This window comes from Amphritea atlantica, assembly GCF_900111095.1.
Lineage (GTDB): Bacteria > Pseudomonadota > Gammaproteobacteria > Pseudomonadales > Balneatricaceae > Amphritea > Amphritea atlantica.
The window spans coordinates 1-56,546 of the sequence record NZ_FOGB01000009.1 but is presented as its reverse complement, the minus strand read 5'-3'; the positions used below and the strand labels follow the sequence as shown (position 1 = coordinate 56,546).

Below are 56,546 nucleotides of genomic sequence, written 5' to 3'. Positions count from 1 at the left end.
GTGAGCTGGCTAATAACCTGATGCACCCCTCTGCAAATATTGATCGTGAGTATGCGGTACGCATTCTGGGTGATGTCGATGAGGCGATGATTGCACGGCTGAAAAAGGGGGTGCTGCTGGACGATGGCATGGCCCGTTTTACCGATGTGCAGTTTTTTAATGGTGAAGGCGCTAATAAGTGGTATCACGTCTGTATTATGGAGGGACGTAATCGCGAAGTACGGCGTTTGTGGGAGTCTCAGGAAGTTCAGGTGAGTCGCCTCAAACGTGTGCGTTACGGACCCTTCTTCCTGCCCAGTGAGGTTAAGGCGGGGCACTGGAAGGAGTTGTCACAGAAAGAGATCAATATGCTGTCCAGTATGATGGACATGAAACAGAAGCATAATAAGCCGCTATCGGTGAAAGAGAAAGACGCCGCTGAGCGGCGGGCAAAACGACAGAAGACACGCCGTTCCGTCGGCCCGAAGCGCTCTGAAAGGTAAAACAAAAACGCAGCTTTTGAAATGAAAGCTGCGTTTTTTATCTATGAAAGGCCTGAACGTTATTGGGCGTTGAGTGACTGGCCGTTGACCGAGCGGCTGTCGCGACCCATCAGGTAGAGATAGAGGGGCATGATCTCTTGTGGGGTTGGATTGCCTTCTGGGTTTTCAGCCGGATAAGCATTGGCTCTCATATCGGTTCGGGTCGCGCCAGGGTTGATGGCGTTGACGCGGATATTGGTGTTGTGCTCCAGTTCATCCGCGAGCACCTGCATCAGGCCTTCGGTGGCGAATTTAGACACAGCATAAGCGCCCCAGAATGCTTTGCCTTTGCGGCCTACCCCGGAAGAGGTGAAGATAATAGAGGCGTCTTCTGAAGTGTTTGTCAGCGACAGCAGTGCCTGAGTCAGCATAAAGGTGCTGTTGACATTAACCTGCATCACCTGTTGCCAGACAACCGGGTCGTAGCTTTCAATCGGCGTGCGGATGCCGAGGGTTCCGGCGTTGTGTAAGATCCCGTCAATTCTGCCAAACTCCTGTTCCAGTGTGGCTGCGAGATTATCAAAGTCAGTTTCGCCGGCGGTTTCCAGGTTGAGCGTAATAATAGCTGCCTGAGGGTAGCCAGCGTCTTCAATCTCATCGTATACGGCATTCAGTTTTTCTTCGGTCCGCCCCAGCAGAATAACGGTGGCGCCGTGAGCGGCGTAGCTAAGGGCCGCTGCCCGCCCGATACCGCTACCGGCTCCGGTAACCAGAATGATTTTGTCCTGCAGTAAGTTTTCCGGTGCCTGATAATCGTACATGACAGCTCCTGTGTCTGAAGGCTAAGGTTGAGTGGCTGGCCGGTGTGCTCTGTCGTTTGTTGTGCACTGATGGTTCGGTCTGGCCTTATATTTTACTTAGCGGTTGTAATAAAGGGTTTCTAAAATCGGGCGGATCTCGTCAGCGTGATCTACCCGGTAATGGCTGTTCCAACTGGCGATATTTTCGCCGCTATCAATATAGCCGTAACTGACCGCAATCGTCTGCATGCCGGCATTGAGTCCTGCTTCAATATCCCTGCGGTGGTCGCCGATATAAACACTGCGCTCCGGTGTTGTTCCCAGCTCATCACAGGCCAGGAACAGGGCTTCCGGGTGGGGTTTTTTCTCACGCACATGATCCGGACAGATCACGGTGCCCGCAGCCGGTTGCAGGTTCAGTCCCTGCATCAGCGGCGTGGTATAGCATTCGGGTTTGTTGGTGACGATCCCCCAGGGGATGCTGTTTTCCCCCAGCCAGTTCAGCAGGTTCTGTATGCCGGGAAACGGTTTGGTGTCTACGTCCAGGTGTTGCAGGTAGAGCTCCAGCATCCGTTGATGCAGTGCGTCAAAGTCGGTTGTGTGTTCGTCGGTCTGGAATGCTGCGCAGACCATCGCCCGGGCGCCATTGGAAACGTAACCTCTGAGGAAATCATAGCTGACCGGCGGTTGCTGCTGCTCGGCCAGAAGCTGATTGATCACGTGGTGAAAATCCGGTGCGGTATCAAGCAGTGTGCCGTCAAGATCGAACAGTACGGCTTCTGGCAGGGCTTTGTTCATGGTTCAGTCCGGCTTGCGGGTAGCGACCATATAATTGACATCCACATCCCGGTCGTTAAGTTTGTAAACTTTGCTCAGTGGGTTGTATGTCAGGCCGGTTATTTTTTCGCTCTGCAGGCCGCTTTGGCGTATCCAGCTTGCCAGCTCGGAAGGGCGGATAAATTTCTTGAAATCGTGGGTGCCTTTGGGCACAAGCTTAAGCAGGTGTTCCGCCCCGACAATCGCCATCATATAGCTTTTAGGGTTGCGGTTGAGGGTGGAGAAAAACACGTAACCGCCAGGCTTTACCAGTTGGCTGCAGGCATCAACAATGGATGATGGGTCAGGCACATGCTCCATCATCTCCATGCAGGTGACGATATCAAAACTCTGTGGCTGCTCGGTGGCCAGCTGTTCTACCGTGACCTGACGGTAGGAGACGTTGACGCCGCTTTCAAGACCGTGCAGTTTGGCAACTTTGAGGGGCGCTTCTCCCATATCGATGCCGGTCACTGCGGCGCCCCGGTGAGCCATCGCTTCGGAGAGGATGCCGCCACCACAGCCGACATCCAGTACGGTTTTGCCATTCAGCGAGGCGATACGGTCGATAAAGTCCACCCGCAGTGGGTTGATGTCATGCAGGGGTTTGAACTCGCTTTCACGGTCCCACCAGCGGCTGGCCAGTTCTTCAAATTTCGCTATCTCCTGAGGATCGATATTTGCGCCGTTGTTGCTTTGTGTATCAGTCATAATGTGCCGCCAAAGGCTAGTGTCTGGAGAAAATTCTGCGCCATTCTAGCACCGCTGGATGGTCGAATACAGATTGTCTGGCGGGTTCCTGCTGATAACCCTGATTCAGGTGTCCAAGACCTTAATTTTGCGAGAATATTGCCATTTCTTTATGGTATACTCGCGGGCTTATGGTTTACCGCTTTCAGGGTGGGATTAACCACTTAATTCTCAGCAGTCAGATTCAAGGATAGCCAGAGCTATTATGGGTGATTTAGCCAGAGAGATTCTGCCAGTAAACATCGAAGATGAACTGAAGCAGTCATATCTGGATTACGCCATGAGCGTAATCGTGGGGCGTGCGTTACCAGACGTACGGGATGGACTTAAGCCAGTACACCGTCGGGTGCTGTTCGCTATGAGCGAACTGGGCAACGACTGGAATAAGGCGTACAAGAAATCTGCCCGTGTGGTGGGTGACGTAATCGGTAAATATCACCCTCATGGTGATAGTGCAGTGTATGACACCATCGTGCGGATGGCTCAGCCGTTTTCGATGCGCTATATGCTGGTCGACGGTCAGGGTAACTTCGGTTCAGTGGATGGTGATTCCGCTGCTGCGATGCGTTATACCGAGATCCGTATGGCCAAGATCTCGCACGAGTTGCTGGCGGATCTCGATAAAGAAACCGTTGATTTTGTACCCAACTATGATGGCACGGAACAGATTCCGGAAGTGTTGCCTACCAAGGTGCCAACACTGCTGGTCAATGGTTCTGCAGGTATCGCCGTGGGTATGGCAACCAATATTCCGCCCCATAATCTGGGCGAAATCGTACGTGGTTGTATTGCACTGATCGATAATCCGGATCTCGGTATCGATGGCCTTATGGAATATATCCCGGCACCGGACTTTCCGACCGGCGCCATTATCAATGGCCGCGCGGGTATCCTGCAGGCCTATCAGACCGGTCGTGGACGGATCTATCTGCGGGCTAAGCACCATATCGAGACCAATGATAAAAACGGTAAAGAGTCGATTATCTTTACTGAGATCCCCTATCAGGTTAACAAGGCGCGGCTGATCGAGAAGATCGCTGAGCTGGTTAAAGAGAAGAAGCTCGAAGGGATTACCGAACTGCGTGATGAGTCCGATAAGGATGGCATGCGCATCGTTGTTGAGCTGCGCAAAGGTGAAGTGTCTGAAGTTGTGGTGAACAACCTCTTTATTCAGACTCAGCTGCAGAACGTTTTCGGTATCAACATGGTGGCGCTGGTCGATGGACAGCCGCGCACGCTGGACCTGAAGTCAATTCTGGAATGCTTTATTCGTCACCGCCGCGAAGTGGTGACCCGTCGTACCGTTTACCTGCTGCGCAAAGCGCGTGAGCGGGGGCATATCCTGGAAGGTCTGGCGATTGCGCTGGCCAATATCGATGCCGTTATCGAGATGATCAAGAGCTCACCTACTCCGGCGGAAGCCAAAGAGCGTCTGATCGAAACCTCGTGGCAGCCAGGTGAGGTGACGGTGATGCTGGAACGGGCGGGAGAGAATGCCTGTCGTCCGGAAGATCTGGAAGCTCAGTATGGTATGCATGATGGGGTTTATCATCTGTCTCCGGCGCAGGCTCAGGCCATCCTTGAGTTGCGTCTGCACCGTCTGACCGGTCTGGAGCATGACAAGCTGATTGCGGAGTATCGTGAACTGCTGGATCGCATCGCAGAGCTGCTGGCCATTCTCAACAGCCCCGAACGGTTGATGGAAGTGATTCGTGAAGAGCTGGAGCTGATTGTTGAAGAGTATGGCGATGAGCGTCGCACCGATGTGATCGCTTCGCAGCAGGACTTTACGGTTGCCGATCTGATCGCTGAAGAGGATATGGTGGTTACCATCTCGCACGGTGGTTATGCCAAGACCCAGCCGCTGACAATGTATCAGGCCCAGCGCCGTGGTGGTAAGGGGCGCTCAGCGACGGCCGTTAAAGATGAAGATTTCATCGAGAAACTGCTGATCGCCAGCACCCATGACACGATTCTCTGCTTTACCAATCTGGGTAAAGTGTACTGGCTGAAAGTGTATGAGATTCCTCAGGCGAGCCGGGCGGCCAGAGGCCGGCCTATCGTAAATATTCTGCCGTTGCAGGAGGGTGAGCGTATTACCACCATTCTGCCGGTGAATGAGTATGCGGATGAGCACTATGTGTTTATGGCAACCGCTGACGGAACGGTGAAGAAGACGCCACTGGTTAACTTCTCCCGACCCCGTTCGACCGGTCTGATTGCGCTGGCGCTGGATGAGGGCGATACCCTGATCGGTGCCGCTATCACCGATGGCACCGCTGAGGTGATGCTGGTCTCCAGCGAGGGTAAATCGATCCGTTTCCCTGAAGATGATGTGCGCCCAATGGGTCGTACCGCACGGGGTGTTCGCGGTATCAAGCTGAAGAATGATGCCCGGGTTATCTCGCTGATTATTCCGCAGGAGAACGGCCGCATTCTGACTACCAGTATCAATGGTTTCGGTAAGCAGACTGCCGTTGAGGATTTCCCCACCTACGGTCGTGGCGGCCAGGGCGTGATTGCGATGCAGTGTACTGATCGTAATGGCGCGCTGATCGGCGCGGTGCAGATGTTTGAAGGCGATGATGTGATGCTGATCAGTGATCAGGGTACGCTGGTGCGCACCCGTAGTGATGAGATCTCTGTATTGGGTCGTAATACTCAGGGGGTGCGTGTTATCCGGGTGGCCGAGGATGAAAATCTGGTAGGTGTGGCGCGGATTGAGGAGCCTGAGGTGTCGGAGGAAGAGCTGATAGAGGCAGGCATCATCGAAGGAGAGGCGGGGCCGGTTGTTGACGGTGAAGATAACCCAGCCGACTCACCTGAAACGCCCGCCAGCGATACCGAAGAGTAACCCGGGTGGTTAAACTAATGTGCGGCTCAGGCCGCACATTTTTGTATCGGACCTGTGTTGCTGATTTTTAATAGAATCTGTTTCATCTCTCTGAGTGAAACTTTTTCTGATCGTTAATACGAACTTTGTAGCAGATCTATCATAATGACACGTAATTATAATTTCAGTGCGGGTCCCTCTGCACTGCCTGAAGATGTCCTCAAGCAGGCTCAACAAGAACTTTTAGACTGGCATGGCCTGGGCCTTTCCATCATGGAGATGAGTCACCGCAGCAATGAGTTTGTCGGTGTCGCAGCGGAGGCAGAACAGGATCTGCGGGATCTGATGCAGATTCCGGATAATTATAAGGTGCTGTTTATGCAGGGTGGCGCCAGCAGTCAGTTCAGTATGATCCCGATGAACCTGCTGCGGGGAAAAAACAGCGCCGACTATATCAATACAGGTGACTGGTCGAAGAAAGCGATACAGGAAGCGTCTCGCTATTGCGAGGTCAATGTTGCCGCAACCACTGCGGACAATAATTTTACCAGCGCACCGGCACAGCATGAGTTGAAGCTTAATCCTGATGCTGCTTATGTGCATTACACGCCAAATGAAACCATCCGTGGCGTTGAATTTGATTACATCCCGGACACCGGAGATGTTCCGCTGGTGGCCGATATGTCATCCAATATATTGTCCCGCCCTGTCGATGTCAGTCGCTTTGGTATGATCTACGCGGGTGCACAGAAAAATATCGGTCCGGCAGGGCTGACAGTGGTTATTGTGCGTGAAGATCTGTTGGGCAATGTTTTGCCAGCAACGCCTGCGCTCTATGATTATAAAGTGAATGCCGATGCTGACTCCATGCTCAATACCCCGCCAACCTTTGGCTGGTATCTGGCTGGCCTGGTCTTTAAATGGCTGAAAGCGCAGGGTGGCGTTGAAGGGATCGCTGAGATTAACCGACGTAAGGCGGAAAAGCTCTATACTGCTATTGATAGTAATCCTTTCTACTCAAACCCGGTGGCGACACCTGTGCGCTCATGGATGAATGTTCCCTTTATTCTGGCCAATGCTGACCTGGATAAGCGTTTTCTGCAAGAAGCTCAGGAGCAGGGCTTGCTGAACCTTCCGGGGCATCGTTCAGTAGGGGGGATGCGGGCAAGTATCTATAACGCGGTCCCCGAAGAGGCGGTAGATGCGCTGATCGCCTTTATGCAGGACTTTTCGCAGCGTCACGGCTAAGCCCGATAGCAGAGGACGGTAGGATGAGTGATCAGGAAACTGAACTGAAGCTTCTGCGGGATCAGATCGATTCGATCGACCAGCAGATCCATGCGCTGCTGAATGACCGTGCGCGATGCGCGCAGAGCGTTGCTGAGGTGAAAGAGCGATATCAGGGTGACCGGGAGGCGGTTTTTTATCGCCCGGAACGGGAGGCTCAGGTGTTGCGCCGGGTTATGCAGCGCAATGACGGACCGCTGGCCGATCATGAAGTAGCCCGGCTGTTTCGTGAAATTATGTCGGTGTGTCTGGCGCTGGAAAAACCGATGCATGTGGCGTTTCTGGGGCCAGAGGGAACTTTTACCCAACAGGCGGCCAGTAAGCACTTCGGGCATTCAGCCCACTGCATCCCTTTCAGCACTAATGATGAAGTTTTTCGTGAAGTTGAGTCTGGTGGAGCCCACTACGGTGTTGTGCCAATTGAGAGCTCTTCTGAAGGAGTGGTCACTCATACGCTGGACCTGTTTAAGCGGTTTAATCTTAAAATTTGTGGCGAAGTTGAGCTGCGCATTCACCATCATGTGCTGCGTGCGGCAGAAGAGGGACTGGATAATATTACCCGGATCTATCTGCCACAACAGACGTTGTCGCAGTGTCGTAGCTGGCTGGATACCCATTTTCTGTCCGCTGAGCGGATTCTTGTCAGCAGTAATGCAGAAGCGGCGCGTATGGCCATTCAGCATGGGGCTGAAGCGGTAGCGATTGCCAGCGATCTGGTGGCTGATCTGTATCAGTTGAATATCGTTGCCAGGAATATTGATGATCAGTCGGATAACAGCACCCGTTATCTGATTATTGGCGATCAGGAGGTTGGTGAAAGTGGCCATGATAAGACCTCAATACTGGTAACGGTGCCCGATAAAGCGGGTGCGCTCTATGAGTTATTGCAGCATTTTCATCAACATAAGATCAGTCTGACGGGTATTGAGACCCGGCCTGCCAGTCCCGAAAGTCCACATTCAGTGTTTTATATCGATTTTGAAGGGCATGCAGCCAATCAGCATATACAGAACGTACTGCAAGAGCTGCAGTCTGATACTGTAGAACTTAAATTGCTGGGGTCATACCCGGTTGCTGTACTCTGATCCGGAGCTAAATAAATGGCATGTGATTTCTATCAATTGGCAACCCCGGGCGTTCAGGGGCTTCATCCATATCAACCCGGTAAACCGGTTGAGGAGCTGGAGCGCGAGCTGGGTATCAGCAACAGTATTAAACTGGCCAGCAATGAAAACCCTATGGGGCCAAGCCCGGTTGCAATGGCCGCAGTGCAGGCGGCTCTGGGTGAAAGCTGTCGTTACCCCGATGCCAGTGGTTATAAACTGAAACAGGCCCTGTCAGAGCGCTATGGTATCAGTCCGGACACCATCACCCTGGGCAATGGTTCGAATGATGTTCTGGAGCTTATCGGGCGGGCGTTTATTGTTCCCGGTGATGAAGTTATCTACTCCCAGCACGCTTTTGTTGTGTATATGCTGGTGGCTCAGTCAACCGGCGCTACCTCTGTCGTTGTGCCTGCACGGGAATGGGGCCACGATCTTGATGCCATGGCGGCTGCAATCACGGATAAAACCCGCATCATCTTCCTGGCAAATCCCAATAATCCCACCGGCACCTGGTTTAGTGGTCAGGCACTGCAGGCGTTTATGGCGAAAGTGCCCGATGATGTTGTGGTTGTTCTGGACGAGGCTTATCTGGAGTATGTGACCGAGGCCGATTATCTTTCGGGCGTTCAGTTGCAGGCAGGATTTCCCAATCTGGTGGTGACCCGGACTTTCTCGAAAGCTTTCGGACTGGCAGCCCTGCGAATAGGTTATGCCGTGGCGAATCCGGCGATTACCGATCTGCTGAACCGGGTGCGTCAGCCCTTTAATGTCAATATTCCCGCACTGGAAGCAGCGACCGCAGTACTTGGCGATACAAACTATCTTCAGCGTAGTGTTGAACTGAATCGCACCGGTATGGTGCAGCTGGAGCAGGGGCTGACTCAGTTGGGTGTTAACTGGATTCCCTCGGTGGGCAATTTTATCAGTGTCGATTGTGGCCGTGATGCCGCGCCCGTCTATGCCGAATTGTTGCAGGAGGGCGTAATTGTCAGGCCTGTCGCTAATTATCAGATGCCTCAGCATTTACGGGTGACGATCGGTCTGCCTGAAGAGAATAGTCGCTTTTTAACGGCATTTGCCAGCGTATTGCAGCGCTTATGAAGGACAAACACAACGTGAGATGTTTGACTGAAAGGGTTCTGGTTATCGGTTTAGGTCTGATTGGCGGCTCCCTGGCGAGTGCTCTGCGGACACGCGGTATCTGCCGTACAGTGATTGGATATGACCGGGACAAAGATGAACTGGAGACCGGGCTTCGTCTGGGTATTGTTGACGAGGCTGCCGCAGACCTGCTGGCTGCAGCAGCCCAGGCTGACGTGATAGTTCTGGCGGTACCGGTGAAAGCGATAGAAACGGTGCTTGCTGAAATATTGCCAGTTTTGCGGACGGACACTATTCTCACAGATGTCGGCAGTGTTAAAGGCAACGTGGTGCGCTCAGCGACAAGACTGTTTGGTTGTGTACCAAACCGGTTTATTCCCGGACACCCCATTGCGGGGTCTGAGAAAAGTGGTGTGGCTGCAGCCGATGCAACACTATTTGAACATCATAAGGTGATTATTACACCGCTGCCGCAGAGCGATTCAGACGCTGTGACACTGATTGCCCGGATGTGGCAGGCTGTCGGAGCGCAGGTGTTGCAGATGGATGTTGAACGGCATGATGAAGTACTGGCAGCCACCAGTCATCTGCCACACCTGCTGGCGTTTTCCCTGGTGGATACGCTGGCGCAGGAGCAGGATTGTAATGACATCTTTCGCTATGCAGCGGGAGGCTTCAGGGATTTTACCCGTGTTGCTGCCAGCGATCCTACCATGTGGCACGATATTGGCTTGGCGAATAAGCAGGCAATCCTGCAAAAGATTGATGAATTTACAGCGGGTGTTGGTCGGCTGCGCAAGGCGATCGAGACTGAAGACAGTGTGGCGATGCTGGGGATCTTTACCCGGGCTAAAGCCGCACGCGAACACTTTTCAAAAATTTTATCGGGCTCAGCGTACACGCAAAATAATATGATGACTAAAGATACTACATTCTATGCACAACCGGGTGGTCAGGTGCAGGGTACTATTCGGGCTCCGGGTGACAAATCGATCTCTCACCGTTCCATTATGCTGGGATCGCTGGCCGACGGAGTGACAGAGATTACCGGCTTCCTGGAAGGGGAGGATAGCCTGGCGACGTTGCAGGCGTTTCGTGATATGGGAGTTGTGATTGAAGGCCCGCATCAGGGCGCAGTAAAAATTTATGGTGTCGGTATTAACGGCTTACGTCAGCCACCGGGGCCTATCTATGTTGGTAACTCCGGCACCACTATTCGACTGATGTCAGGTCTGCTGGCCGGTCAGTCCTTTGATTCCGAACTCAGTGGCGATGCGTCGCTGAGTAAGCGTCCGATGGAACGCGTGGCTAAGCCGCTGCGTCTGATGGGGGCGCAGGTAGAAACGGGAGAAAACGGCTGCCCGCCAGTAAAAATTAAGGGCGGTCAGGCGCTGAAAGCGATCAGTTATGAGATGCCGATGGCCAGTGCTCAGGTTAAATCCTGTGTAATGCTGGCGGGTCTTTATGCCGAAGGTGAGACCACTGTTATCGAGCCTGCGCCCACCCGGGACCACACAGAGCGTATGCTGCGAGGCTTCGGTTACCCGGTGGATGTGGACGGTAATAAGGTTTCTCTGGCCGGTGGCGGCAGTCTGAAAGCAACGAAAATTGATGTGCCGGCAGATATCTCCTCTTCAACGTTCTTTATGGTGGCTGCGGCCATCTGCCCCGGCTCGGATATTACTCTGGAGCATGTCGGCATCAATCCCACCCGGATCGGTGTGATCAATATTTTGCGGGCGATGGGGAGTAATCTTGAACTTCTCAACGAGCGGGAGGTAGGTGGTGAGCCGGTCGCCGACATTCGCATCCGCTATGCGCCGCTTAAAGGGATTAAAATACCCGAAGATCAGGTGCCACTGGCGATCGATGAATTTCCTGCGCTGTTTATCGCAGCGGTGTGTGCGGAAGGCGAAACAGTGCTTACCGGTGCCGAAGAGTTGCGGGTCAAAGAGAGTGACCGTATTCAGGCGATGGTGGATGGATTGAAAACACTGGGAGCTGATATCGAAGGCACGCCGGATGGCGCGATTATTCGTGGCAGCAAAATGGGCGGCGGTGTGATAGAGAGTCATGACGATCACCGCATTGCGATGTCATTTACCATAGCGTCTCTGCGTGCTACAGGAAACATTGAGATTCGCGAATGTGCAAACGTGGCGACATCATTCCCTAATTTCATTGAGCTGGCTCAGCACGTGGGTATCCGGGTACGCAAGGAGGAGAAGTAATATGGGCGATTTCCCGGTTATAGCAGTCGATGGTCCCAGTGGGTCAGGTAAGGGAACAATCTGTAGTTTACTGGCCCGTGAGCTGGGCTGGAATCTGCTTGATAGCGGCGCGTTGTACCGGCTGGTAGGTCTGGCTGCCCGTCATCATGGGGTTGCGCTGGACGATGAGGATGCGCTGGTGGTACTGGCTGCGCATCTGGACGTGCAGTTCGGCACCTCGGCGAATCAACAGGAAGTTTCCATTATATTGGAAGGGGAAGAGGTAACTAACGCGATCCGTACCGAAGAGTGCGGTGCGGATGCCTCGATTATCGCTGCCATTGGTTCGGTAAGGGCCGCCCTGCTTGAGCGGCAGCGGGCTTTTGTGTCAGAACCGGGGCTGATTGCCGACGGCCGGGATATGGGCACCGTCGTTTTTCCTGATGCTCCACTGAAAGTTTATTTGACGGCCAGCGCAGAAGAGCGTGCAAACCGCCGTTATAACCAGTTGATAAATAAGGGTCTGGGTGCTAGTCTTCAGGCAATATTGGAGGATATTCAGGCAAGAGACGCGCGTGATATGAACCGTGCTGTAGCGCCTCTTAAGCCTGCAGAAGATGCTATCTGCCTTGATACGACTGACCAGAGTATCGAAGAGGTATTGGCTTCTGTGCTGGATCAGGCGAGACATAAGGGTCTGCGTTAACGGCAAAAAATGAGGTTTAGCCGGTATGAATGAGAGTTTTGCTGAGCTGTTTGAAGAGAGTCTGAAAGAGCTGGATATGCAACCGGGCTCTATTGTGACTGGTACCGTTGTCGCGGTTGATGGCGATTTTGTCGTCGTTAATGCGGGACTGAAGTCGGAAGGGATCATCCCCCGGGGGCAGTTTCTGGATGATGAGGGTAAGCTGAACATCGAAGTCGGTGATCAGGTTAAAGTTGCGCTGGTCGCTCTTGAAGACGGTTCGGGTGAAACTCAGCTCTCTCGTGAAAAAGCCAAACGGGCAGAAGCCTGGGAAGTGCTGGAAAAAGCGATTGAGAATGACGAGATTATTACCGGGCGCATCACCGGCAAAGTGCGTGGCGGCTTCACGGTTGACGTGAACTCTATCAGCGCCTTTCTGCCGGGGTCTCTGGTCGATATTCGCCCGCTGCGGGACACCTCTCATATAGAAAACAAAGAGCTTGAGTTTAAGCTGGTTAAGCTGGATGCCAAGCGTAATAATATTGTTGTATCCCGGCGCGCAGTGCTTGAAACCGCCTACAATGAGGAGCGGGAGAAACTGCTGGCAACCCTCAATGAGGGGATGACGGTAAAAGGTGTGGTGAAAAACCTTACCGATTATGGTGCCTTTATCGATCTGGGAGGGGTGGATGGTTTACTGCATATAACCGATATCGCCTGGAAACGTGTTAAGCATCCCAGTGAACTGCTTAGCATCGGTGATGAGATCGATGTGAAAGTACTGCGCTATGATCGTGATAAGAGCCGCGTATCCCTGGGCATGAAGCAGCTGACTCCTGATCCCTGGGATGAGTTCAAGGCGGCCCACCCGGTTGGTACTAAAGTGACAGCCAAAGTGACCAATATTGCTGACTATGGCTGTTTTGCTGAAATTCAGGAAGGGATTGAAGGTTTGGTCCATGTGTCTGAGATGGACTGGACCAATAAGAATGTTCATCCCTCCAAAGTGGTTCAGCTAGGCGATCAGATCGAGGTGATGATTCTCGATATTGATGAACAGCGCCGTCGTATCTCTCTGGGGATGAAGCAGTGTCAGGCTAACCCCTGGGATGCCTTCGCAGAGCGATATACAAAAGGTACTGAGATCACTGGTGTGATCAAGTCGATCACCGATTTTGGCGTCTTTATCGGGCTTGATGGCGGTATCGATGGCCTGGTCCACCTGTCCGACCTTTCCTGGGATCAGGACGGTAATGAAGCGGTAAAAGCCTACAAGAAGGGGGATACTGTGAGTGCGGTGGTGCTGGCGGTTGATTCTGAGCGAGAGCGTATCTCACTGGGGATTAAGCAGTTAGGTAGTGATCCTTTTTCTGAATATACCGCCAGCAATGCAAAAGGTGCGGTGGTTCAGGGTAAAATTGCTCAGGTTGAGCCGAAGCAACTGGTGGTAACACTGGCTGAAGGGGTCGAGGGTACCGTTAAGGTACAGGAAGCCTCGTTTGAACGGGTCGATGATCTGACGCATATGTTCAGCGTTGGAGCGGATATCGAGGTGATGCTGGTGAATATTGACCGGCGCACCCGATCAATCGCTCTGTCGGTGAAACAGGTTGAAAAACGGCAGGAAAAACAGGCTCTGGATGCCATTAAGCACCAGCAGGTTGAATCTGAAGGCCCGACGACTATCGGTGATCTCATCAGAGCTCAGCTGGAAAAGAAATAGTAACGGATACACATAATTTCTGATGAGAGGTCTGGTCGTTACCAGGCCAACCACTGTCAGGGGGTGAGCATGACTAAGTCTGAACTGATCGAGCGTTTGATTGACCAGAATGAACAGCTTTCAATAAAAGATGTAGAGCTGGCAGTTAAAACTATGCTGGACCATATGACTGAGTCTCTTGCTCAGGGGGATCGTATTGAGATCCGGGGGTTTGGTAGTTTCAGCCTTCATTTTCGGGCGCCTCGTGTTGGTCGCAACCCAAAAACCGGTGATTCAGTGTCGCTGGACGCCAAATATGTACCGCATTTTAAACCAGGTAAGGAACTGCGTGAGCAGGTCAATGACAGTCTGAAAAACGGGCGGTCTTAAGGGATTAAATAACTTTAGGGGTAGATAAATGCGTTGGTTAAAAACGCTGCTGGTGCTGGCTCTCTGTATCGTATTTCTGTTCTGTGGCTGGACCTTCGCCACGCTCAATACCGAGCTGGTGAGTATTAATATGTTCTTCTTTACGCTGCCTGAAGCCAGTCTGTCGATCTGGTTGATGGCAAGCTTTGTCGTTGGCGGAATCGCCGGAGTGCTGGTGAGTAGTCTGTTTGTCATGGTACTGAAACTAAAACTGAAAGCGGCAAAACGTAAGATCAGTTCTAGTGACAAGGAGCTAGATCAGTTGCGCACGGCGTCACTGAAACGCTCTTCATGAAATGAATGATTATCTGTTTATTATCCCGCTGTTTATTGCGGTGGCGCTCGGCTGGCTGTTGGGGCGTCGCCAACGGGATAATAGCTTGCCAGCGCAAAATACCCTGCAACAGGAGTATTTTCGTGGGCTCGATTTTCTTCTCAGTGAAAAAACTGACGAAGCGATTGAGAGCTTTATCCGTGCACTGGAAGTTAACTCAGACACCATACCTGCCCACCTGGCCCTGGCTAAGCTGTTTCGAAAGAAAGGGGATGTCGAACGTGCCATTCAGATCCATCAGAATCTGTTAGCCCGGTCAGACCTGAGTCGCGAGGATTTTCTGCGTATTCAGATGGCGCTGGCCCGGGATTACTTCGCTGTGGGGCTTTTTGATCGTGCCGAGAACCTGCTATTGGAGATTCAGTCCCAGCGACCCGGCCCGCAGACTCAACAGAAAGCGATATCCCTGCTGATTAAGCTCTATGAAAAAGAGAAAGAGTGGCAGCGTGCGATCGAGGTTGCCCGGCAACTCAGTGCTGATGAGCTCGAAGGACTTGAGGTGGAGCTGAGTCACTACTGTTGTGAGCTGGCAGAGGGCTACATTGGGCAGCAGCGCTATCGTCATGCGGTGGGTAAATTAAATACGGCGTTGAGCTTCGATAAGGGGTGTGTCCGCGCCAGCTTGTTATCTGCTGATATGGCCATCAGGCAGGAAGACTGGAAAGGCGCTATTCGCGAGTTGAAGCGGATAGCGGTGCAGGACCCGCTGTTTCTCTCCGAAACGGTAAAGCGACTGAAGCAGTGTTATTCTGAGCTGAATCAGATGGCCGATTATGAAAAGCTGATGAAGCAGTGGTTAAGCAAATATCCATCTACCAGTATTATGCTGGCGCAGGCTGATATGATACTTGAGCGGCAGGGGGCGTACCCAGCCGGAGCCTTTATTACCGATCAACTGAAGCACAGGCCCTCTGTGAAAGGTTTTAATCAGCTGATAGATCTGTATATTGCCCACGCCTCAAAAGGGACCAATGAAAGCCTGATGGTGTTGCGGGGGCTGACGGGGCAGCTCGAACTGAGCAAGCCTGTGTATAATTGCCAGCGATGTGGTTTTTCAGGTAAATCCCTGCACTGGCAATGCCCCTCCTGTCAGAGTTGGGGAACGACTAAACCGATCCAGGGTCTTGAGGGTGAGTAGACCGGATCAGAATCTGTATGAGAAGTAGCCGAATGAATGATTTAAAGCGGGTTATTGTTGCGCTGGATTACCCGGACCAGATTTCAGCCCTGAAGATGGCGGATCAACTGGACCCTGAAAGATGTCGTGTTAAAGTCGGCAAAGAGTTATTTACCCGGGCGGGGCCCGCAGTGGTTGAAGCGTTGCACAACAAAGGGTTTGAGGTTTTTCTGGATCTCAAATTTCATGACATTCCTAACACCACGGCCAAAGCGGTGAGAGCTGCTGCTGAGATGGGGGTATGGATGGTTAATGTGCATGCCTCCGGCGGCCGACGGATGATGGAAGCAGCGCGCAACGAGTTAGATCAGGTTAATGGGGCGCAAACACTGCTGATCGCAGTGACCGTCCTGACCAGTATGGAACAGCAGGATCTGGCAGATATCGGTCTGGATATTAATCCTCTCGAACAGGTTAAACGTCTTGCACTACTGACGCAGAACAGCGGGCTGGATGGTGTGGTCTGTTCAGCGCAGGAGGTCCGGCCTCTTCGACAGCTCGTTTCTGCGGACTTCCAACTGGTGACGCCGGGTATTCGTCCTGCGGATGCCGAAGTGGGGGATCAGAAGCGTATTATGACTCCGGGTGAGGCCATTGTTGCCGGCAGTACACATTTGGTTATCGGGCGACCGATTACCCAGGCTCAGGTGCCGGTTGACGCGTTGGGACGGATCGAACAGGAGATTCTTGCGGCACGTTAGTTGTCACATTTTTGTCATATGCTATTAATAGTAAAGCCGGTGTTTACCGGCTTTTTTATTAACCAGAAGGAAATAGCTATGAAATGGAATTCGTGTCTTAAATCGATAGTACTGTGTCTGTGCCTGAGTCTGCCTCTGGGAGTCTCTGCCGAGCCAATGCTGAACATCAACACCGCCACTGCCGATCAGCTTGCTGAAGTGCTGCAGGGGGTGGGGCCAGCAAAGGCGAAAGCGATCATTGATTACCGTGAAGCAAATGGCCCGTTCAAAACGGTTGACGAGCTGGCGAACGTGAAGGGCATAGGCAGTTCGACTGTGGCTAAAAACCTGCAAAGCATTATGGTGGATGAGCCGCAGTAAGGTTTAAGCACTTATTGTTGTGAAAAATGTTGTAGAGGCTGCCTTATGGCAGCCTTTTTTATAGCACAAACACCAGTGTGAGGGGGATGAAGATCAGTGCGCCCATATTACCGAGTAAAACAATCGATGCGACCTGTTTCGGTTCCTGGTTATATTGCTCGGCAACAATGTAGTTAAGCACTGCGGGAGGCAGCGCGCCAAAGATAATCAGATAGGCAAACTGTTGCGCTTCAAGATGTAACAGTTGCTGGATTAAAAAAGCGATGACAACGCCGATAGCCGGACTGATGATGGCACCTGTGATACCGATTCTCCAGGCGCTGAAGTCGACCGTGATCAGTCTAACCCCAAGGGTGAACAGTAACAGAGGGATCGAGATCTGTCCCAGCATATCCAATGCGGTGGCGATGGAGGCGGGTACTGTGAGATTGAGGCTGCTCCAGCCTAGCCCGGCGATGGTGGCGATAATGATGGGCATGCGCAACAGTCGCCAGGGGTGGGTGCGATGATCCATCATATAGATACCGACGGTAAAATGCAGGGTCATCTCAACAATAAACAGCATGATCGCCGCGGGCAGAGCCTGTTCGCCAAAGGCCAGGATAATCAGGGGCAGCCCCAGATTACCACTGTTGCTGAACATCATTGGTGGGAGAAAGGTTTTTGGTTGTACTTTCAGCAGCTTGCACAACGGCCAGATCAGCAGGCCAGAGCCCAGTATGACGATCGCGGCAGCTAATGCCAGTGCCTGGTATTTGACCAGATCAAAGGATTTGTCTGACAGCACAAAGAAGATCAGTGCTGGCACGAAGATATCCATATTTAACTGGTTGGCCAGAGCCATATCGGGTTTTTTATAGCGGCCATACAGATAACCACAGAGAACAATAGCAAAGAGGGGGAAAACGGTCAGGAATATCCGTTCAGCAAGTGCCAGGGTGGTCGTTTCCATCGGGGTCAGACTTCCAGTAAAAAGGTCACAGGACCATCGTTGATAAGACTGACCTGCATATCTGCGCCGAAACGGCCGGTTGCTACGTCAGGGTGCTGCGCGCGGGCCTGATCAACAAAGTATTGATACAGGGCTTCACCCTGTTGCGGTGTTGCGCCTTTGGAAAAACCCGGGCGCAGGCCTTTGGCGGTATCGGCTACCAGGGTAAACTGAGATACGATCAGTAACCCGCCTTGCCGTTGTTGCAGATTGAGGTTCATTCTGCCCTCTGCATCCGCAAAAATCCGGTAATTAAGAATCTTCTGTAACAGTTTATCTGCGCTGCTCTGGGTATCGGTTTTTTCAACCCCCAGCAGCAGGAGTATGCCCGCACCAATCTCACCATGGCGCTCTCCGGCGATATCAACAGAGGCGGATTGTACCCGCTGAATAAGTGCTTTCAACTTGACTCCTGGATGACTTAATCAGGCTTTAGATTGTGCGAACTGATTGGTGGCTTTTATCAGGTTGTCCGTGATACCCGCTTCCAGCGCACTGTGGCCCGCATCTCTGACAATGTGTAGTTCAGCCTGGGGTAGTGCGTCATAGAGAGCAAACGCCTGCTCAATTGGGCAGACCATATCATAGCGGCCATGTACAATCACCGTGGGTATCTGCTGAATTCTGTGGGCATCACGAATAATCTGGTCTGGCTCGATAAAGGCTTCGTTAATAAAGTAGTGTGCTTCTATCCGCGCCATGGCCAGAGCGATATGGGGATCGCCAAAGTGATCAACGATGTCGCCGTTAGGGTCCAGGGTCGAGCAACGTCCCTCCCAGACAGACCATGCCTTGGCGGCGGACATCCGGGCGATTTCATTATCGGATATCAGGCGCTGATAATATGCCTGCAGCATATCTGTGCGTTCTCCTTCCGGGATCACTTTTCGGTACTCTTTCCAATAGTCCGGGAAGATAGCGCTGGCACCCTCCTGATAGAACCAGTGGATATCCCGTTTCCGACAGAGGAATATACCGCGCAGGATCATACCTGAAACCCGTTCAGGAAAGCTTTCGGCGTACAGCAGGCTGAGGGTAGACCCCCATGAGCCACCAAATAGTAGCCACTCATCTACATTGAGGTGCAGGCGGATCTTTTCGATATCACTGATCAGGTGCGCAGTGGTGTTATCCTGCAGCTCTGCATGGGGCGTAGACTGGCCACAGCCGCGTTGGTCGAACAGAATAATGCGGTATTTTTCCGGGTCAAAGAAACTGCGGTGGTAGCTGCTGGTGCCGCCACCGGGGCCGCCGTGAATAAACAGAACCGGGATTCCCTGGGCGTTGCCGCTCTCTTCTATATAGAGGGTATGCAGATCATCAACAGCAAGATAGTGCTGTTTATACGGGTGAATATCGGGAAAGAGGGTGTTCATATGAGTGTCCTTGTCAGTCTGGCAGACACCGGGAGTATAGCCCGGAACAGCGGTCGCTGTCCGGGCTATTTACGTGCAGATATAAACGCTTTTTGAAAAAGTTAAAGCATTTACTTGCCTGAGCGGGAGTGACGCTTACGCTCGTTCTCAGTGAGCATCTTTTTACGGATGCGGATGTTCAGCGGTGTGACTTCCACCAGTTCATCATCTTCGATGAAGTCCAGAGCCTGTTCCAGGGTAAAGCGCACCGGCGGTGTCAACTGAATGTTTTCGTCGGTACCGGAGGCACGAACGTTAGTCAGCTGCTTGCCTTTGATCGGATTGACCGCAAGGTCATTACTGCGGCTGTGAATACCCAGAATCATCCCTTCATAGACTTCGATGTTGGGTTCAATGCACAGACGGCCACGTTCCTGCAGGTTCCACAGGGAGTAACCCAGTGCTTTACCGGTCACCATTGAAACCAGTACCCCGTTATTACGGCTCAGCACTTCACCCTCTTTGACTTCACCGTAGTGGTCAAACACTGAGGTCATGATGCCGGTACCGGAAGTCATGGTCAGGAACTGTGAACGGAAGCCGATCAGACCGCGGGAAGGGATCAGGAAAGTCAGACGTATACGCCCCTTGCCATCCACTTCCATATTGGTCATATCCGCTCTGCGTTTACCCAGCTCTTCAATGATGCTGCCCTGATGCTGTTCTTCAACATCGATCATGACGATCTCAAAAGGCTCGTGAGTTTTACCGTCAACCTCTTTCTGAATAACCTCAGGACGGGAAACCCCCAGCTCAAAGCCTTCGCGGCGCATGGACTCAATCAGCACCGACAGGTGCAGTTCACCACGACCGGACACTTTAAACTTCTCTGGAGAGTCACCCTGCTCAACGCGTAAAGCAACGTTGTGAATCAGTTCGCGATCCAGGCGGTCTTTGATGTTGCGGCTGGTAACAAATTTACCATCCTGACCGGCAAAAGGAGAGTCGTTAACCTGGAAGGTCATCGATACTGTCGGCTCATCCACAGACAGCGGTGGTAGCGCTTCGACGGCTGCCGGGTCACACAGAGTATCGGAGATATTCAGGGCATCGATACCGGTAACGCAGATAATATCGCCAGCCTGTGCAGACTCGACGTCGATACGATCCAGGCCCAGATATCCCATGATCTTCTGAACTTTACCGTTTCGAACCTTGCCATCACGATCAATGACTTTGACGACGTGGTTCAGTTTCACGGTACCGCGGGATACCCGTCCCACACCAATAACGCCGACATAGCTGTTATAGTCCAGTGCAGAGATCTGCATCTGGAACGGTCCAACAGTATCGACCTGGGGTGGGTTTACATGTTTAACAATCGCTTCAAACAGCGGTGTCATGTCATCGGCCAGTTGATCTGGCTCGTTACCGGCTACACCGTTCAGTGCAGATGCGTAGATGATTGGAAAGTCCAGTTGCTCATCGGTTGCGCCGAGGCTGTCAAACAGATCGAAAACCTGATCGATAACATAATCCGGACGTGATCCTGGGCGGTCTACTTTATTGACCACGACGATAGGACGCAGCCCCTGTTCAAAGGCTTTCTGTGTCACAAAGCGGGTTTGCGGCATCGGGCCATCAACCGCATCTACCAGCAGGCAAACGCAGTCGACCATTGACAGTACCCGTTCAACTTCACCACCAAAGTCGGCGTGTCCCGGAGTATCAACAATGTTGATATGGTAGTCGTTCCATTCGATGGCGGTATTTTTTGCCAGAATGGTGATACCCCGTTCTTTTTCCTGGTCGTTCGAATCCATGATCCGTTCGGTGCCTTCGTCCCGACGGCCCAGTGTACCGGACTGTGAGAGAAGTTTATCAACCAGGGTGGTTTTACCATGGTCAACGTGGGCAATGATGGCGATGTTTCTTAAGTTTTCGATCACGTCTGGGGACCTGTGCAGACAAATTTTAGAAGCGCACATTATACATGAGATATTCCGCAGCTGCGTCTTTCTTATGTACTCAATGGCAAAAATAGTTTTTTTTCCGGTTTGTTGATCTGTTTTAGAGGATAAGTACTATATGTTGGAGTAATATGATGGCACCTTTTTGAGGCAGCGAGGGAGCAGGTAAACCGGGAAAACGGGATATGCACTATTTTGGTTCAATATTTGTCTCTTTGCTCTATTTTGGTTCATTTTGCAGAGTTTAAATTGTTTCAAATCTGATCAGAACCGCTCTATGTCGCGTGTTTTCGGTGCTGGCGCAAACTGGCATACCACTTGCTGCTTAAAGGCGAAACAAACCTGACTGGTTAGGCTGCTATGCAGTTGTGTCTAATCGGTTGGGGGTCTGACAATATAATCTAGTGGAGAAAGTCAAATGTCAGAGACTCTGAATCTGATCAAAGAGCATGATGTTAAGTGGGTTGATATGCGTTTCACCGATACCCACGGTAAAGAGCAGCACGTTACTATCCCAGTAACCGAAATTAGCGAAGACTTCTTTGAAGAAGGCAAGATGTTTGATGGGTCTTCCATCGCTGGCTGGAAGGGAATTAATGAGTCTGACATGATCCTGCAGCCAGACGATTCTGCGTCTGTTATGGACCCATTTGCAGAAGATTCAACCATCATCGTTCGTTGTAATATCGTTGAGCCTTCTACCGGTCAGGGTTATGAGCGTGATCCTCGTTCGGTTGCCCGTCGCGCTGAAGCTTACCTGAAATCTACCGGTATTGCTGACACCGCTATCTTTGGTCCTGAGCCAGAGTTTTTCGTGTTTGATGAAGTTAAATGGCACGCGGATATCAGTGGTTGTGGCTACACTATCGGTTCTGAAGAGGCTTCATGGTCTACTAACAGCACCTTTGAAGGTGGTAATACCGGTCACCGTCCACGGGTTAAAGGGGGTTACTTCCCGGTTCCTCCGGTTGATTCCCTGCATGACCTGCGTGCGGCGATGTGCGATGCAATGTCTGCGATGGGTCTGACCATTGAAGTACATCACCACGAAGTGGCGACTGCGGGTCAGTGTGAGATCGGTGTGGGTCCAAACACCCTGACGGCTAAGGCTGACGAAGTTCAGGTCCTGAAGTACTGTGTACACAACGTTGCTCACGCATATGGTAAGACTGCGACCTTCATGCCTAAGCCACTGGTCGGTGATAACGGTTCTGGTATGCATGTTCACCAGTCTCTGTCTAAAGATGGCGTGAATATCTTCCACGGCGATGCCTATGCGGGTCTGAGTGAAACTGCTCTGTTCTACATCGGTGGTATTATCAAGCACGCGAAAGCGCTGAACGCACTGACTAACGCCTCTACCAACGCATACAAGCGTCTGGTACCTGGCTTTGAAGCGCCTGTTATGCTGGCATACTCTGCCCGTAACCGTTCTGCTTCTATCCGTATTCCATACGTGACTAATCCTAAAGCTTACCGTATCGAAACCCGTTTCCCGGATCCATCTGCTAACCCATACCTGTGCTTTGCTGCACTGATGATGGCGGGTCTGGACGGTATTCAGAACAAGATTCACCCTGGTGATCCAGCTGATAAGGATCTCTATGATCTGCCTGCAGAAGAAGCGCTGGCGATTCCAACCGTTGCTGCTTCTCTGGAAGAGGCACTGGATGCGCTGGATAACGATCGTGCCTTCCTGACTGCCGGTGGTGTATTCACCGACGACATGATCGATGCTTATATCGGTCTGAAGAAGGAAGAGTGTCTGAAAGTGAGCCAGACTACTCACCCGGTTGAGTTCGATCTGTACTACTCTGTTTAATCCACAGGATTAACCGGAAAAGCCTCCTTTATGGAGGCTTTTTTTTTGCGATGATTTAGTCTTCAAATTATGTTGCACTAAAATAGTGCAATGGGTGCTATTCTATAATTGTCGCTGGTAGGTAAAAACGGGTTGCAGAGCCTGTAGATCCTTGATTTGGTGCTCATTTTTAACTGTGCACTGAGTTGGTTTGCTTTTTGCTACCATCTTTATAACAACCGCCTGTGTTGAGTCGAACGCAGTCATGGTCAGTTTCTGAGGCAGAACATCAAAGATGAAAACACCGGATCTGCATAAACACATATTAGATAACCTGTCGACGGCGGCACTGCTGGTCGATGGGCAATTACAGCTGGTGTATATGAACCCATCGGCTGAAATGTTACTGGAAGCGAGTGCCCGGCGTCTGCGTCAACTGCCTTTTCACAGCTGGTTTCTGGTGGACGATGAGAGTGAGGCTCTGAAAGGTGCTCTGGATAGTGGCCATCCATTTACCAAACGGGAAGCTAAACTGACAACCCTGACCGGCCGGGAGATCACGATTGATTACAGTGTTAATCCAATGCCTGAGAGATATGGTCGTCTGGTGTTGATTGAGTTGACCCCGCGGGACCGGTTGATCCGGATCTCCCGTGAAGAGGAGTTGCTGAGCAATCATGAAACCGTGATCTCTCTGGTCAGGGGGTTAGCCCATGAGATCAAAAATCCGCTGGGCGGATTGCGGGGGGCGGCGCAGTTGCTTGAGCGTGAGCTTCCTGATGAGGCACTGCATGATTATACCCGGGTGATTATTGAAGAGGCGGACCGACTGCGAAATCTGGTTGACCGGATGCTGGGGCCGCATAAGATGCCGCGCATGGAGGAGGTTAATATTCACTCCATCCTCGAACATGTCAGCAGTCTGGTGATTGCAGAGGTCGGCGGTCAGATCCATATTCAGCGCGACTATGACCCCAGTCTGCCCGAATTTATGGGGGATCGGGAGCAGTTGATCCAGGCGGTGCTGAATATTGTGCGTAACAGTATGCAGGCGCTACAGGAGTCAGACGTTGAAGAGCCGCGTATTCTGTTGCGTACCCGGGTAGTGCGTAACCTGACCCTGGGTGCTGAGATGCACCGGCTGGTGTGCTGTGTCGAGATCACCGATAACGGTCCGGGAATTCCGGAAGAGCTGTTACAGAAAATTTTCTATCCGATGGTGAGTGGCAGAGCTATCGGAACGGGCCTGGGATTGTCAATTGCTCAATCTGTACTGGCGCAACACCGGGGGCTGATCGAATGCCGTAGTGTTCCTGGTGAGACCTGTTTTCAACTATTAATACCTCTGGAGCAACAATGATGACTAAGGCTGCATCTGTATGGATTGTAGATGATGACCGTTCGATTCGCTGGGTGATGGATAAAGCCCTCTCCAGCGAAGGGGTCAGAGTCACGCTGTTTGAAAGTGGCGAGACGATGTTAACGCAACTTCAGCGGGAGACTCCGGATGTTGTTGTCAGTGATATCCGGATGCCGGGTATCAACGGGCTCGATCTGCTTGAGCGAGTGAATGCCGAGCATCCGGAACTGCCGATTATTATCATGACAGCGCATTCAGATCTGGATAGTGCGGTTGCCTCATACAAGGGCGGTGCATTTGAATATCTGCCTAAGCCTTTTGATATAGATGAGGCAGCGGCGCTGGTGATGCGGGCAGTGGAACATGCCCGGGAGCAGCAACAGCAGCGGGGTGAAGAGCCCGAGGCTCAGACCGAGATTATCGGTGAAGCCCCGGCAATGCAGGAGGTATTTCGCGCGATCGGTCGCCTGTCTCAGTCCAATATTACGGTGTTGATCAACGGTGAATCCGGCACCGGTAAAGAGCTGGTAGCCAATGCGTTGCATCAGCACAGTCCCCGTTCATCAAAGCCATTTATCCCACTCAATATGGCGGCTATTCCCAAGGATCTGATCGAGTCGGAGCTGTTTGGCCATGAGAAAGGTGCTTTTACCGGTGCGGCCTCAGCCCGCCCAGGGCGTTTTGAGCAGGCGGATGGCGGCACGCTGTTTCTTGACGAGATCGGCGATATGCCGGCCGATACCCAGACCCGTTTGCTGCGGGTACTGGCTGAAGGAGAGTTTTACCGGGTAGGGGGACACACCTCAGTGAAGGTGGATGTGCGGATTATCGCGGCAACCCATCAGGATCTTGAAAAACTGGTTCAGGAGGGGCGTTTCCGGGAGGATCTGTTCCACCGTCTGAATGTTATCCGCATCCACATTCCGAAACTGGCAGAACGGCGGGAAGATATTCCCCGCCTGACACGCCACTTCCTGCAAAGCTCGGCGGAAGAACTGAATGTTGAATCGAAGCTGCTGCACCCGGATACCGAGACGTTTCTCAGTACACTGCCCTGGCCGGGTAATGTGCGTCAGTTGGAAAACACCTGTCGCTGGCTGACGGTTATGGCGTCCGGGCGTGAGGTGCTGGTGAGTGATCTGCCGCCGGAGTTGCTGGATCAGACCAGCGATGAGCAGGTAGTGACCTCCAACTGGGAGAAGGCGCTGCGTAACTGGGCCGAGAAGCAGTTGCAGCAGGGGGCGACCGCTATTCTGGATTCTGCCGTACCGGCGTTTGAAAAGATTATGATTGAGGCGGCGCTGAAACAGACGGCGGGGCGACGCCGGGATGCTTCGCTGTTACTCGGTTGGGGGCGAAACACTCTCACCCGCAAGATAAAAGAGCTGGGAATGGATGATGTGCCCGAATCCGTAGAGGATTAATCCTTCCGGAGATTCAGCTATAATCCCTGCCTTGTAGTGAGTCAGGGATTTTTTATGCTTCATGTTGTGCTTTATCAGCCCGAAATACCGCCGAATACCGGAAATATCATTCGTCTGTGCGCCAATACCGGGTTTCATCTGCATCTGATTGAGCCGTTGGGCTTTGACTTCGACGATAAAAAATTGCGTCGTGCCGGTCTCGATTACCATGAGTTTACCCGGGTGAAACGGTATACCGATCTGGAGAGTTGTCTGTTGGAACTGGAACCGGGTAAGGTCTGGGCCCTGACGACAAAGGGTAGTCAGAACTATGCGAAGGTGAGTTTTTCTGCCGGGGATGTGTTGCTGTTCGGGCCGGAAACCCGCGGATTGCCAGCGGAGGTGCTTGAGAGCCTGCCCGCTGAACAGCGTCTCAGGTTGCCGATGAACGCTGATAGCCGCAGTCTGAATCTGTCGAATACCGTAGCAGTCATGGTCTATGAAGCCTGGCGCCAGCTGGACTTTGGCGGCAATAGCTAAAGGGGGGGCTCAGCTTTTCCAGACGCTGTGTCTGGTTGATCGAATGCGATCCTGCTGCGTTAAAACGAAAAAATCCGATTGCATCGCTGCAATCGGATTATTGGCTGTGCATTGATTTATCAGTGCTGTGGCGCTTCTTCAGTTTCAGCCTGAGCTTTCTGTTGCATCTGCTGTGCGTACAGAGCATCAAAGTTAACTGGCGATAGCATAAGTGCAGGGAAGCTGCCTTTGTTGACCATATTATCAATCGCTTCCCGAGCGTATGGGAACAGAATGCTCGGGCAGAATGCACCCAGTGTGTGATGCAGTTCCGCTTCACCCAGCCCGGTCACGGTAAAGATTCCCGCTTGCTGAACCTCAACCAGAAAAGCGGTATCGCTGTCATTCTTAGCGGTAACCGTCAGGGTCAGAACTACTTCAAAAACACCGTTATCCAGCGTGGTTGTGGCTGTATTCATATCCAGATTGATCTCTGGCTGCCACTGCTTGGTGAACACCTTGGGGGAATTCGGCGCTTCAAAAGAGGAATCTTTCAGATAAACACGCTGAATTGCGAACTGAGGAGCCTGCTGTTCCTGGGTGTTGTTGTCATTTTCTGCCATGGTCTTATGTTCCTTTAAAAATGAGTTAACCGGCCAGTAACGGATCAAGTTTTCCCTGCTGTTCCAGGGCAAACAGATCGTCACATCCGCCGACATGAAGTGTGTTGATGAAAATCTGAGGGACCGATGTGCGGCCGCTGAGCTTAATCATCTCCTGGCGAGCGCCCGCGACAGCCTCAACATCTATCTCGTCGAAACTGACACCTTTGTGTTGCAGCAGCATTTTGGCTCTGCGGCAATAGGGGCACCAGCTATTACTGTAAACTGTGATCGTTGGCATAACTATTTAATAACCGGCAGGCTCTGGGCTTTCCACTCAGTCATGCCACCGGACAGGCGCACAACATTTTCAAAGCCCGCATTTTTGAGCTTTTTGCTGGCCGCTCCGGCAGTCTGGCCGATGTTGCAGACAACGATGATCGGCTTCTGCTTATGTTTATCCAGTTCGGTGATACGTTTATCCAGTTCAGATACGGGAATATGTACGGCATCGGTAATGTGGCCGGTGATAAACTCTTTCTTTGGCCGGATATCCAGAATGACGGCATTATCTTTATTGATCAGCCGGGTGGCTTCATGAGTGCCGACGGACTTGCCTGCTTTATTCTGTTCTGTCCACAGTAACATCGCCAGGGTCAGACCCCAGGCCGCTACCAGCATAATATTGTTAGTGATGAATTCGAGCAGTTGTTCCATTCTCTGTATCCGGCCAGTTGCGAAATTGCGGAATTAATCGCGAATCGCGGTGATAGTGATTAACGGTGATCGTTTTTAAAGGCGGTAAGTATACCTTGCCAAAGCGAAACTGGTAACAGTCGGGAGGGGGAAAAGCTGAGGAAAAATGATCAATGTCGGGGATATCCGATCTGACAGCTATTTTCTTGGGATCTCAGCGGCGGTAATCCCGGGATAATTAGCCATTAGTGCGTTTTGTCAGTAAAATAGCACGCCATTGAACCCGTGTTAAAAAGCAGCTTCAACTGACAGCTTCGCATTAAAATAACTCTGAGTGAAAAGACCTCTATGACTGAACAGCGCTCCCCAAAAGCATTAATTATTCTCGATGGCTTCGGTGTGGAACAAACCGAATCCAGTGCCATTGCCGCGGCTAATACGCCAAACTGGGATCGTTTGATGGCCAGTGCGCCTCACAGTCGTATTGCTACCTCAGGTTTAGCCGTTGGCTTACCGGAAGGGCAGATGGGGAACTCCGAGGTCGGGCATATGAATATCGGTGCTGGCCGGGTGGTGTACCAGAATTTTACCCGCATCAGCAAAGCGATTGCAGAGGGGACGCTGTTTACCAATGAGGTGCTGGTGGCGGCAATCGATAAGGCGGTTGCAGCAGGGGGCGCGGTGCATGTTACCGGCTTGCTTTCGCCGGGTGGCGTCCATAGTCATGAAGAGCATCTGTTCGCGTTGCTGGAGATGGCGGTTAAGCGCGGGGCTAAACAGGTCTTCCTGCATGGCATTCTGGATGGACGTGATATGCCACCGCGCAGTGCCGAGGCCTCTATCAAAGCGGCGCAGGCAAAGTTTGATGAGTTAGGTGTCGGTGCTATCGCCACAATCGTTGGCCGCTATTTTGCGATGGACCGGGATAACCGCTGGGACCGGGTTAAACTGGCTTATGATGCGATGACCGCCGGTGTGGCCCCCTGCTATGAAACGTCAGCGCTGGATGCCCTGCACAATGCTTATGAGCGGGATGAGAATGATGAGTTTGTACAGGCAACAACGATTATCGGGGACGATGGTCAGCCGAAGGGTCTGGTACGGGATAACGATACCGTAATCTGTGCTAATTTCCGGCCGGATCGCTCCCGGGAGATTACCCGTGCCTTCGTCGATACCGACTTTGACGGCTTTGTCCGCAGTGTAACGCCAAAGTTGGCTGACTATGTGATGATGACGGAGTATGCGTCCGATATTCAGGCCAGCTGTGCTTATCCGCCGGTTAAACTGTTCAACAGCCTGGGGGATTTTCTGGCGAAACAGGGGCGCACTCAGTTGCGTATTGCAGAAACTGAGAAATATGCCCATGTCACCTTCTTTTTTAATGGCGGTGAGGAGCAACCCTACGAGGGGGAAGAGCGGATTCTGGTGCCATCACCTGATGTTGCGACCTACGACCTCAAGCCAGAGATGAGTGCCCCTGAGGTCACCGATAAGCTGGTTGAAGCGATCGGAAGTGGTCGCTTCGACCTGATTGTGTGTAACTTTGCTAATCCGGATATGGTGGGTCATACCGGTAATTTTGCTGCGGCGGTGAAAGCGGTTGAGGTGATCGATCAGTGCATCGGTCGGGTGCTGGAGGCGATGCAGAAGGTTGCGGGTGAAACCCTGATTACCGCTGACCATGGTAATGTTGAGCTGATGGTTAATCCGAAAACAGGACAGGCGCATACGGCGCATACGATATGGCCGGTGGCGCTGGTATATGATGGTCCGCGCCGTTCACAACTGCACTTAAATGATGGTGCTCTCTGTGATCTGGCACCGACGCTGTTGGCGCTGATGGGGCTGGAACAACCGGAAGAGATGACCGGTCAGTCACTGGCTGAGCTGGGGTAGGGATCGGGGCCGTTCATTGAACGGCCTTTCTGTATATGCCGATAAAATTACGTACCGCTGTTATTGTTTCGCTGGTTTCGACACTGCTGCTTTTGCCAGGGCAGGCGCTTTATGCTGTGCAGGAAAAAGCTACCGAAAAAGAGATCGTCAGTCTGAGAAAATCGATCGCCAAACTGACGCAGACACTGGGAGCATTAGAGGGAGAGCGCTCCTCTGTGCAACAGGCGTTGCGCCGGACCGATAAGAATATTGGGGAACTGGCGCGGGAGATTCTGCGTTTGAATACCCAGCTTAAGGGGGCGGAGCAGCGGTTAGCCAAGTTGGAACAGCAGAAAAAACCTCTGCTGGCGGGGCTGCAAAAGCAGGCTGCCGGTCTTGAGCAGCAGCTGCGACAGCAGTATAAGGCGGGTCATCAGCCCCGCTTGCAGTTGTTACTGAATCAGCGTGATCCGGAACAGGTGTCCCGCATGCTGCACTATTATGACCGGATCAATAAAACCCTGAGTGAACGTCTTGAATCATTTCGTCAGGGGCTGGAGCAACTGGACAGGGCTGAGCAGGAGATCCGTTCAGCGCAACAGGATATTTTTGATCGTCGCGATCTGCTTAAAGCCCGCTCTGATGATCTGGAATCGGTGCGGCAGGAGCGTCGTGTGGTGTTGAGCAAGCTCGAGTCCAGACTTAACGATGGTGGTCAACAACTTAAATCGATGCAGGCTGACCAGCGGCGTCTGGAAAAACTGCTGGCTCAGATTCGTGAGTCGATTGAAAAGATCTCGATTGGTGGTGATGAGCGTTCATTCAAAGAGCTGAAAGGGAAGTTGCCCTGGCCGGCACAGGGGCGAGTGAGTCGCCGCTTTGGTAGTCAACGGGATGGTATCCGCTATGAAGGGATACTGGTTGAACAAAAGGCGGGTCAGCCGGTCAGAGCGATCCATCATGGTCGGGTGGTGTTTTCCGACTGGTTAAGGGGTTATGGATTGCTGACAATTGTGGATCATGGTGGGGGGTATATGAGTCTCTACGGTCACAATGAATCACTATTACGGGAGGTTGGCGAGTGGGTTTCCGCAGGGGATCAACTGGCCACGGTGGGCAATAGTGGCGGTAGTAACCATTCGGGCCTTTATTTTGCTGTCCGCTATAAAGGAAATTCTACAGATCCGTTGAAATGGCTGGCGAGAAGGTAGCCGTAGCGGTTATGCTGTCTTAATATTTAACAGATGTATAAAAGGATTAACCATGACGCTGAAGCAACAGCTATCCTGCCTGACTAAACCTCTGTTGTTGGGCTGTCTGCTGAGTGGGCTGGCAACCCCTCTGTTTGCTGCGACTGCAACACCGGAAGATGAGGCGGCTAAAACCATCCCGCTGGAAGAGATCCGTCTGTTTACCGAAGTGTTTGAACGTATTAAGAATGCCTATGTTGAACCGGTTGATGACGCCAAACTGCTGGAAGATGCAGTGCGGGGGATGCTGGCTGGTCTGGACCCACACTCTGCGTATCTTGAGCCTGAAGCGTTCTCCGATCTGCAAAGCCACACCAGCGGTGAATTTGGCGGGTTGGGGATTGAGATTGGCCTGGAAGATGGCTTTATCCGGGTCATTGCACCGATCGATGATACCCCGGCACAACGGGCTGGCGTGAAAGCTGGCGATCTGATTATTAAGCTGGGAGACCAGCCGGTACAGGGTATGGGGCTTGCCGATGCAGTCAAACTGATGCGTGGTAAACCCGGCTCAGAACTGGTGCTGACGGTGGTGCGTGAAGGCGAAGATAAGCCGCTGGAGATTGTTGTGGTTCGCGACATTATTCGCGTTGCCAGTGTCAAACAACGGATGCTGGATGGCGGTATCGGCTATTTGCGTATTACCCAGTTCCAGGTGAATACCGGTCAGGATCTGCAGTCGGCCATCACAAAGCTTAAAGCGGAAAATGAGCTGAGCGGTGTAGTCCTGGATCTGCGTAACAACCCCGGTGGCGTACTGCGGGCAGCGGTAGATGTGTGCGATGCGTTTCTGGATCAGGGGCTGATTGTCTATACCCAGGGGCGGGTTGCCAATTCCGAGCTGCGCTATAACGCCACGCAGAAGACTCTGATCGATAACAGCGTACCGATTGTTGTGCTGATCAATCAGGGCTCGGCCTCCGCGTCTGAGATCGTTGCGGGTGCACTTCAGGATCAGGGTCGTGCCGTGATTATGGGAGTTGATAGTTTTGGTAAGGGATCGGTGCAGACCATTTTGCCGCTGACCCGGCAGCGGGCACTTAAACTGACCACCGCCCGTTACTATACTCCGCTTGGACGCTCGATTCAGGCTCAGGGGATTGTACCTGATGTTTATGTGGCTGAGGCGGATGTTAATCTTAAAGAGTCAGGGAATTTCATTAAAGAGCGCGACCTCAGTGGTCATCTGGAAAACACCCGGGCAAAAGAGCCCGATTCGAGCGAGCCACTGGTGTCCATCGTTGAAAATGATTTCCAGCTGTATGAGGCACTGAATCTGCTTAAGGGGCTCGCTATCGTCAAATCGGCGGCTTCACGTCAGTCACAAGACGGTACTCAGGCTCAGTGAGCCGCGCTTTTGAGCCTAAAAGGCATACCGTTTATTGCCTTGGGCTGATGTTGCTTTTGCTGTTGTTTCAGCCCGTCAGGGCTGAAACAGGTCCGGCGCGGCTGATTATTATCGTTGATGATCTGGGCAATAGTCTGGAAAAAGGGCTGGCCGCGATTGATCTGCCAGGACCGGTTGCTTATTCTGTTCTGCCCCACACTCCCCACAGCGTTGCACTGGCTGAGAAAGCATATAGCCTGGGGAAAGAGGTCATGTTGCATGCGCCGATGGCAAATACGGCACATCTCAGGTTAGGGCCGGGTGCATTAACCGAGAACCAGAACCAGTTACAGCTGGAACGTATTCTGCGGGATGATATCGCTTCAGTTCCCCATGTTTCGGGTGTGAATAACCATATGGGCAGTCTGTTAACCCAGCAGCGCTCGAAAATGGACTGGGTGATGGGGGTGTTGGCTGAGCAGGGGTTGTTCTTTCTGGATAGCCGCACGACCAGTCAGACAACGGCCTGGAAGTCAGCTTATTCAAAAGGTATCCCCTGGCTGGTGCGCGATGTTTTTCTCGATCATGAGCAGAATACTGCTTTTATTGATAAGCAGTTCCGCTATGGTCTGAAGTTGGCGCAGGAGCAAGGGTTTGCTGTACTGATCTGTCACCCTTATCCGGTCACTATCCGCTATCTTCAGCAGGCATTACCTGAAATTGGTGAGCAGGGTATTCAACTGGTGGCACCCAGTGGGTTTCTGTTTCAGCAGGCAGAGGCGCGTCGGCTGGTGGAAGCGCGGTTAGCTGAGCGCCAGCTGGATCATGAATGTGACCGGCATGAGGGACATTGCCGCGATAGTCTGGCTCAGCAGGGTAGTCGTCACGCCCTAAAACAGTAGTGTCGCATCATAAATCAGCTTAACCCCAACGATGATTGTCAGCGCTTCAAAGACCCGCTTTACCAAGCCGTTCCCCCTGACCAGTGCGATATGAGTGCCGGTATAAGCGCCAATGATTGCGCCGATAATCAGGGCTGGCAGCCATTCCCAATGGGGCGGTTGTTGCAGGGCAACCGTTATTGCGCCTGAACCGTTCCAGAAGAGACCGACCAGGATTAAGACGTACGCTACAGCGGTTTTATAGTCCAGCCCGAACCAGCGAACCAGCCACAGGGTGACAAACAGCCCTGTTCCTGAGGTCAGCGATCCGTTGAGAATTCCGATCAGACAGAGCACCAGTCCACCCAGTAACATACCTGAAAAGTGACGGTTACAGGGCTGGTGGGTCATGCCCAGCTGAGTTTTGAAGATTGAATAGAGCCCCAGTCCGGTGGTGAGTAGTCCAAGACTGAGAATGGTCAGCGATTCCGGCAGTTGCAACACCAGTATACCGCCGGTGATCACGCCCGGCAGGCCAGATGCAAGTATAAACAGGCAGAAGCGTCGGTTGAGGGATTTTTCCCGCAGATGGCGCAGGGTTGCGCCAATTCCCAGTGCTACACTGGCGATCTTATGGGTTGCCAGTGCGGTGCTGAAACTGAGCCCGAGAAATAGCAGTACTGGCAGTTGAAGCAGACCGGCACCGCCGCCAGCCATCGCCGAAAGGGCGTTGGCCAGCAGCGAAATCACCACCAGACTGAGTTGTTCGATGATCACGTTGTCAGAGTGCCTCAGGCTGAATCGAATTCCGGATGTTAGCGGCTGGCGGCAACCGCCAGAATACTCCACTGATCGGTCCAGTTGATCGTTGGCCGGGCTTTGAATTCACTACGGACAAACTGACGGATGCGCCCCTCTGCGCAGGCCAGCATCAGGTTGGCAGTCGCCCCGCTGGGCAGCTGGGTACGCAGCCCCTCGGTCTGTTCGGCGGTGCGCAGAATCTGCTTCAACTGGGTTTCCATACGCTCAAAGAACTGATTGATACGCTGTCTCAGCCGGTCGGTTTCACCGGACAGGGCGTCGCCGGTAAGAATCCGTGCCATCCCCGGGTTCTTCTCCACAAATGCCAGCAGCAGAGTAAGAATCTGCTCGCACTGTTTCATCCCGTTGGCATCAGAACCGGTGATGATGTTAATGCGGCTGAACATGGTGTCTTCAATGAACGCGATAAGCCCTTCAAACATCCGGGCTTTGCTGGGAAAGTGGCGGTAAAGCGCAGCTTCTGAAACACCTACATGCCGGGCAAGAGCGGCGGTAGTGATGCGTGCGCCGGGATCGCTTTCCAGCATCATCGCCAGAGATTGAAGAATCTGTTCACGCCGTGACGGCTTTTCGGTTAGTTCGGCATCCATTACTCTTGAACCTTCCGGTGCTGGTTGGTGATCAGGGTACCCACACCTTCATCGGTGAAGAGTTCCAGTATGCAGGAGTGTTCAACCCGGCCATCGATAATATGGGCGCTGTTCACGCCGCATTTAACGGCGCTCAGGGCGCAGTCGATCTTGGGCAGCATGCCACCGTAGATGGTGCCATCCTCTATCAGTGCATCAACCTGTGTGGTGGTCAGGCCGGTCAGAACGTTGCCCTCTTTATCCAGCAGGCCGCTGATGTTGGTCAGCAGGATCAGTTTTTCCGCCTGCATCACTTCAGCCACTTTACCGGCAACCAGGTCGGCATTGATATTGTAGGATTCGCCATCGCTGCCAACGCCGATAGGAGCGATGACCGGAATGAAGTCTGAATTGCTCAGCATATCAAGGACTTTGATATTGACGTGATCGACCTCTCCAACATGACCAATGTCGATAATTTCTGGTGCTGACATCTCCGGAGACTGATGTTTTACCTTCAGTTTTCGGGCGCCCAGCAGCATGCCGTCTTTGCCGGTCAGGCCGATCGCTTTGCCGCCATTGCGATTGATCAGGCCGACAATATCTTTGTTAACCATGCCGCCCAGCACCATCTCAACCACGTCCATAGTTTTTGAGTCGGTTACCCGCATGCCGTTAACAAAGTGAGATTCAATGGCCAGCTGATCCAGCAGCTCACCAATTTGCGGGCCACCCCCATGAACAACGATCGGGTTAATACCGATCAGTTTCATCATCACGATATCGCGGGCAAAGCTGTCCTTCAGTCTGTCATCGATCATCGCGTTACCGCCGTACTTGATGACAACGGTTTTACCTGCAAACTGCTGGATATAGGGGAGTGCTTCGCTTAGCACGTTGGCGGTATTCATCGCATCTTTACGTGACAGTGGCATGAGTATCGTCTCTATCTGTAGGGTTTGTGTAGTTTGTAACCGCTAACTCAGGGATTTGCAAGTCAGGAATTACCTGTTTCAGTTTCTGCTCCAGCAACTGACTGATCCGCTGCAGCGCAACTACGGTGAGTGCTTCAATTCTGAGCGTCAGCATCGGGGTTGTATTGGATGGTCTGATGCCAAACCAGCCATCGCTGTATTCTACCCGCAAACCGTCTGTATTACAGACCCGGGCCGGGGAAAAGTCCTGCTGTGTTAACTGTTCAATGATGCGGAACTTGTCCTCGTCGCTGACCGCGATATTGATCATCGGGGTGGAGGGCAGCGTGGCGAACTGGCTGAACAGCTCAGCGGCGGATTTGTCCGAGTCACTTAGCAACTGTAGTAGTCTGACTGCGGCATAGAGGCCATCGTCAAAGCCATACCACTGATCAGCAAAAAACAGATGGCCGCTGAACTCGCCGCCGAACAGGGCGTTGGTTTGCCGCATCCGGTTTTTGATCATGGAGTGGCCGCAACGCCACATATCGCCTTTACCCCCCTGTTGTTCAATCAGCAGGGGAAGGTTTAGCGAGCATTTAACGTCGTAGACGATCTCAGCGCCGGGGTGTTGTTGTAACAGGTCCTGCGCGAACAGGCAGATCAACTGATCCGGGGTAATGCTAACTCCGTTGTCACTGATTACTGCCAGGCGGTCGCCATCACCGTCCAGTGCCAGCCCGATATCTGCCTTTGTTTCAATGACTTCAGTGATCAGGTCTGCCAGATTTTCAGCTTTTTCCGGGTCCGGGTGGTGATTGGGAAAAGTCCCATCCACATCGCAGTACAGCGCGGTCACTTCACAGCCCAGACGCTGCAAAAGCCTGACGATCCAGGGACCGGGGACGCCGTTGCCGCAATCGACCACCACCTTCAGGGGGCGGCGCAACCGCCGTTCCAGTAATACCCGCTTAAGGTAGGCCTCGCTGATATCCTGAGAGAGCAGGGCGCCCGAGCCATGGGTAAACCGGGAGGACTGGATGCGCTGATGGAGGTCGGTGATCTCGTCGCCGGACAGGGTATGCCCCGCCAGCATAATCTTAAAGCCGTTATAGTCAGCCGGATTATGGCTGCCGGTGACCATCACGCCTGAGCCGGTGTTCAGTGCGTGGGTGCCGTAATATAAAACCGGGGTTGGCACCATCCCCAGATCAACTACATCGATACCACTTAGCCGCAATCCGCTGATCAGTGCCTGGCTCAGTTCCGGGCTGGAAAGGCGACCGTCATGGCCAACACAGAGACGCTGTTGCTGCCGTTCACGCGCGTCGCTGCCAATGGCCCGCCCGATCTGGCAGGCGCTGTCCGGGTTCAGGCTATGCGGATAGATTCCGCGGATATCGTAGGCGCGAAAGATCGCTGGATTGAGGTCTTGCCGGTTCAACGGTTCAATTTCCTAAAAGCTATTTTTCCTGGAAGCTACATTTCCTGGAAACTATTGCGCTGGGGATGTGCCGGGATGCTTCAGCGTTTTTGGCGCCGCTTCAGCTCTCCTGATGCGCCGCGATGATCTCAATCAGTTTAGCCGCTAACTGGCGTTTGCTGCTCAGCGGCAGTTGCTGGACATCATCGTGGCTGACCACGGTCACTGCGTTATCATCACTGTTAAAGCCGATATCGCTACGGGAGACATCATTGGCAATGATCAGATCGAGGTTTTTACGGCTCAGCTTATCCTGCGCATAATGGACAACATCACGGGTTTCGGCTGCAAAACCCACCGTAAAAGGTTTATTCTGCCGGGCAGCGACACTGGCAACGATATCTGGGTTTTTCACCAGTCGCAGCTCCATAATCTCTTCGGTGCCTTTTTTCAGCTTATGCTCAGCGACCGCAACGGGGCGAAAATCCGCAACTGCGGCAGAGGCGATAAAGATATCGCACTCATCGATATGTTCAAGCGCTGCGGCCAGCATCTGTTCAGCGCTTTCAACCATGATTCGTTCACAGCGTTGGGGGGCTGTCAGGTTAACTGGTCCGCTGATCAGCGTGACTTTTGCTCCCGCATCTACAGCTGCTTCAGCCAGGGCGTAGCCCATCTTGCCGGAGCTGTGATTGCTGATATAGCGTACCGGGTCCAGCGCTTCCCGGGTGGGGCCTGCGGTAATAAAGACCCGCTTACCGCTGAGTGATCCCCGGTCGAACAGTGCTGCCGTTTGCTGGGCGATCTGGGCGGGTTCGAGCATTCGCCCGGGGCCCGTGTCGCCACAGGCCTGATCACCGATCCCGGGTCCCAGCAGACGCACCCCTTTCCCTTCTAAACTGGCGGCATTGCGCTGAGTTTGCTGATCACGCCACATGGCCTGATTCATCGCCGGAGCCAGTACGATAGGGGCTTCAGTTGCCAGGCAGATTGTGCTGAGCAGGTCATTTCCCAGGCCCCCGTCTAAACGCGCCATGAAATCGGCGCTGGCGGGTGCGATCAGAACCATATCGGCCCATTTAGCCAGTTCAATATGGCCCATGCCTGCTTCCGCTTCGGGATCGAGCAGATGCTGATGCACAGGGTTTCCGGAGAGCGCCTGCATGGTCAGAGGGGTAATGAATTCGGTGGCTGCCGGGGTCATCACCACCTGAACGTCAGCGCCGGCACCTTTGAGTAATCGGGTGAGTTCGGCACTCTTATAGGCAGCGATGCCGCCGGTAATACCTAATACAATCTGTCTGTTAGTGAGTCTCTGCATACCGGGTAACTATTCATCTGCGGTAATGTGGGAGCCATACGATACCACTATCCGGTAGCGAGTTACATTCCTGCAGCGCATTGCAGGGGGCTGGTCTACAATGGTTGGGTAAAATTCATTTATCAGTGATGACACAGGGATGTGATAATGGCGATTACTGACTGGCCGGAGGCTGAACGCCCCCGGGAAAAACTGTTACGGCAGGGAGCTGTGAGCCTGTCAGATGGCGAACTACTGGCAATTTTTCTACGCACGGGTGTCAAAGGCTGCAGTGCTGTAGATCTGGCTCGCCAGTTGCTGACACGGTTTGGTGGTTTACGAGCGTTAATAAAGTCGGATCAGCAGACGTTTTGTCAGCAGCTCGGGCTTGGGCCGGCTAAGTATGTTCAGCTGCAGGCGGTTATGGAGATCAGTCGCCGCTGTCAGGCTGAGCAGTTACAGCGGGATTCTGCGCTGACATCACCCGACCTGGTGCGGGATTATCTGCAGCTGCAGTTGAGTGATCGCAGTCGTGAGGTGTTTGCCTGTCTGCTGCTGGATAGCCAACACCGGGTTATCTGCTTTGAGGAGTTATTTAAGGGCACCATTGACAGCGCCACCGTACACCCCCGTGAGGTTGTAAAGCTGGCACTGAGTCATAATGCCGCCGCGATGATTCTGGCCCACAATCACCCCTCTGGAATTGCTGAACCCAGTATGGCCGACCAGCATATTACTCAACGGATTAAAGAGGCGCTGAGTCTGGTGGATATCCGCCTGTTGGATCATATGGTCGTGGGCAGCGGAGTCACCGTCTCTCTGGCAGAAAGAGGGCTGATCTGATGCAGAATAAAATTGTAAGCTTATGTAGCCATTAGCGTTTGTTTTCTGTACAATGCGCGCTCTTCTATCCACCGGTACGGGTTATTGTCTTTGGTTTGGACGCACCGCCTGAGGATATTGAAGCCACCCCATTTTAGCGGGGATCTATGGTTTCAGATCCAATAAGTATCTGATAGAGGCTACATAAACAACGTTAAAAGGTATTTTCCATGTCTCGAGTTTGCATGGTTACAGGCAAGCGTCCTGTAACAGGAAACAATGTTTCCCACGCACTGAACCGCACACGTCGTCGCTTTTTGCCGAACCTGCACTGGCACCGTTTCTGGGTAGAGAGCGAGCAGAAGTTTGTCCGTCTGCGTGTTTCTTCCAAGGGTATGCGTATCATCGATAAGAAAGGTATCGATGTTGTGCTGGCTGAAGTTCGTAAGAACGGCATTAAAGTTTAAGGAGCACGATTATGCGCGATAAAATTAAGATGGTTTCATCTGCAGGTACTGGTCACTTCTACACCACTACTAAGAACAAACGTACTACGCCTGATAAGCTGGAAATGAAGAAATTCGATCCAGTTGTTCGTCAGCACGTTATGTACAAAGAAGCTAAGATTAAGTAATAATCTGAGCTAAGCATAAAAAACCCGGCTGGTCCGGGTTTTTTTGTGTCTGGAGACACCTGAACCGATTCACTCTGAAGCCTGTTGAATATGCCAGAATTACCCGAAGTTGAAACCACCCGCCGGGGTATCGAACCACACATTGAAGGGCGTACGATCACTGCGCTCACCGTGCGTCAGCCGAAATTGCGCTGGCCGGTTCCTGAGCAGTTGTCTGAATGGGTAACAGGGGGGCGCATCCATTCGGTCACCCGCCGGGGTAAATACCTGCTAATCAACCTGCCGGGTGGTTCGGTAATGATCCATCTGGGGATGTCTGGTAGTCTCTATATGGTGTCTTCAGATCAGCCAGCGGGTTATCATGACCATGTCGACCTGGTTCTGGATAGCGGTATGGCGTTGCGGCTGACTGATCCGCGCCGGTTCGGTTCGGTATTGTGGCAGCCCGCAGGGCAGCAGCATCTGTTACTCGAAGCGCTGGGGCCTGAACCGCTGAGCAGCGATTTCACTGCAGAATACCTGCAACAGCGCTGCAGCGGTCGCAAGCAGGCGATCAAGCAGTTTATTATGAATAGCCAGGTTGTGGTGGGGGTGGGTAATATTTACGCAAACGAGGCGTTGTTCAGTGCGGGTATCCACCCCAAACGGGCCGCAGGTAATATCTCTGCTGAGCGACTGAAACGCCTGGTAGAAGAGATCAGGATAGTGCTGGCCCGGGCTATCGAGCAGGGGGGGACCACGCTGAAAGACTTTGTCGGTGGTGATGGTAAACCCGGCTACTTTAAGCAGCAACTGAATGTGTACGGTCGTGGCGGTGAACCTTGTCATCACTGTAAATCAACACTGAAAGAGATCCGTCTGGGTCAGCGATCCACTGTCTATTGTCCGGAGTGTCAACGTTAATGGGAATTCTTGAACCGCTCTTGAAACCAACCCCGACAGGAGGGGAGATCTGCCCCAGCCGGGAGGATTTGCAACGTGCTCTGGGCAGTGGCGCCTATCTGGCTAAGCGTGAAACATTCCATGTCAGCGAGCTGCCTATCCATTGTGAGATCTATGAACACGGAATTGATTCTCCGGTACTGATGTTTCTGCCCGGTATTGGCACCTATGGTGAGCTCTATGCTGAGATGCTCTGGTCACTTTCTCAGCGGGGTTTTAATGTTGTGGCGATTGATCCACCAGGCCATGGATACTCCGGTGGTGAGCGCGGAGTCTATACCGTTGAGTCGGTGCAGGAATCTGTCTCTCTGGTGATTGATGCTCTGGAGCAGCGCTATGATGGCCCCTATTTTATCTATGGTTACTCAATCGGTGCGCTGTTGGCGGTAGCTGCGGCTGAGAATGATGAGCGGATCAGTAAGGTGGTTTGTGGCACGCTGCTGACAACGGAAGTACCCCCTGACCTGTTTCACCTGCTGGGTTGGCAGTGGACCTGGGGGAGTGCGATGCTGTTTCCGGGGATGCGGTTACCGCTGGCCTGGATGGTGGATTATGATCATCTGCTGGCAGGGCATCCGGCAGGGATGTTGATAAATCATGACCCGATGCTGGTGCTGGACTACCCATTCAAAACACTGGCCAGCCTGTTCAGTCACAGAGCGGGGATTATGAAACGTAAATATCCGTTCCAACTGGCTCTGGTCCAGGGGGAACAGGATGAGGTGCTGTCTGTAGGCTATAGTCGTCGGGTAGTCTATGAAGCTGTACAACCGATAGAACTGATTACGGTGCCGGGAGAGGGGCACATGATGCCGCTGACAGCACCGCTTAAACTGGCAAATATTATTGCTGGCTGGCTTAACTCTTAATAATATAAGCATTAAAAATCAATGCTTTATAAATAAAAGCTTCATAAATGAAAGTCTTTGTAAACCAAAGGCCTGAATATCGCCTTTGGCCTGCGATCGCTATGGGTTAACTATGATAAAAAGCTTTGCTATCAAGCGCTTCGCTGGCTGAAAAAACACCCTGACAGCATTATTGTGGGTGCCTGTCAGTTCCTTCCCTCACTTGTCCCTACCTTTCCCTGCAGTCGTTACGGCTGTCACCGAAGCTTAAATAGCCGTTAACCGCTCTGTAATAGTTTTTGGAGGAGAATGTTGCCAAACAGCAAACATTTGGTCCGAAACTATGAACGCACTACAGCAACGCATAGTCGCATTTGATGTGGCACTGTACTATCTCTGTTTTGGTACCTGCAGACTGCCGGTGATGCCGACAATCAGCCGTCTTATCTCAAAACTGGGTGATGGGGGGTTCTACCTTGTATCCGGCCTGCTGGTGGCCTGGTTAGATATTGAAAACGGCATCGATTTCCTGTTAGCCGGACTGTTTGTGTTTGCCATTGAGTTGCCTGTGTATATGTTTCTTAAACAGGCAATCAGGCGCGACCGACCCTGTGATCGCTTTGCCGATGTCATACCTCAGATTACCCCTTCTGATAAGTTTAGTTTGCCGTCCGGGCATGCCGCCGCCGCGTTCGTTTTTGCCTCGCTGTTGAGTTACTACTATCCCGCGTTAATGTTGCCTGCTTACACCCTGGCATCTCTGATCGCACTGGCCAGGGTGTTCCTGGGGGTGCATTACCCCACTGATATTCTGGCTGGCGCTGCATTAGGCCTGACCTCCTCGGTTATCGGGTTAAACCTGATTGATCTGCTCTGATATCTCTTTTTAAATCGTTTCAATATAGTCGGGATCTGCAATGAAAATTCTGTATGGCGTTCAGGCAACGGGTAACGGGCATATCACCCGGGCCAGAGTGATGGCTCCGGCGCTGGCGAAGGAGGGGATCGAGGTCGATTTTCTGTTTAGTGGAAGGTCTCCTGATAAGCTGTTTAATATGGAGCCTTTTGGTGAGTATCAGGTTCGCCGTGGTCTTACCTTCAGTGTTACCGACGGTAAAATTGATCGCTGGCGCAGTCTGACTCAAAACAGTCTTATTCAACTGGTTAAGGATATCCGGGCACTGGACCTTCAAGAGTATGATCTGGTCATCAGTGATTTTGAGCCGGTGACGGCCTGGGCCGCTAAGCTGCAGAAAAAGCCCAGCATCGGTATCGCTCATCAGTACGCTTTCAGTTATCCGTTGCCGGGGCCGGGTATCGGTCGGGTAATGATGCCGATGATCCGTTTTTTCGCACCCGTCCAGCAGGGGATCGGTTTACACTGGCATCACTTTGATGGACCGATACTGCCCCCTTTGATTGAGGCCCAACCCTATCCGATCACCGTGCAACCGGGAATGATTCTGGTCTATCTGCCATTTGAAAACCGCGAGCAGATCAGGCAGTGGTTATCACCATTCAGTGATTATGAGTTTCATGTTTATTGCGATATAGAAAGCCCGGAAAATGAGGAGCATATTTTTTGGCGACCTCTGTCACGAGAGGCATTTCGTCAGGCTCAGGCTTGCTGCGATGGTGTGATTGCGAACTGTGGCTTTGGTCTGGCCAGCGAGGTAATACAGGCGGGGAAAAAGTTGCTGACCAAGCCGCTTGCCGGCCAGCCTGAGCAACTGTCTAACGCCGCTGTGCTGGAACATCTGGGGCTGGCAGAGGTTTTTTCAGAGTTGGAAGAGGAGCAGTTCTATCGCTGGGCGGGGCGGTTATCACCTGACCCGGTCGACTATCCCGATGTAGCGGCGGCTCTGGCCAGGTGGATACTCAACGGTTGTCATCAGAGCGCCGGGATGCTGGCCAGTGAGCTGTGGCAGGATCTGGCGGCCGAACCGGCTGTTGTTTGAGATAGAGTCTCGATAATCGTAGCGGGGAAGCGTTGGCGGGGTTGCTGAGCTGCTCTTCTGGTCTACTGGTATTCTGGTCTAAGGTCTTAGGGTTCAGAGCTAAACGTTATACAAAAAAAGAGAGTGCTCAGTTCCCCTTGAGCACTCTCTTTTATTTTACTGGCCAGATGATCTGTTCCTGATCCGTTGCCCTGGTGAAATCTAATCAGCTTCCTGCTGACATCCCTGTTTCCTTTTCACCTATCTATCATCTACGCCTGATATTTCAGCCGCTTGCCGTGTCCCTCATCCGTGAAGGCTATCGATCCGTCAGAATCAGTATCCTATTTCAGCGGTTAAGGAGCTATAGGAAAAAATCCTATTTTGCGCTGCGATAGCAGGGGGCGATAATGGGGAAGTCTGTGGTATTAAAAGCGGGCAAAAAAAAGAGAGTACTCAGTTCCCCTTAAGTACTCTCTTCATACTGGCATCCCTATTCCCTGCAGTTAATCCATGGCATCCTGCCAGCACTCCATGCTTCCTGATCCGCTTGTCTGGGCCATCCCCTGTTCAGTCCCGAACATTTAATCTTCCTGAAGCACATCATGGGTGAATTACAGTTGAGTGGATATAGGAAAAAGTCCTATTTTTTTATTTGTGCCGGGCAAGGCTTGTCCCATGTCAATTTTCCTGACGAAGATGGACATGTTGAACGCTTGGACATAAACTATACAGATCTTGTCGGGGTGCCCATCGGGCTGAGAGTTGGAGTGAGACTAAACCAACAACCCGCGAACCTGATCCGGTTAATACCGGCGTAGGAAATCGAGATAAACCGAATTACTGCCTTTGTCGTACCCGGTTTAGCTCATTAATGCTGGACTGGTACCGATGTCTGAAAGAAACATTCCAATTGCTTTGACTATCGCTGGTTCTGACAGCGGTGGTGGTGCCGGTATCCAGGCAGATCTGAAAGCCTTTTCCGCCCTGGGGGTGTACGGTGCCTCTGCGATTACCGCGATCACCGCACAGAACACCCGTGAGGTGAGGGCGATCCATCCGGTGCCGTTGCCAGTCCTCTCCGAGCAGATCTGCGCAGTCTTTGATGATCTTAATGTCACTGCGGTTAAAACCGGGATGCTCGGCGATGCTGAGACTGTCGCCTGCGTTGCAGACAGACTGGAGCAATATCGCCCCGCTTATCTGGTTGTTGATCCGGTGATGGTGGCGAAAAGCGGTGATGCGTTATTACTGGATAGCGCAGTCGAATCACTGAAAAAACGGCTGTTCCCTCTGGCATCCCTGATTACCCCGAATCTTCCTGAAGCTGCAACTTTGCTGGGCTGCCCACAACCAGGCACGCCGGCAGAGATGGAAACGATGGTTCAGCAGCTGTTCGCCCTTGGCGCTGGCGCGGTATTGCTCAAAGGTGGGCACCTTGAGGGAACGGATGATGCCGTGGATCTGCTGTTTGATGGTGATCAGCTGTATCGTTTTAGTTCTCCGCGCATAGCAACCCGCAATACCCATGGCACAGGGTGTACTCTGGCATCCGCTATTACCGCCGGGCTGGCGTGCGGGTTAAGTTTGCCAGAGGCGGTACAACAGGCAAAAGATTATATCTCTGCGGCTATATCTGCCGCAGACCGGTTGCAAGTGGGGCATGGCCAGGGGCCAGTGCATCACTTTTATCGATATTGGTAGCCGGCCTCAGCCGGAACCTTATAAGAAAAACTCAAGACGCAGGTAATAATATGACCGATAGTCAAACAGTTCTAAGTCGCAGTGCACAGGTTGATGAAGCCTCTGTTCAACCGTTTCCTAACTCCCGCAAGGTCTATGTCGAGGGTTCCCGTGCCGACATCCGGGTGCCGATGCGTGAAATCTTTCTGGCGGATACCCCTACTGATATGGGCGGCGAGAAGAATGATCCCCTCTATGTGTATGATACATCTGGCCCTTACACCGACCCGGATGCCTGTATTGATGTACGTAAAGGGCTAGAGCCTTTGCGGGCTGGCTGGATTGAAGAGCGTGGTGACACGGTGCAACTTGATGGGCTGAGTTCAGAATATGGTCGTGCCCGTGAACAGGATCTGCGTCTGGATCACCTGCGTTTTGAACTGACCCGCAAGCCACTTAAAGCAAAGCCGGGGAGTAACGTTACTCAGCTTCACTATGCGCGCCAGGGAATTGTTACCCCGGAGATGGAATTTATCGCCATTCGTGAAAACATGAAACTGGCTAAAGCGCGGGCGCAAGGTAATATCGTTGCCCAGCAGCATCCCGGTCATAGCTTTGGCGCTAAACTTCCCGATGAGATCACTCCTGAGTTTGTCCGTCAGGAAGTGGCAGAGGGACGGGCGATTATCCCTGCCAATATTAACCATCCTGAAGTCGAGCCGATGATCATTGGCCGCAACTTCCTGGTGAAAATCAACGGTAATATTGGCAACTCTGCGCTGACCTCTTCCATTGAAGAGGAAGTGGAGAAGATGACCTGGGGTATCCGCTGGGGTTCCGATACGATTATGGATCTGTCCACCGGCAAGAATATTCATGAAACCCGTGAATGGATTCTGCGTAATTCGCCCGTGCCTATCGGCACCGTACCGATCTATCAGGCCCTGGAAAAGGTGAATGGTGTCGCTGAAGACCTGAGCTGGGAAGTGTTCCGGGATACGCTGATTGAACAGGCCGAGCAGGGGGTGGACTACTTTACCATTCATGCTGGCGTGCTGCTGCGCTATGTGCCGATGACCGCTAAGCGGATGACCGGTATTGTCTCCCGCGGTGGTTCTATCATGGCAAAATGGTGTCTGGCACACCATGAGGAAAACTTCCTTTACACTCACTTTGAAGATATTTGCGAGATCTGCAAGGCGTACGATGTGTCTTTCTCTCTGGGGGATGGCCTGCGTCCCGGATCGGTTTACGATGCCAATGATGAAGCGCAGTTCTCTGAGCTGGAAACCCTGGGTGAACTGACTAAGATTGCCTGGAAACACGATGTTCAGGTGATGATCGAAGGTCCGGGGCATGTGCCGATGCATATGATTAAAGAGAACATGGATAAGCAACTGACCGAGTGTCATGAGGCGCCGTTCTATACTCTGGGACCACTGACCACCGATATTGCACCGGGTTATGACCATATTACCTCCGGTATCGGTGCGGCGATGATCGGCTGGTATGGCTGTGCCATGCTCTGCTATGTAACCCCGAAAGAGCATCTTGGGTTGCCCAACAAAGATGATGTTAAGACCGGTATTATCACCTATAAGATCGCTGCCCACGCGGCTGATCTGGCCAAAGGCCATCCGGGTGCACAGATTCGTGATAACGCGATGTCTAAGGCTCGTTTCGAGTTCCGCTGGGAAGATCAGTTTAATATCGGCCTGGACCCGGACACCGCCCGGGCATTCCACGATGAAACCCTGCCGAAGGAGTCTGCTAAAGTGGCTCACTTCTGTTCTATGTGTGGTCCGAAGTTCTGCTCAATGAAGATCTCACAGGAGGTACGTGATCTGGACGAGTCACAGATCGCATCGATGCAGGCAGCTGCCGATAAAGGGATGCAGGAGAAATCTCAGGAGTTTAAAGAGACCGGTGCTGAGATCTACCATAAGGTGTAAGCGCTATAAGGAATAAGCTCCATAAGATATAAGCGCCATAAGATATAAGCTCCATAAGATATAAGCATCGCAGGGTGCAACCCGCGGGGGTCATATCATTAAAAAGCCGCTGACGTCAGCGGCTTTTTTGTATCTGTTGTAAAACCCTCTCAAACAGTCTCAGGTGGTTATCCATATCTTCGCTCAGTGCCTCAGTTAGCAAGCCGCCCAGTTGCCCGGTGGCACCAACCATCATCAGGTTATCGGCCATCTGAAACGCTTCAATGCTAAAGCCATCCCGATCAGTTTGTTCCCCTTCAATACGGTCACTGTAGAGCCGGCCATCCAGGGTGTAGCCCCAGACCGCTTTATTCTGGGCGGTCATATAGCCCATCTCAAAGGCGGTACCCACATCCATACTGGGGCCTCTGAACGGTGTCATATTGGCAATAATGATATGACACTGGTTCATCAGACCAATATTGGCCTGATAGATAGCTATTCCTGCTTCATAGGGCGCTAGCGCTGAAAGGTCTAATTCATTATCCAGAGGAAAGTGGCCGGTAAAGCCATATTGCTGGCAAAGCGCCTTTTTCGCTTCTCCCAACGCCACTGCGTTGGGCCAGAAGACATCGGGGCCCGCCAGATAGATCGATTGCTGCACGGTTATTCTTCCAGCAGGGGGTGGCCTTTCGGCAACTGACGGCTAATCCAAAGAGCCAGCTTGTGCTTCATGTTGGGTTCGCTCTCTTCACCTTTGGCCAGGGGTTGAATCAGCTTATCCAGCACCAGAAGGCGATAGATAGCGGTAATCTTATTGCTGGCACTGTCTGTTGCCTCAAACTGTCCGGCCCCTCGCTTTTCCATATAGACACCACCGATACGGATCGCCTCTTTAACCAGTTCAGCTTCATGCTTCAGCTTTTTCATCGCTCTCTCCAACAGAACTAATCGGGAATTGGTTGCTACTATGGCATAGCTTCCTGAGCGGGGTAAATATATAGGGGAGGGTTTTATCGGGATGGTGTGACCATCCCGATAATGCTAAGCACTTTGAATCAGTGGCTTATCATGCCGTGGGGTTTCTCTGACATCACCTGTTTGAAGGTGGATTGAGAGAAGCAGAGCAGGTCCTGATGATCGCCTGCTTCCATATAGCAGTCGGGTTCATCGGCCAGATGATCATCCCAGATGACCGGTATGTTATAAGCCTGGCCCAGCGCAGGGACAGCGCCCCGGTTGCAATCCCGGAAGAGAATTTTGACATCTCGTTGAGCCGCGGGCGAAAAAATCCGTCCCATCTGGCGGTTAATGGCATGCAGATCGACCCGTCGGTCTGAAGGTACAACTGCCATCATAAAACCTTCATCATCCCTGAGTACGACACCTTTAGCCATTCGCCGGGCAGGGACATGGGCGGCAATGGCGGAGCTGAGAGAGGTTTCCGCATAGGGGTGCCGGATCAGCCGATAGGGGATATCCCCCCGATTAAGGAACTTTTGTAAAGTGGGAGATACAGACATCTATATAACCTCCTGACAGTGTTAACTGCCTGTCCTGAAGTCTGGTGCTTACGGATTATTTAACCCGCTATGGCATATCGAAGGATAGTTCAGAAATAGGTATACTGCGGGATCTCTTTTCAATGACTGCGGCACCATTATGAAATACAGTATTATTCCCGTTACCCCTTTTCAGCAAAACTGCACACTGTTGTGGTGTGAAGAGAGTAAAAAGGCGGCCGTGGTGGACCCCGGCGGTGATATCGCGGTGGTGCTGGCCAGAATCGCTGAACTGGGGCTGGAGCTGGAAAAAATCCTGCTGACTCATGCGCATATTGATCATGCAGGTGGTACCGCGGAGCTGGTAAAGCAGACCGGTGTACCTATTGAGGGGCCACACATCGGGGATCAGTTCTGGATTGATGGTTTGCCTCAACAGAGCCAGATGTTTGGCTTTCCTCAGGTGGAGATCTTCACCCCGGACCGCTGGTTGGAAGAGGGTGACAGGGTCACCGTGGGCAATGAAACGCTAGAGGTGCTTCACTGTCCAGGGCACACCCCGGGTCATGTCGTGTTTTACAGTCCGGAGAGTCAGCTTGCGCAGGTGGGTGATGTCCTGTTTCAGGGCTCAATCGGCCGTACTGACTTTCCAAAAGGTGATCATGCCACACTGATCAGCTCTATTCGCGAAAAGCTGTTTCCGCTGGGGGATAGTGTCGCGTTTATCCCCGGACATGGACCGATGTCGACCTTTGGCCATGAACGCAAGACCAACCCTTTTGTCAGTGATTCCAGGGGTTAAGTTGATTTTTCAGTGGTGGACACACCGCCACTGACGATAAAGGTGGTGACTTTTCCTGCACTGACGTCGAGCGGGATAACCTGCTCTCTGGGGACGATAATCAGGTTGCCGGAGAAGTTGTAAGAGTCGGGCAGATAGACGGCAACATCCTCACTGAGTCCGAAACTGTTGAGATCTTCGCAGGTCAGGAAACCCATTACTTTGATGGTTTTCTCCCTGTTCAGGAAGACCATCACCGGCTTGTCAAAACTTTTCTGGTCACCTAACAGTGCCTGGAACAGATCTTTCAGAGAGTTATATAACAGCTTTACTACTGGGATGCGGTCCATCAGTGAACCGATAATATTCATCAGAAAACGGGTGAGGTAGAGCGACCCTGCAATCCCGGTGAGAATAATGATGATGACTGTCAGCACGATACCCAGCAGGGTTTCGGTCAGGCCGGGTTGTAATCCTGGAATAAAATAGCCGATCAAAGAACCGACCGCTGAAAAAAGTGTTTCATCCAATGCGGTAAAAATGAGAAACACCAGGTAGATAGTCAGCACAAAAGGCAGCAGTATCAATAATCCCTGAAAGAAAAAACGCAACGCAGTTTTCATGAAAATTATTCCTGTTGAACGTCTGTTACTTCAGACTGCTCGGCTATAATTACCCTCATGCATCATGTGATGTCGGAGGTGTTTGATGAATCAGATTGACTATGGTGATTACCGTATTACCGCTCTGGTCAGACATATGGGGCACAACCGCTGGACGCTTGAACCTAAAATTTATCACAGGGATCTTAAAGATACGATTTTTCATAACGCCGGAGAGCTTGAAGCGGTGCCGGAAAATCAGGTCATTGCCGCCTCTGAAGATGAAGCGATTCGTCAATGTTTTGAACTGGGCAAACTAGTCATAGACGCCGACCTTCATTAAGCGATTGGCAGACGAAGTCATTCATCGCGTAACGGAGTTATCGGTCTGTGGGTTGGCGTTGTTGATACTCCCACGACTGCATCTCGGTCAGACGGCTGTATGTTCTGGCAAACTCAAATACCAGACTACCCTCCATATAGAGTTTTTCCAGGGGGACCTCCACACTCAGAAACAGGTTCACTCCCCGGTCATAGAGTTCATCGACCAGGCTGATAAAGCGTCGTGCCGGATCATCCATACTGCCCAGTAATACCTGCCGTTCTCCCGCTTTTACCGCTTCGCTGCCATCTTCTGTACCCCGGGCTTTTATCTGTTCTGTGCTGCGGCTTCCCAGCAGGGGGACCTGGCTGACAAAGATATGGCTGAAGCGGTTCGCCAGTTCGATGTAGTCCATCTGGCTGCGGGCACCCATGCAGATATGTTCAAAGTCAAACCAGACACATTCCGGGCTCACTGCCTTAGCGGGTATGGGCCGTTGCATCACAATCACCTCATCCGCGCGGGGCGGATTGCGACTGATGGAGGTGTAGAGTTTTGTCAGTTGCTGCTCAGCGTCAGTATCGGTATTACTTGAATGAAATATACAGGGGGAGGGAGTCAGGGAGCGTAAACGATGATCCGTTTCTCCAGCCAGGTTAAACACCTGCATCTGCTGGTTGATCATCGCAATAATCGGTCTGACCCGGTCCTCAAATAGTGGATCTTTGCAGAGTTTTTCTGGTGGGCGATTGGAGGTGGTGATCAGGCGAACGCCACGCTTGAGTAACGACCTGAACAGCTTGCCCAGAATCATCGCATCGGCAATATCGTTAAGGAAAAACTCATCAAAACAGATGAGTTGGTATTGGCGGGCCAGTTTTTGGGCGATCAGTTCCAGAGGGTCTGGTTTACCCTGTAGCACAGTCAGTTGCTGGTGGGTCTGTGCCATAAAACGGTGAAAGTGCAGGCGCAGGCAGATCTTATCGGGCAGATGCGCAAACATCAGATCCATCAGAAAGGTTTTGCCACGACCGACAGGGCCCCAGATATAGATGCCTGCTGAATCACCGGCTCGGTGGCGGCCTGATACCAGTGATGTGTAAACAGGATTAAGCGCTTCAACCAATCGCAGCTGAGCTGGGTCATGCTGATAACCATGACTGGCAAGTGCCTGTTGATATATATCGATAAACTCTGTCTGCATCGGCGTCGTTCCTTACTGGTCGTCGCATGATAATGGTTTTCCCAGGGGGATAGATAGGTTAATCTTCCTGCCTCTGATCTTCGGGGGAAATAATGGTAAGCAGTCTACAGTCTCTGGTAAGCGGTTCAATGCCAGATGAGCAACAATGCATCAGTGAAATTCTTGAAGCTGGGGTGGAAAAGCCGCAGGTGCTGTTTTGGCAGTATGACCGGGCGGCGGTCATTATGGGCTGTTCTCAACGGCCCGATGAGGATCAGATGCGCCGTTCCGAAGCGGCAGGTTTCGCCATGATTCGTCGGCGTTCAGGGGGTGGGGCTGTGTTGGCTGGTCCCTGGATGCTAAGTGTCACAGTGTTTATTCCGCCGGATCACCCCGTGGCAAAGCAAAACATTATTGAAATTTTTTCCTGGCTGGAGCAGATCTGGATCGCTGCGCTGAGAGCCTGCAATGTTCCCTGTAAGGGGGTTGATCAGGCGATGATCGACCGGTCCAAAACCATTAGTCAGGAACAGGATCTGAAATGGGCTTGCTATGCCTCGCTGTCCCATGGTGAGGTCGTCAGTGAAGATGGTCGCAAACTGGTTGGGCTGGCGCAAATACGTAAACGTAAAGGCGTGGCGCTGGTCAGCGGGTTACATCTGAGCCCCTGTGACTGGCAGCAGCTCAGTTCAATTGTTGTGGATAAGCCGGAGCAGGGCGGCGCGCTTGAGGCGCTCAACAGTGACGCCCAGAGTTTATCCGGCATCAGTGCTGAAGAGTTGTTGCCGGATCTGATTCAGGCGTTTACAGACCGGATTCCTGATGACTTTTGTCAGGCAACCCGGTGACCGTTGTTTTGACTCGCACTTATTTATGCAGTAGCTGAGCCAGCTCTACCAGTTGTGGATTGAGCGGTTTCCGCTTCTCCATAATATCCAGTAAGGGGGTTGCTGTGATTTTACTGTCGATCATGCCGATCATAACGTCAGTGAATCCCGCCAGCAGGTAAGTGACTGACGCTGCTCCAAGGCAGGACGCCAACACCCGGTCGTGACCTGTTGGTCTGCCGCCCCGTTGTATATGCCCCAGAATACAGACCCCGGGTTTTTCACCCTGGGCTTCCAGTTGATTGGCAAGCCGATAGGTCAGGCCGGGTCTTGGCCCCTCTGCAACTACGATAATACCGCTGCTGCCGTGGCCTTCTGCCCGTTGGCTGGCAAGAGAGAAACATAGCGCCTCAAGCTTAAAATCGATCTCAGGCACAATAATCATCTCTGCCCCGCAGGCCACGCCAACCTGAGAGGCTATATGGCCAGAATTGCGGCCCATCACCTCAACGAGAAAGATCCGTTCATGGGAAATGGCGGTATCACGAATTTTATCAATCGCTTCCAGTGCCGTATTCAGGGCGGTATCAAAGCCGATGGTATCCTCGGTGCCGTAGATATCATTATCAATGGTGCCGGGTAATCCGATCACCGGGATACCGGTTTCATGGGTCAGCAGGTGGGCTCCGGTTAATGAGCCATCTCCACCGATGACGATCAGACCGCCGATATGGTGTTCTTTGAGAATCTCCCCTGCCTGGTGGCGAACCGCCGGATCTTTAAACGCTTCACATCGATCACTTTTAAGAATGGTACCGCCGCGCTGAACAATGTTGGAAACATCACCACTCTTAAGTTCAGTGAAATCGCCGATTATCAGGCCGCTGTAACCCCGGTTTATACCAAATACCCTGATACCCTGGTTCAGTGCTGCCCGGGTAACACTACGAATGGCCGGATTCATGCCGGGTGAATCGCCCCCGCTGGTCATGACGGCAATCGCGTTGATACGGGTGTTTTTCTTCAGGTCGGGAAGACGATACATGGCGTGATTCCGAAAATAATAATACCTTTCAATATTAAGCAGATAACGGAATTAGACAACTGTTTTTCCAAACCTTTTCACCTGGAGAATGGTAACCCGCGGCAATCGCTGCTAAATAATATAGAGATGACAGCGCAAGCAGAGAAATATGAAACAACGTGACGCCGAGTTGATAGCCCTGTTGATACTGGATGGCTTTACTGACTATCGCAAACAGTTCAAAGCGATCACCCTTCAGGCCAGGCCCTGTTTCGAAGCTGCGGACTGGCCTGCCATCCAATGTCTGTCTGTGGAACGAATCGACCTCTATGGTGCTATGGTTGAGCGGGTCAGCAGGCAGATCAGAGCCGCCATCAGGGATAGCGCTGAGAGTGCGCTTTGGGTTGCCGTTAAAGCCAGTTATCTGAGTCTGATAGTCGCCCGCGATGATGCTGATCTGAGTGAAACATTTTATAACTCGGTCTATTGTGCGCTGTTTGGTCACCGGCAAATAACGGATCAGCTGATGTTTATCAGCTCAACAGCTCAGAGACCCTCGCAGCACAGAACCCTCAATACTGGTCAGATCTATCGTCGATATACTCTGAAAAAAGGCCTTATAAACGTCATTAACCAGTTAATGGATGATTATCAGTTTGCCATCCCCTGGGAAAATAAACGCAGGGATATACGAAACCTTCTGCGTTATATCCGGGCTCACGTTGCTGCTGATATCGTTGCGGATGAAAACACCGTAATAGAAGTGATTCAGGCCATTTTTTACCGCAACAAAGGTGCTTACATTGTCGGCCGGGTTCAGTTTAACCATCATTCGCTGCCATTTATTTTGCCCATTCTGAATAATGAGCATGGCGCGGTCTATATTGATACAGCTCTGACAGATGAGAATGATGTATCAATTGTATTCAGCTTTACCCGCACATACTTTCTTGTGGATGTCGATGTGCCGGCAGAATTTATCTGCTTTTTGCATTCACTGATACCGATGAAGTCTATTGCAGAGCTTTATAACTCAATTGGTTTTTATAAGCAGGGTAAAGCTGAGTTTTATCGTGATTTTATGACTCATATGGAGCAGACCTCTGATCAGTTTGAAGTTGCGCCGGGTACTAAAGGGATGGTGATGACGGTATTTACCCTGCCATCGTATCCTGTGGTGTTCAAAATAATCAAAGATCGCTTTGCATCGGCAAAACAGATTACCCGAGAGGGGGTCATCGCTAAGTATCAATTGGTAAAAAGGCATGACAGGGCCGGTAGAATGGCGGATACACAGGAGTTTGTGAATCTGACACTCCCCAGAAAGCGGTTTTCAGATACCCTGTTAGCAGAGTTGAAACAGGTTGCCGCGGCATCGGTTGATATCGATGCTGATGAAGTGGTGATCAAACATCTGTGGACCGAACGCAGGATGATCCCGCTGAATATTTATCTTGATGAGATGTTGCGACAGGATAATGAACAAGCCGTGTTTCTGGCAATTAATGAGTTTGGTAAGTGTGTTAAAGAGCTGGCCGCGGCGAATATTTTTGCCGGTGATATGTTGTTTAAAAACTTCGGCGTTACCCGTCATGGGCGAGTGGTATTTTATGATTATGATGAGATCAGTTATCTGACCGAGTGTAATTTTCGCGCCATTCCCGAACCGCTTTATCCGGAACAGGAGCTGGCAGCCGAACCCTGGTATTCGGTTGCGGCAAATGATGTTTTCCCCGAGGAGTTTTCCTTATTAACGGCGTGTGATCACCGGGTGCGGAGGTTGTTTGACCAACTTCATGGAGATTTGTTAGATCCTCAATGGTGGGTGAATATGCAGACTCAGGTAAGAGGGGGGGCGATCATTGATCTGTTTCCATACAGAAAGTTGTGCCGCTTTGACAGGAAAACGCTTATATAAGTTGTTGTTCCAGCATGGTTGTAGTCTCTGTACGCGCTGTAATATGATGTCGTGCAAATATTGTTATAATCGGCAGCTTGTGCGGTTTCTTATCTAAGTTCAAAGGAGTGGAATATGGCTTTTCGCAACACAATAACCTCCCTGATTATCGCTCTGGGGGCGTGCGTGGCATCTGTAGGAGCGTTCGCAGGCGATCCTGTTCCGGTGAAAGAGGTCATTACCATTGGTACAGGTGGTGTTACCGGGGTGTATTACCCGACAGGCGGGGCTATTTGCCGTCTGGTGAACAAAAGCCGTTCAGAGCATGGTATTCGCTGTTCAACGGAAAGCACAGCGGGTTCCGGTGCCAACCTGGAGCTGTTAGCCAACCGCGATATTAACTTTGGTATAGCCCAGTCAGACTCACTCTATCAGGCTTATACTGGCAGTGATAAATTTGCTAAAGCTGGACCAGATAAGGACCTGAGAGTTGTATTTTCTCTCCACTCTGAACCCTTTACCGTGGTCGCCCGTGCCGACAGTGGTATCAAAACGATTGCTGATATAAAGGGCAAAAAAGTTAACATGGGGGTGCCTGGTACCGGGCAGCGCGGTACGCTGGAAGCGCTGATGAAAGCCCTGGGCTGGACAAAAGCGGATTTTGCCCTCGCCGCTGAACTGAATGCATCAGAGCAGGCCAGTGCACTCTGCGCAGGCGATATTGATGTCATGATCTATATGATTGGTCATCCCAGTGGCGCGATTAAAGAAGCGACAACCTCCTGTGATAGTGTGTTGGTTGATGTAACGGGGCCCGCTGTTGATAAGCTGGTTGCTGATAACAGTTATTATCAGCATGCGACAATACCTGGCGGACTCTACCGTGGTAATGATCAGGAAACGAAGAGTTTTGGCGTTGAGAGTATCCTGGTCTCGTCAGTCGATACCTCAGAAGAGGTGGTGCATCAGGTGGTGAAAGAGGTGTTCGAAAATTTTGATATTTTCCGTAAACTCCATCCCGCTTTTGCGAACTTGAAAAAAGAGAAGATGCTTCAGACGACAGGCGACATACCTTTTCATCAAGGCACGATAAAATATTTGCAAGAAACAGGCATGATCAAATAGATCATCAGACCGCCGCTTCGCGGCTAGCTAGACGCTTCGCTTGATTAGCTGTTAGACGCGACTTCGTCGCTTGCTAGTGGCGAGGACGGAAACTGCGTTTCCTGCTGGAAAAAGCAAAGACAAAACATAAAAACCGCCGCGAGGCGGTTTTATGTTTTGTAGGAGCCCCTTCCAGGGGCGATGGGGTATCTGATAGTGTTGGCGAATTGATTCACCGCTGGAAGCAGCTCCTGCATCCGCTCTCCTAGCTACTAGCAAGCGAAGCGTCTAGCAGCGGCGCAGCCGCGTTCTAGCCACGTCTTGCTTCAAAAGATGATGTTTTTAATCATTTCTTAACTTTTTCCTGCTCCCCCTGTTGACTCCTCTGCCCCAGAATGTAGAATGCGCTTCCTCGCTTGAGACAGCCACCGGAAACGGTCTCTGAAACAGGTGAGGCTGTTGAGTTTAACGCCTTGATAAATCAGTGTTTACACGGTTTTTCAGGTGGCGATAAACAAAACAGGAAGTGGATCAGGCGGTTTGAAAATTTAGTTAAAATTCTCAAACAAAATGGTTGACTTCATCAGGGTGTTGAGTAGAATACGCACCTCGCTTGAGACGACTCACTGGCAACGGTTGAGAGTTGATAGCAACGCTCTTTAACAGATAGATCAGATAATTCGTGTGGGCGCTT

56 protein-coding genes and 1 riboswitch (1 of these 57 running past the window's edge) are annotated in these 56,546 nt (G+C 51.9%); of the genes, 35 read left to right on the top strand and 21 right to left on the bottom strand.

Translation table 11 applies throughout. The annotated features are described in order from the left end of the window. Positions 1-482 carry the 3' portion of a 23S rRNA pseudouridine(2605) synthase RluB gene (rluB, locus tag BMY09_RS14655; protein WP_091360076.1) on the top strand. 364 nt of this gene lie to the left of the window's left edge, so 482 of the gene's 846 nt are visible here — the last part of the coding sequence; the start codon falls outside the window, past its left edge; the stop codon is at positions 480-482. 59 nt (positions 483-541) lie between these two features. Here the strand turns inward: rluB and BMY09_RS14650 are convergent, their stop codons facing one another. From BMY09_RS14650 to ubiG, 3 genes are all read right to left on the bottom strand, one after another. Beyond that, positions 542-1,282 carry a YciK family oxidoreductase gene (locus tag BMY09_RS14650; RefSeq protein WP_091359816.1) on the bottom strand — a complete coding sequence of 247 codons (741 nt, stop codon included), beginning with the start codon at positions 1,280-1,282 and terminating at the stop codon, positions 542-544. Positions 1,283-1,378: 96 nt separating this feature from the next. Continuing rightward, complete coding sequence (locus tag BMY09_RS14645) at positions 1,379-2,059, bottom strand: HAD-IA family hydrolase (RefSeq protein ID WP_091359813.1); 681 nt, start codon at positions 2,057-2,059, stop codon at positions 1,379-1,381. A 3-nt stretch (positions 2,060-2,062) separates the two neighbouring features. Next, a complete protein-coding gene (gene ubiG / locus BMY09_RS14640) occupies positions 2,063-2,788 on the bottom strand; it encodes a bifunctional 2-polyprenyl-6-hydroxyphenol methylase/3-demethylubiquinol 3-O-methyltransferase UbiG (protein WP_091359811.1) in 726 nt (241 codons plus the stop codon). 244 nt (positions 2,789-3,032) lie between these two features. Between ubiG and gyrA the strand changes: the two genes are divergently transcribed. From gyrA to BMY09_RS14580, 12 genes are all read left to right on the top strand, one after another. Further along, positions 3,033-5,681 (top strand): DNA gyrase subunit A, encoded by a 2,649-nt coding sequence (gene gyrA / locus BMY09_RS14635; protein ID WP_091359808.1) that lies wholly within the window; start codon positions 3,033-3,035, stop codon positions 5,679-5,681. Between the two features lie 144 nt (positions 5,682-5,825). Continuing rightward, positions 5,826-6,908 carry a 3-phosphoserine/phosphohydroxythreonine transaminase gene (gene serC, locus BMY09_RS14630; RefSeq protein WP_091359806.1) on the top strand — a complete coding sequence of 361 codons (1,083 nt, stop codon included), beginning with the start codon at positions 5,826-5,828 and terminating at the stop codon, positions 6,906-6,908. A 23-nt stretch (positions 6,909-6,931) separates the two neighbouring features. Further along, a complete protein-coding gene (gene pheA, locus BMY09_RS14625) occupies positions 6,932-8,032 on the top strand; it encodes a prephenate dehydratase (RefSeq protein WP_091359804.1) in 1,101 nt (366 codons plus the stop codon). Positions 8,033-8,047: 15 nt separating this feature from the next. Then, entirely contained in the window at positions 8,048-9,154 is a 1,107-nt protein-coding gene (gene hisC, locus BMY09_RS14620; RefSeq protein WP_091359802.1) for a histidinol-phosphate transaminase, read from the top strand. A gap of 14 nt (positions 9,155-9,168) precedes the next feature. Beyond that, on the top strand, positions 9,169-11,385 hold the full coding sequence (locus BMY09_RS14615) for a bifunctional prephenate dehydrogenase/3-phosphoshikimate 1-carboxyvinyltransferase (RefSeq protein ID WP_245756600.1): 2,217 nt from the start codon (positions 9,169-9,171) through the stop codon (positions 11,383-11,385). Position 11,386: 1 nt separating this feature from the next. Then, complete coding sequence (gene cmk / locus BMY09_RS14610; protein WP_091359798.1) at positions 11,387-12,070, top strand: (d)CMP kinase; 684 nt, start codon at positions 11,387-11,389, stop codon at positions 12,068-12,070. A gap of 25 nt (positions 12,071-12,095) precedes the next feature. Continuing rightward, positions 12,096-13,772 (top strand): 30S ribosomal protein S1, encoded by a 1,677-nt coding sequence (gene rpsA, locus BMY09_RS14605; RefSeq protein WP_091359796.1) that lies wholly within the window; start codon positions 12,096-12,098, stop codon positions 13,770-13,772. 15 nt (positions 13,773-13,787) lie between these two features. After that, positions 13,788-14,141 (top strand): integration host factor subunit beta, encoded by a 354-nt coding sequence (ihfB, locus tag BMY09_RS14600; protein WP_261833006.1) that lies wholly within the window; start codon positions 13,788-13,790, stop codon positions 14,139-14,141. 28 nt (positions 14,142-14,169) lie between these two features. Then, a complete protein-coding gene (locus BMY09_RS14595) occupies positions 14,170-14,475 on the top strand; it encodes a lipopolysaccharide assembly protein LapA domain-containing protein (RefSeq protein WP_091359793.1) in 306 nt (101 codons plus the stop codon). A gap of 1 nt (position 14,476) precedes the next feature. Beyond that, on the top strand, positions 14,477-15,652 hold the full coding sequence (gene lapB / locus BMY09_RS14590) for a lipopolysaccharide assembly protein LapB (RefSeq protein WP_091359790.1): 1,176 nt from the start codon (positions 14,477-14,479) through the stop codon (positions 15,650-15,652). Positions 15,653-15,684: 32 nt separating this feature from the next. Next, complete coding sequence (gene pyrF, locus BMY09_RS14585; RefSeq protein WP_091359787.1) at positions 15,685-16,392, top strand: orotidine-5'-phosphate decarboxylase; 708 nt, start codon at positions 15,685-15,687, stop codon at positions 16,390-16,392. Positions 16,393-16,470: 78 nt separating this feature from the next. Then, on the top strand, positions 16,471-16,752 hold the full coding sequence (locus tag BMY09_RS14580; protein WP_091359785.1) for a ComEA family DNA-binding protein: 282 nt from the start codon (positions 16,471-16,473) through the stop codon (positions 16,750-16,752). Positions 16,753-16,810: 58 nt separating this feature from the next. Here the strand turns inward: BMY09_RS14580 and BMY09_RS14575 are convergent, their stop codons facing one another. The 4 genes from BMY09_RS14575 to typA all read right to left on the bottom strand — a co-directional run bounded on the left by BMY09_RS14575 (position 16,811) and on the right by typA (position 21,047). Then, complete coding sequence (locus tag BMY09_RS14575) at positions 16,811-17,704, bottom strand: AEC family transporter (RefSeq protein WP_091359783.1); 894 nt, start codon at positions 17,702-17,704, stop codon at positions 16,811-16,813. 5 nt (positions 17,705-17,709) lie between these two features. Further along, positions 17,710-18,147 (bottom strand): D-aminoacyl-tRNA deacylase, encoded by a 438-nt coding sequence (gene dtd / locus BMY09_RS14570; protein WP_091359780.1) that lies wholly within the window; start codon positions 18,145-18,147, stop codon positions 17,710-17,712. A 21-nt stretch (positions 18,148-18,168) separates the two neighbouring features. Further along, the gene (gene pip, locus BMY09_RS14565) at positions 18,169-19,119 is read right to left on the bottom strand and encodes a prolyl aminopeptidase (RefSeq protein ID WP_091359778.1); all 951 of its coding nucleotides are present in this window, start codon (positions 19,117-19,119) and stop codon (positions 18,169-18,171) included. A gap of 110 nt (positions 19,120-19,229) precedes the next feature. Next, positions 19,230-21,047 (bottom strand): translational GTPase TypA, encoded by a 1,818-nt coding sequence (gene typA, locus BMY09_RS14560; RefSeq protein ID WP_091359776.1) that lies wholly within the window; start codon positions 21,045-21,047, stop codon positions 19,230-19,232. Between the two features lie 439 nt (positions 21,048-21,486). Here typA and glnA point away from each other — a divergent pair, with 439 nt between their 5' ends. The 4 genes from glnA to trmL all read left to right on the top strand — a co-directional run bounded on the left by glnA (position 21,487) and on the right by trmL (position 26,172). After that, positions 21,487-22,890: a glutamate--ammonia ligase gene (glnA, locus tag BMY09_RS14555; RefSeq protein WP_091359773.1), complete on the top strand. Its 1,404-nt coding sequence runs from the start codon at positions 21,487-21,489 to the stop codon at positions 22,888-22,890. A 274-nt stretch (positions 22,891-23,164) separates the two neighbouring features. Then, positions 23,165-24,229, top strand: a complete 1,065-nt coding sequence (glnL, locus tag BMY09_RS14550; RefSeq protein WP_091359770.1) for a nitrogen regulation protein NR(II) — start codon at positions 23,165-23,167, stop codon at positions 24,227-24,229. Then, positions 24,229-25,653, top strand: a complete 1,425-nt coding sequence (glnG, locus tag BMY09_RS14545) for a nitrogen regulation protein NR(I) (protein WP_091360075.1) — start codon at positions 24,229-24,231, stop codon at positions 25,651-25,653. Before glnL ends, glnG begins: the two co-directional genes overlap by 1 nt. A gap of 54 nt (positions 25,654-25,707) precedes the next feature. After that, positions 25,708-26,172, top strand: coding sequence for a tRNA (uridine(34)/cytosine(34)/5-carboxymethylaminomethyluridine(34)-2'-O)-methyltransferase TrmL (trmL, locus tag BMY09_RS14540; protein WP_091359767.1), 465 nt, complete (start codon positions 25,708-25,710; stop codon positions 26,170-26,172). A gap of 119 nt (positions 26,173-26,291) precedes the next feature. Here trmL and secB read toward each other — a convergent pair whose 3' ends face one another. The 3 genes from secB to BMY09_RS14525 are packed head-to-tail and all read right to left on the bottom strand — an operon-like array spanning position 26,292 to position 27,470. Continuing rightward, complete coding sequence (secB, locus tag BMY09_RS14535; RefSeq protein WP_091359764.1) at positions 26,292-26,774, bottom strand: protein-export chaperone SecB; 483 nt, start codon at positions 26,772-26,774, stop codon at positions 26,292-26,294. Positions 26,775-26,799: 25 nt separating this feature from the next. Beyond that, positions 26,800-27,054 (bottom strand): glutaredoxin 3, encoded by a 255-nt coding sequence (gene grxC, locus BMY09_RS14530; protein WP_091359762.1) that lies wholly within the window; start codon positions 27,052-27,054, stop codon positions 26,800-26,802. A 2-nt stretch (positions 27,055-27,056) separates the two neighbouring features. After that, positions 27,057-27,470 carry a rhodanese-like domain-containing protein gene (locus tag BMY09_RS14525; protein ID WP_091359759.1) on the bottom strand — a complete coding sequence of 138 codons (414 nt, stop codon included), beginning with the start codon at positions 27,468-27,470 and terminating at the stop codon, positions 27,057-27,059. Between the two features lie 327 nt (positions 27,471-27,797). Between BMY09_RS14525 and gpmI the strand changes: the two genes are divergently transcribed. The 4 genes from gpmI to BMY09_RS14505 are packed head-to-tail and all read left to right on the top strand — an operon-like array spanning position 27,798 to position 32,806. Further along, positions 27,798-29,348: a 2,3-bisphosphoglycerate-independent phosphoglycerate mutase gene (gene gpmI / locus BMY09_RS14520; RefSeq protein WP_091359756.1), complete on the top strand. Its 1,551-nt coding sequence runs from the start codon at positions 27,798-27,800 to the stop codon at positions 29,346-29,348. 35 nt (positions 29,349-29,383) lie between these two features. After that, entirely contained in the window at positions 29,384-30,538 is a 1,155-nt protein-coding gene (locus BMY09_RS14515) for a murein hydrolase activator EnvC family protein (protein ID WP_091359753.1), read from the top strand. Between the two features lie 52 nt (positions 30,539-30,590). Continuing rightward, on the top strand, positions 30,591-31,925 hold the full coding sequence (locus BMY09_RS14510) for a S41 family peptidase (RefSeq protein WP_091359751.1): 1,335 nt from the start codon (positions 30,591-30,593) through the stop codon (positions 31,923-31,925). A gap of 47 nt (positions 31,926-31,972) precedes the next feature. Further along, positions 31,973-32,806: a divergent polysaccharide deacetylase family protein gene (locus tag BMY09_RS14505; protein ID WP_091359748.1), complete on the top strand. Its 834-nt coding sequence runs from the start codon at positions 31,973-31,975 to the stop codon at positions 32,804-32,806. On the opposite strand, the gene BMY09_RS14500 is transcribed toward BMY09_RS14505, so the two are convergent. The 5 genes from BMY09_RS14500 to coaBC form a co-directional block, all read right to left on the bottom strand. Next, on the bottom strand, positions 32,795-33,562 hold the full coding sequence (locus tag BMY09_RS14500; protein ID WP_091359745.1) for a sulfite exporter TauE/SafE family protein: 768 nt from the start codon (positions 33,560-33,562) through the stop codon (positions 32,795-32,797). The genes BMY09_RS14505 and BMY09_RS14500 overlap by 12 nt on opposite strands. 38 nt (positions 33,563-33,600) lie before the next feature. Beyond that, entirely contained in the window at positions 33,601-34,197 is a 597-nt protein-coding gene (gene slmA, locus BMY09_RS14495; protein WP_091359740.1) for a nucleoid occlusion factor SlmA, read from the bottom strand. Further along, complete coding sequence (gene argB / locus BMY09_RS14490) at positions 34,197-35,111, bottom strand: acetylglutamate kinase (protein ID WP_091359736.1); 915 nt, start codon at positions 35,109-35,111, stop codon at positions 34,197-34,199. Before argB ends, slmA begins: the two co-directional genes overlap by 1 nt. Continuing rightward, entirely contained in the window at positions 35,095-36,534 is a 1,440-nt protein-coding gene (locus BMY09_RS14485) for a phosphomannomutase/phosphoglucomutase (protein ID WP_091359733.1), read from the bottom strand. The genes argB and BMY09_RS14485 overlap by 17 nt, the downstream gene beginning before the upstream one ends. A gap of 100 nt (positions 36,535-36,634) precedes the next feature. Next, complete coding sequence (coaBC, locus tag BMY09_RS14480) at positions 36,635-37,834, bottom strand: bifunctional phosphopantothenoylcysteine decarboxylase/phosphopantothenate--cysteine ligase CoaBC (RefSeq protein ID WP_091359730.1); 1,200 nt, start codon at positions 37,832-37,834, stop codon at positions 36,635-36,637. A 147-nt stretch (positions 37,835-37,981) separates the two neighbouring features. Here coaBC and radC point away from each other — a divergent pair, with 147 nt between their 5' ends. From radC to thiC, 9 genes are all read left to right on the top strand, one after another. Continuing rightward, positions 37,982-38,656: a RadC family protein gene (gene radC, locus BMY09_RS14475; protein ID WP_091359726.1), complete on the top strand. Its 675-nt coding sequence runs from the start codon at positions 37,982-37,984 to the stop codon at positions 38,654-38,656. Positions 38,657-38,865: 209 nt separating this feature from the next. Then, positions 38,866-39,102, top strand: coding sequence for a 50S ribosomal protein L28 (gene rpmB / locus BMY09_RS14470; RefSeq protein WP_091359723.1), 237 nt, complete (start codon positions 38,866-38,868; stop codon positions 39,100-39,102). 11 nt (positions 39,103-39,113) lie between these two features. Further along, a complete protein-coding gene (rpmG, locus tag BMY09_RS14465) occupies positions 39,114-39,269 on the top strand; it encodes a 50S ribosomal protein L33 (RefSeq protein WP_019622531.1) in 156 nt (51 codons plus the stop codon). Between the two features lie 90 nt (positions 39,270-39,359). Next, complete coding sequence (mutM, locus tag BMY09_RS14460; RefSeq protein WP_091359721.1) at positions 39,360-40,172, top strand: bifunctional DNA-formamidopyrimidine glycosylase/DNA-(apurinic or apyrimidinic site) lyase; 813 nt, start codon at positions 39,360-39,362, stop codon at positions 40,170-40,172. Beyond that, a complete protein-coding gene (locus BMY09_RS14455; protein ID WP_091359718.1) occupies positions 40,172-41,080 on the top strand; it encodes an alpha/beta hydrolase in 909 nt (302 codons plus the stop codon). Before mutM ends, BMY09_RS14455 begins: the two co-directional genes overlap by 1 nt. 322 nt (positions 41,081-41,402) lie before the next feature. Beyond that, positions 41,403-41,936: a phosphatase PAP2 family protein gene (locus BMY09_RS14450; protein WP_091359715.1), complete on the top strand. Its 534-nt coding sequence runs from the start codon at positions 41,403-41,405 to the stop codon at positions 41,934-41,936. A gap of 40 nt (positions 41,937-41,976) precedes the next feature. Beyond that, the gene (locus BMY09_RS14445; RefSeq protein WP_091359712.1) at positions 41,977-43,017 is read left to right on the top strand and encodes an MJ1255/VC2487 family glycosyltransferase; all 1,041 of its coding nucleotides are present in this window, start codon (positions 41,977-41,979) and stop codon (positions 43,015-43,017) included. Positions 43,018-43,728: 711 nt separating this feature from the next. Then, positions 43,729-43,838, top strand: a riboswitch (TPP riboswitch). A gap of 49 nt (positions 43,839-43,887) precedes the next feature. Next, positions 43,888-44,700 carry a bifunctional hydroxymethylpyrimidine kinase/phosphomethylpyrimidine kinase gene (thiD, locus tag BMY09_RS14440; protein WP_091359708.1) on the top strand — a complete coding sequence of 271 codons (813 nt, stop codon included), beginning with the start codon at positions 43,888-43,890 and terminating at the stop codon, positions 44,698-44,700. 50 nt (positions 44,701-44,750) lie between these two features. Beyond that, positions 44,751-46,631, top strand: a complete 1,881-nt coding sequence (thiC, locus tag BMY09_RS14435) for a phosphomethylpyrimidine synthase ThiC (RefSeq protein WP_091359705.1) — start codon at positions 44,751-44,753, stop codon at positions 46,629-46,631. Between the two features lie 115 nt (positions 46,632-46,746). Here thiC and BMY09_RS14430 read toward each other — a convergent pair whose 3' ends face one another. The 3 genes from BMY09_RS14430 to BMY09_RS14420 all read right to left on the bottom strand — a co-directional run bounded on the left by BMY09_RS14430 (position 46,747) and on the right by BMY09_RS14420 (position 48,133). Then, on the bottom strand, positions 46,747-47,274 hold the full coding sequence (locus BMY09_RS14430; protein ID WP_091359701.1) for a nucleoside 2-deoxyribosyltransferase: 528 nt from the start codon (positions 47,272-47,274) through the stop codon (positions 46,747-46,749). A 2-nt stretch (positions 47,275-47,276) separates the two neighbouring features. Continuing rightward, positions 47,277-47,540: a DUF5062 family protein gene (locus BMY09_RS14425; protein WP_091359698.1), complete on the bottom strand. Its 264-nt coding sequence runs from the start codon at positions 47,538-47,540 to the stop codon at positions 47,277-47,279. 128 nt (positions 47,541-47,668) lie between these two features. Next, a complete protein-coding gene (locus BMY09_RS14420) occupies positions 47,669-48,133 on the bottom strand; it encodes an aminoacyl-tRNA deacylase (protein WP_091359695.1) in 465 nt (154 codons plus the stop codon). 139 nt (positions 48,134-48,272) lie between these two features. Between BMY09_RS14420 and BMY09_RS14415 the strand changes: the two genes are divergently transcribed. Then, positions 48,273-48,914: an MBL fold metallo-hydrolase gene (locus BMY09_RS14415; RefSeq protein ID WP_091359693.1), complete on the top strand. Its 642-nt coding sequence runs from the start codon at positions 48,273-48,275 to the stop codon at positions 48,912-48,914. Here BMY09_RS14415 and BMY09_RS14410 read toward each other — a convergent pair. Further along, complete coding sequence (locus tag BMY09_RS14410; protein ID WP_091359690.1) at positions 48,911-49,516, bottom strand: DUF502 domain-containing protein; 606 nt, start codon at positions 49,514-49,516, stop codon at positions 48,911-48,913. The two genes, BMY09_RS14415 and BMY09_RS14410, sit on opposite strands and share 4 nt — an antisense overlap. 85 nt (positions 49,517-49,601) lie before the next feature. Here BMY09_RS14410 and BMY09_RS14405 point away from each other — a divergent pair, with 85 nt between their 5' ends. Further along, positions 49,602-49,838, top strand: coding sequence for a hypothetical protein (locus tag BMY09_RS14405; protein ID WP_091359688.1), 237 nt, complete (start codon positions 49,602-49,604; stop codon positions 49,836-49,838). Positions 49,839-49,875: 37 nt separating this feature from the next. Here the strand turns inward: BMY09_RS14405 and zapE are convergent, their stop codons facing one another. Continuing rightward, a complete protein-coding gene (zapE, locus tag BMY09_RS14400) occupies positions 49,876-51,021 on the bottom strand; it encodes a cell division protein ZapE (RefSeq protein WP_091359686.1) in 1,146 nt (381 codons plus the stop codon). 92 nt (positions 51,022-51,113) lie between these two features. Here zapE and BMY09_RS14395 point away from each other — a divergent pair, with 92 nt between their 5' ends. Then, a complete protein-coding gene (locus tag BMY09_RS14395) occupies positions 51,114-51,848 on the top strand; it encodes a lipoyl protein ligase domain-containing protein (RefSeq protein ID WP_139203196.1) in 735 nt (244 codons plus the stop codon). A 19-nt stretch (positions 51,849-51,867) separates the two neighbouring features. Here BMY09_RS14395 and pfkA read toward each other — a convergent pair whose 3' ends face one another. Continuing rightward, a complete protein-coding gene (pfkA, locus tag BMY09_RS14390) occupies positions 51,868-52,872 on the bottom strand; it encodes a 6-phosphofructokinase (RefSeq protein WP_091359680.1) in 1,005 nt (334 codons plus the stop codon). Between the two features lie 148 nt (positions 52,873-53,020). On the opposite strand from pfkA, the gene aceK reads away from it, so the two are divergent. Both aceK and BMY09_RS14380 read left to right on the top strand, forming a co-directional pair. Further along, on the top strand, positions 53,021-54,769 hold the full coding sequence (gene aceK, locus BMY09_RS14385) for a bifunctional isocitrate dehydrogenase kinase/phosphatase (RefSeq protein WP_091359678.1): 1,749 nt from the start codon (positions 53,021-53,023) through the stop codon (positions 54,767-54,769). Between the two features lie 114 nt (positions 54,770-54,883). Continuing rightward, positions 54,884-55,873: a TAXI family TRAP transporter solute-binding subunit gene (locus BMY09_RS14380; protein WP_091359675.1), complete on the top strand. Its 990-nt coding sequence runs from the start codon at positions 54,884-54,886 to the stop codon at positions 55,871-55,873. Positions 55,874-56,546 lie beyond the last annotated feature (673 nt).

Excerpts from the sequence above, each read along its gene's own strand:
- coaBC (WP_091359730.1), bottom strand. The coding sequence starts at position 37,834 with ATGCAGAGACTCACTAACAGACAGATTGTATTAGGTATTACCGGCGGC.
- mutM (WP_091359721.1), top strand. The coding sequence starts at position 39,360 with ATGCCAGAATTACCCGAAGTTGAAACCACCCGCCGGGGTATCGAACCA.
- thiC (WP_091359705.1), top strand. The coding sequence starts at position 44,751 with ATGACCGATAGTCAAACAGTTCTAAGTCGCAGTGCACAGGTTGATGAA.
- BMY09_RS14450 (WP_091359715.1), top strand. The coding sequence starts at position 41,403 with ATGAACGCACTACAGCAACGCATAGTCGCATTTGATGTGGCACTGTAC.
- BMY09_RS14645 (WP_091359813.1), bottom strand. The coding sequence starts at position 2,059 with ATGAACAAAGCCCTGCCAGAAGCCGTACTGTTCGATCTTGACGGCACA.
- BMY09_RS14575 (WP_091359783.1), bottom strand. The coding sequence starts at position 17,704 with ATGGAAACGACCACCCTGGCACTTGCTGAACGGATATTCCTGACCGTT.
- BMY09_RS14415 (WP_091359693.1), top strand. The coding sequence starts at position 48,273 with ATGAAATACAGTATTATTCCCGTTACCCCTTTTCAGCAAAACTGCACA.
- BMY09_RS14505 (WP_091359748.1), top strand. The coding sequence starts at position 31,973 with ATGTTGCTTTTGCTGTTGTTTCAGCCCGTCAGGGCTGAAACAGGTCCG.
- argB (WP_091359736.1), bottom strand. The coding sequence starts at position 35,111 with ATGCCACTGTCACGTAAAGATGCGATGAATACCGCCAACGTGCTAAGC.
- gpmI (WP_091359756.1), top strand. The coding sequence starts at position 27,798 with ATGACTGAACAGCGCTCCCCAAAAGCATTAATTATTCTCGATGGCTTC.
- grxC (WP_091359762.1), bottom strand. The coding sequence starts at position 27,054 with ATGCCAACGATCACAGTTTACAGTAATAGCTGGTGCCCCTATTGCCGC.
- glnL (WP_091359770.1), top strand. The coding sequence starts at position 23,165 with ATGAAAACACCGGATCTGCATAAACACATATTAGATAACCTGTCGACG.
- gyrA (WP_091359808.1), top strand. The coding sequence starts at position 3,033 with ATGGGTGATTTAGCCAGAGAGATTCTGCCAGTAAACATCGAAGATGAA.
- cmk (WP_091359798.1), top strand. The coding sequence starts at position 11,387 with ATGGGCGATTTCCCGGTTATAGCAGTCGATGGTCCCAGTGGGTCAGGT.
- BMY09_RS14380 (WP_091359675.1), top strand. The coding sequence starts at position 54,884 with ATGGCTTTTCGCAACACAATAACCTCCCTGATTATCGCTCTGGGGGCG.
- rpmG (WP_019622531.1), top strand. The coding sequence starts at position 39,114 with ATGCGCGATAAAATTAAGATGGTTTCATCTGCAGGTACTGGTCACTTC.
- BMY09_RS14445 (WP_091359712.1), top strand. The coding sequence starts at position 41,977 with ATGAAAATTCTGTATGGCGTTCAGGCAACGGGTAACGGGCATATCACC.
- lapB (WP_091359790.1), top strand. The coding sequence starts at position 14,477 with ATGAATGATTATCTGTTTATTATCCCGCTGTTTATTGCGGTGGCGCTC.
- radC (WP_091359726.1), top strand. The coding sequence starts at position 37,982 with ATGGCGATTACTGACTGGCCGGAGGCTGAACGCCCCCGGGAAAAACTG.
- rpsA (WP_091359796.1), top strand. The coding sequence starts at position 12,096 with ATGAATGAGAGTTTTGCTGAGCTGTTTGAAGAGAGTCTGAAAGAGCTG.
- BMY09_RS14595 (WP_091359793.1), top strand. The coding sequence starts at position 14,170 with ATGCGTTGGTTAAAAACGCTGCTGGTGCTGGCTCTCTGTATCGTATTT.
- aceK (WP_091359678.1), top strand. The coding sequence starts at position 53,021 with ATGAAACAACGTGACGCCGAGTTGATAGCCCTGTTGATACTGGATGGC.
- BMY09_RS14515 (WP_091359753.1), top strand. The coding sequence starts at position 29,384 with ATGCCGATAAAATTACGTACCGCTGTTATTGTTTCGCTGGTTTCGACA.
- pip (WP_091359778.1), bottom strand. The coding sequence starts at position 19,119 with ATGAACACCCTCTTTCCCGATATTCACCCGTATAAACAGCACTATCTT.
- BMY09_RS14650 (WP_091359816.1), bottom strand. The coding sequence starts at position 1,282 with ATGTACGATTATCAGGCACCGGAAAACTTACTGCAGGACAAAATCATT.
- glnG (WP_091360075.1), top strand. The coding sequence starts at position 24,229 with ATGACTAAGGCTGCATCTGTATGGATTGTAGATGATGACCGTTCGATT.
- hisC (WP_091359802.1), top strand. The coding sequence starts at position 8,048 with ATGGCATGTGATTTCTATCAATTGGCAACCCCGGGCGTTCAGGGGCTT.
- slmA (WP_091359740.1), bottom strand. The coding sequence starts at position 34,197 with ATGGATGCCGAACTAACCGAAAAGCCGTCACGGCGTGAACAGATTCTT.
- BMY09_RS14410 (WP_091359690.1), bottom strand. The coding sequence starts at position 49,516 with ATGAAAACTGCGTTGCGTTTTTTCTTTCAGGGATTATTGATACTGCTG.
- BMY09_RS14525 (WP_091359759.1), bottom strand. The coding sequence starts at position 27,470 with ATGGAACAACTGCTCGAATTCATCACTAACAATATTATGCTGGTAGCG.
- thiD (WP_091359708.1), top strand. The coding sequence starts at position 43,888 with ATGTCTGAAAGAAACATTCCAATTGCTTTGACTATCGCTGGTTCTGAC.
- ubiG (WP_091359811.1), bottom strand. The coding sequence starts at position 2,788 with ATGACTGATACACAAAGCAACAACGGCGCAAATATCGATCCTCAGGAG.
- zapE (WP_091359686.1), bottom strand. The coding sequence starts at position 51,021 with ATGCAGACAGAGTTTATCGATATATATCAACAGGCACTTGCCAGTCAT.
- secB (WP_091359764.1), bottom strand. The coding sequence starts at position 26,774 with ATGGCAGAAAATGACAACAACACCCAGGAACAGCAGGCTCCTCAGTTC.
- pheA (WP_091359804.1), top strand. The coding sequence starts at position 6,932 with ATGAGTGATCAGGAAACTGAACTGAAGCTTCTGCGGGATCAGATCGAT.
- BMY09_RS14455 (WP_091359718.1), top strand. The coding sequence starts at position 40,172 with ATGGGAATTCTTGAACCGCTCTTGAAACCAACCCCGACAGGAGGGGAG.
- glnA (WP_091359773.1), top strand. The coding sequence starts at position 21,487 with ATGTCAGAGACTCTGAATCTGATCAAAGAGCATGATGTTAAGTGGGTT.
- pyrF (WP_091359787.1), top strand. The coding sequence starts at position 15,685 with ATGAATGATTTAAAGCGGGTTATTGTTGCGCTGGATTACCCGGACCAG.
- serC (WP_091359806.1), top strand. The coding sequence starts at position 5,826 with ATGACACGTAATTATAATTTCAGTGCGGGTCCCTCTGCACTGCCTGAA.
- rpmB (WP_091359723.1), top strand. The coding sequence starts at position 38,866 with ATGTCTCGAGTTTGCATGGTTACAGGCAAGCGTCCTGTAACAGGAAAC.
- BMY09_RS14395 (WP_139203196.1), top strand. The coding sequence starts at position 51,114 with ATGGTAAGCAGTCTACAGTCTCTGGTAAGCGGTTCAATGCCAGATGAG.
- BMY09_RS14420 (WP_091359695.1), bottom strand. The coding sequence starts at position 48,133 with ATGTCTGTATCTCCCACTTTACAAAAGTTCCTTAATCGGGGGGATATC.
- BMY09_RS14425 (WP_091359698.1), bottom strand. The coding sequence starts at position 47,540 with ATGAAAAAGCTGAAGCATGAAGCTGAACTGGTTAAAGAGGCGATCCGT.
- BMY09_RS14405 (WP_091359688.1), top strand. The coding sequence starts at position 49,602 with ATGAATCAGATTGACTATGGTGATTACCGTATTACCGCTCTGGTCAGA.
- pfkA (WP_091359680.1), bottom strand. The coding sequence starts at position 52,872 with ATGTATCGTCTTCCCGACCTGAAGAAAAACACCCGTATCAACGCGATT.
- BMY09_RS14510 (WP_091359751.1), top strand. The coding sequence starts at position 30,591 with ATGACGCTGAAGCAACAGCTATCCTGCCTGACTAAACCTCTGTTGTTG.
- trmL (WP_091359767.1), top strand. The coding sequence starts at position 25,708 with ATGCTTCATGTTGTGCTTTATCAGCCCGAAATACCGCCGAATACCGGA.
- BMY09_RS14580 (WP_091359785.1), top strand. The coding sequence starts at position 16,471 with ATGAAATGGAATTCGTGTCTTAAATCGATAGTACTGTGTCTGTGCCTG.